We start from the raw sequence: 57,019 nt of genomic DNA, 5'->3' as shown, positions 1-57,019 counted from the left end.
GCACTCGGGTGAGTGCGAGCGCGACGAGCTGGCTCGCCTCGTCCTGCACCGCGGCGCGCGCCTCGCCCACCGCCGGGATCGACGCCGGATCCCCCTCGGGCAGATAGGCGCCGTACGGCGAGTAGCCGGCGGCTTCGGCACCCGCCGAGACCAGCTCGTCGACGGAGCAGCGCCCCGGACGCGCCACCAGCGCCACCCGGGGCCGCTCGTTGTCGGCCGCCAGCAGCGCGGCGGTCTCGTCCACGTCGCCGCCGACCGCGTCGCGCAGCGCGTTCACGATCCAGCGGGGGTGGCTGTACGCCACGGCGAGGTGACCGACCGGGTCCTCCTCGCGGGGCGGGGCCACGATGGCGAGCCACTCCTCCAGCGTGCGGCCGGCGACCTTGCGCAGCACGGCGTTCGCGTAGCGCGAGGGGCCGGGACCGACCCGGTGCCGGACCAGATCGATCGTGGCGCTCACCGCCGCGTGCGGTGGGATGCGGGTGCGCAGGAGTTGGTGCACGCCGAGCCGGACGGCGTCCAGCAGCGGCGGGTCCACGTGCTCGGGAGCCCGATCGCTGCAGGCGGCGATGATCTCGTCGTAGGTGCCGAGGCCGCGCAGCGTGCCGTAGGCCAGCTCGGTGGCGAGGGCGGCGTCCCGGCCCGCGATGCCGCGTCTGCGTAGCAGCGTGGGCAGCAGCAGGTTGGCGTACGCGTCACGCTCGTCGACGGCCCTCATCAGGTCGTAGGCCGCGTTCCTCGCCGCGTCGGGCCTGCCGCCGGGCCGCCGCTTGCCGGGCCCCGGCCGTCCGGATCCCTGCCGTCCAGATCCCGGCTGTCCAGTTCCCTGCGTGCCGGACCCCTGCGTGCCTGTGGGCCGCCTTCCGGAGTGCCGCCGCGTCATCCGAAGCGCTCCAGACCGTCAAGTGGGCCGCCACCGGACGGGCCGGCGATGCGGACGCCGCGCGCCCACTCGGCGGCCGTCATCACCCGCTTGCCCTGCGGCTGCACCTCGCCGAGCTCCACCGGGTGGGTGCCGGTGCCGACGAGCACGGTGTTCTTCGCGGCGCTGATCTCGGCGGGCGCGAGCGCGGCCGATGCCTGCGGCGCGAGCCGTACCGCGCCGATCTTGACCCGCTGACCGCGGAACTCGGTCCACGCGCCCGGCGCGGGCGTGCAGGCGCGTACCAGCCGGTCCACTCGCATGGCCGGGGCCGCCCAGTCGACGCGCGCGTCCTCGACCTCGATCTTCGGTGCGACGCTCACCCCGTCGGCCGGCTGCGGGCGGGCCTCCAGTGCGTCGTCCTCGACGCCGTCGAGCGTCGCCGCGAGCAGCCCGGCACCCGACTCGGCGAGCCTGGCCAGCAGCGCGCCGCTGGTGTCGTCCGGGCGGACCTGCTCGGTCACACAGCCGAAGACGGGGCCGGCGTCCAACTCCTTGACGATCCGGAAGGTCGTCGCGCCGGTGATCTCGTCGCCGTGCAGTACGGCATGCTGAACCGGGGCGGCGCCCCGCCACGCGGGCAGCAACGAGAAATGGAGATTTATCCAGCCAAACGGCGGAATATCCAAGGCGGCCTGCGGCAGCAAAGCGCCATAGGCGACAACCGGGCAGCAGTCCGGATTTATCGCCCTGAGCCGGTCGAGGAATTCCACGTCTCCGGCCTTCACCGGTTTGAGCACCTCGATGCCCGACTCCTCGGCGAGCTGAGCCACCGGGCTGGGATGGACCTGGCGTCCCCGGCCGGATCTGGCATCCGGGCGGGTGACGACGGCGACCACCTCGTGGCGGGGCGAGTCGAGCAGGACCCGCAGCGACGGGAGCGCGGTGTCCGGAGTGCCGGCGAAGACCAGGCGCACTACAGGGCCTTCCCTTGGGTGGCGTGCGGCGAGAACTTGACGACCGGCGCGGAAAGGCCGCTCCACTCGGACTCACGGATCGCCTTCATCGCCAGCTTGCGCTGCTTGGGATCCATCCGGTCGATGAACAGCACGCCGTCCAGGTGATCGGTCTCGTGCTGGAAGCAGCGGGCCATCACCTCGGTGCCCTCCAGGACGACCGGATCGCCGTACATGTTGAAGCCCTTGGCGACCGCCCTGATCGCACGCGGAGTCGGGAAGGACATGCCGGGGAAGGACAGGCAGCCTTCCTCACCCTCCTCGTCCATCTCGTCCGACAGGTCGAGGTCAGGGTTGATCACGTGACCGAGCTGCTCGTCCACGTAGTAGGTGAACACCCGCAGCCCGACGCCGATCTGCGGCGCGGCCAGGCCCGCACCCGGCGCGTCCATCATCGTGTCGGTCAGGTCCTTGACGAGCCTGCGCAGCTCCTTGTCGAAGTCGACCACCGGCTCCGCCGGCGTGCGCAGCACCGGGTCGCCGAAAAGGCGGATCGGCTGAATGGCCAACGATCGGCTCCGTTCATATCACGACGTCGAAATATCACCTCAGTCTAGGGGGTGTTCAGCAGGTGCCGACCGTCACGAGCGCGAGTCCTGGCTAGGGACCTGAGCGGACCTTCATCGCCGTCTTCCGTGCCGTCTTGGCGATCAACGGCTCGGGGTGGTGCCTGCCGAGCATCTCCAGCACGGCGAGGGTGTCGGGGTGATCCACCCGTCCCATCTCGGGGACCAGCACGAGCAGGTCCTCCCCGAGGATGTCGAAATGGGCCACCGAGTCGATGGGGGCGCCCAGGTAGAGCAGGGCAGCGAGGGTGTCCACGGCCACCCAGGCGCCGTCTCCCTCGCCCAGCGCCGGGGCGTCCAGATCGCGGACGCCCAGCCACGCCGCGGCGTACCGCCACATCATCGGCTCACCGAGGGCCTCGCGTACGGCGTGTTCGGCCTCCGGGCCCAGCTCCTCCAGGATGGTCCCGGCCGTGCCGCGCTGGGCGGCGTTGCCGGATGAAGCGATCTTGACCAGCTCGCGGGCGGCGTCCTCGGGGGCTCGGCGCTCCAGCCACAGCGTCGCCGCGCTGGCCGACGCCCGGCCGGTCAGCATGGCGTCGATCAGTTCCCCGGCGCTCTGCCCCGCGAAGGCCGCCACCTCGCGCAGAGAGGGCGCGTCGTGCCCCTCCCGCAGCAGATCGCGGCGTACGGCCCATACGCCGGGCTCGGTGAGTCGTACGAGATCGCCGGTCAGCTCGATCAGCCCGCAGTACTCCAGCAGCGCCATGGCCTCGGCCAGCTCACCGGGCAGCGTCATCCGCAGCCGCCTGAGCTCGGTCTGGCGGGCGCCGCAGCCGACCTCGTGCGCCTGGAGGATGCCACCGGCCAGGTTCGCCATCGGCATGCCGTCGCGAACGGAGTAGATGGTCGCGAGGATCTCGGTGAGATGCTCGTCGACGACCCTGGACCCGGTCAGGCCCTCCTCCGTGCGGTCGAGTATGTCCATGACCACGCCGTCCCAGAACTCCATCGGGTCCGCGGCCCCGGGACCGGGGCGGGCGCTGCCGCCGGGCGTCACATCGAGGAGCCGGCCGTTGACCGCCACGACCCAGAGCAGGTGCAGCCACGCGCCGTTCAGCCCGAGCTCGGCGACGGCCCCGCGAGCGTCGGCGTCGGTCAGCAGCCCCCGCTCGGTGACCTCGCGCACGCCGGTCCAGCCGGCCAGCCGTACGGCGTCGCCTACGATGGGCGCATCTCGCACCATCCGCGCCAACTCCTCGTCAGGGGCGAGGTCGACCGGCGGGAATGTGAGCACGTCGCTGTCGGCCATTGCAGCAACTTACTCCACTCCAGTCACCGGATGCCCCGCGAACGGGCCTTGAACGCCGCTTTCCTGGCCGCCTTGGCCGCCACTCGATCGGACAGGGAGTTGCCGAGCAGTTCCAGAACCTCGACGACGTCGGGGTGTTCGACCCGCCACATGTCCTCGATCAGATGGGCGGGCGGTCCCGACACGGCGATGTTCTCCGCGAAGCCGTCCGGGTCGGCCTCAGCCGCCGGCAGCGCCAGCGCCAGCATGTCGACCGTGACCCACAGCACCTCCTCGTGGGTGAGCACGGGGGCTTCCAGACCCCGGGCGGACAGCCAGTGGGCGGCGTGCGGCCGCAACTCCGGGTCGTCCAGACAGGATCGGACGACCGGGGCCGCCTCCACGCCCAGCCGGTCGACGATCGTGACGGCGATGCCGCGTACCTCGGCCGGCGTGCCCGCCACCGCGGCGAGCAGTTCCGTCGCCGCCTGCTCGGGGGTGCGGCGGACCAGCCATGCCGCGACGTCGCGCTCCGCCACCTCGGCGGGCAGGCCGTCGCTGATGAGGCCCGCGATCAGCCCGCTCGCATCGCCCTCGGCGAGATCCGGCGCGACCGGGGCGTCCAGCCCCATTTCCGAATAGATCTCCCGCAGCCCCCACAGGCCCTGCGGAGTCAGGGTCAGACCGTCCTCGGTGATCTGGACCGTTCCCGTGTAGGCGAGGCCGGCGAGCGCCGCGTCCAGTCGCCCGTCGGACCATATGTTCATCGGCCCGCCCTCGGCCGGCCCGCCCGCTACTGGGCCGTGGTCTACTGGGCCGTGCTCGGTCGACGCGGAAGGTCGACCGGCCGCGATCTCGCGTAGGTATTCGGCGACCGCCTCACTCGGGACCGGCGCCTGCAGCCGGTAGAGCAGGTCGTGGACCGAGTACATCTCCTCGTCGACGGCGGGCTCCCCGGTGACCGCCACCGGCGCCTCGATCAGGAACTCAATGGTCCCCGCCCACAGGTCGAGCACCTCTTCGTCCGCCCGGGAGGCCAGCGGACGGAACCCCTCGCCCGCCACGACGACGGTCCTCTCCACCCTGGCCAACCCCAGGTCCAGTGCGAGCCGCCAGGCCAGGGCCGGCCGCTCCACACTCGCCTGCGCCGCGACGTCGCGGGCGTCCCTGACCCGCAGCGCCTTGCGCGTCGTCGTGGTGCGTCCGCCGTCGACCAGCCACGTCACGACGTGGTGGGCGTCACGCAGCAGGGGCGCCTCCCGCACGGCGGCGGCGATCTCGGCGGCGGGCGGGAGCCGTACGGCGGGCAGCGGCGCGCAGCCGGGGCAGTCGCAGTCGGCCGAGCCGGGCTCGACCAGTTCCAGGGAGTCGGGCCCGATGGCGCTGAAGATGCTCTTGGCCATGCCGAACTTGGTGGTGTCGGCGAGCGCCCGGGGCATCTCGGGCTCGATCTCGTCGATGGTCTCCCGGATCCTGATGGCGACCTTGCCGCCGATCTCCCCCGTGTCGAGGAGGAACTCCACCAGCGTGCGAGCCGCGTCGATGGTCTCCGGCGCGCTCTCCGGCGGGGCGATGACCTTCCTCGGATAGATCTCCAGCAGGAGTTCCTCGAAGGTGCCCGGCCGGAAGTCGCCGAGCTCCCTCACCTCCAGATAGTCGCTGGCGTAGTCGCACAGTAGACGGACCTCGTCGACGTCGACCTCCACGCCCTTCTCGCACCCCCACGTGCGAAGGCCGTCGATGGCCCGGTTCACCCATTCGATCGACACAGGAAGACGCTAACGGCTCACCGACCCCATAGCGAATCGGTCACCTCGTACGTGATCTTGCTACTCCGGTCAGATGAGGTCGAGCGGGTCGACGGCCACGCGCACCACGTCGGCCGCTTTACGCGCGGATCGCGCCCCGCTCGCGCCCTTGAGCGCACGGGCGAGCGCCGGTCCCCGGTCACGCGGCACCCGGACCATGGCACGCTCCAGCTCGCCCTCCACCGGGACGGGGCCGAGGACCTGGGCCCCGTCCGGCAGGGCCGTACCGGCGAGCGTCTCCCTTACGGCGGCGGCCGGGCCGGTCAACGTGGCCATTCGCACGGCCGGGGGGAAGCCCAGCTCGGCGCGGTCGGCGAGCTCGCGCTCGGCGAAGGTGACCGGGTCCCAACGCACCAGGGCCTGCACCGCGGGGACGGCCGAGTCGGCCAGCACGACGAGCTCTGCCCCCGGCCGGGCCAGCGCCGCGGCGTTCATCCAGCGCCGCAGCGTCTCCTCCGCGGCGCGCAGGTCCGGGCGGCCGAGCAGCGCCCACCCGTCGAGCAGCACGGCCGCCGCATAGCCGCCGTCGGGCACCGGCTCTGCGCCGGGGGTGGCCACGACCAGTGCGGGAGCCGCGCCGACCGCGGCGAGCACCCCGTCCCTGCCGGACGTCTTGACCGGGACGGACGGGAACGCCCGGCCGAGCTCCTCGGCCGTGCGGCGAACCCCCACGATCAGCGCGCGGATCCGGTCGTCGCCGCATGACGGGCAGCGCCGGCCGCCCGCGATCCGCCCGCACCAGCGGCAGTACGGCACGGCATGCCCGCCGCGCAGGGCCAGCGGCCCGCGGCAGGCCGGGCAGCGGGCCGGGCTCCGGCAGGTCCGGCAGGAGAGCGCGGGCAGGTATCCCCTCCTGGGCACCTGGACGAGCACCGGCCCGCTCTCCAGCCCGCGCCGCAGCGCCCGCCAGGCGATGGTCGGCAGCCGGGCGGCCCTGGCCGCCTCGTCATGGGCCAGGTCGGCGTCGTCGCCGGCCGGGCGCACCCTCGGCGCCCTGGCCCGGATCTCCTCGCGCCGGGGGGCGAGCGACCGTGCCCAGCCCGTCGCCACCAGCAGGGCCGCCTCCGCCGTACGCGCGTGACCGCCCACCAGCAGGCCCGCGTCCGCCCGGTGGGCGCGCAGGGCCAGCACCTCGCGGGCGTGCGGGTACGGCGCATGCGGATCGGCGTGCAGGTCGTCCCCGTCGTCCCAGATGACGGCCAGGCCCAGGGACGCCACCGGAGCGAAGGCGGCGGGGCGGTTGCCGACGACGACCGCGGCCTCTCCACGTAATGCCCTGAGCCAGCGGCGGTAGCGTTCGGCAGGCCCGAGATCAGCGGTGATCGCGACGTGCGGGGTGGATTCCAGCGCCCGGGCCATCATGGCCACGTCCTTGCCGTCGGGCAGCACGATGACCGCGCCGCGACCGCTCGCGAGCGTCGCCCGCACGGCCGCCGCGATCGCCTGCGGCCAGGAGACGCCGGGCAGGGCCGTCCAGACCGCGCGCGGCGAGCGGCCCTCGGCCAGCGCGGCCAGGAACGACGGCCCGGTAGGATAGGCGGCCCATGCGGCCGCGCCCAGATCACCGCTCTCCGGGGGAGACATGGGGTTCTGTGCCAGTCGGGCGGGGGCGCTCGCCTCGGCCTCGACCCTGGCGTGGCGCGGCGGGACCGCCAGCCGCAGGACATCGGACATCGTGCCCGCGTAGCGGTCGGCCACGGCCCGCGCGAGCCCGGCGATCTCGGCCGTCAGGACCGGCTCGGGGGAGATCACCCGCTCCAGGAAGGTGAGACGTCCCCGGTGCTCGCTGCTCGAGGCCCGCTCCAGGAGGAAGCCGTCGGTGAGCCGGCCGGCGAAGCGGACCCGCACCCGGCAGCCCGGCACCGCGACGGCGTCGGCCGTCGCGGGCACCAGGTAGTCGAACGGCCGGTCCAGATGCGGCAGCGGCGTGTCGACGACGATCCGGGCGACCGGAAGCTCACCGGCCGCCTGCCGCGCGCCCTTCCGGCCGCTCGTCGCCGGTGCGGGCACGAGCGCCTCCTGCGACGGCACACTCACGTCCTACGTCCTATCAGAAGAGGACGACGTCCGTGCGGCCGGAGGCGTACGGCGGGGCGGTCAGAGCCCGGCTGCCGCGCGCAGCGCGTCGGCCCGGTCGGTCGACTCCCAGGAGAAGCCGTCCCGGCCGAAGTGGCCGTAGGCGGCGGTCTCCGAGTAGATCGGGCGCAGCAGGTCGAGGTCCCGAATGATCGCGGCCGGACGCAGGTCGAAGACCTGGAGGACGGCCTTCTGGATCGCGGAGACCGGGGCCTTCTCGGTGCCGAAGCACTCCACGAAGAGGCCGACCGGCTGGGCCTTGCCGATCGCGTAGGCGACCTGCACCTCGCAGCGGTCGGCCAATCCGGCCGCCACGACGTTCTTGGCCACCCAGCGCATCGCGTACGCGGCGCTGCGGTCCACTTTGGAGGGGTCCTTGCCGGAGAACGCGCCGCCGCCGTGCCTGGCCATGCCGCCGTAGGTGTCGATGATGATCTTCCTGCCGGTGAGGCCCGCGTCGCCCATCGGGCCGCCGATCTCGAAGCGGCCGGTCGGGTTCACCAGCAGCCGGTAGCCCTCGGTCTCGATCTCCAGATCTGCCAGCACCGGCTCCACCACGTGCTCGCGGATGTCGGGGGTCAGCATCTCCCGCAGGTCGATCTCCGGGGCGTGCTGGGTGGAGACCACGACGGTGTCGAGGCGGACCGGGCGGTCCCCGTCGTACTCGATCGTCACCTGGGTCTTGCCGTCCGGCCGCAGGTACGGCACCTGGCCGCTCTTGCGGACCTCGGCCAGCCGCCGTGCCATCCGGTGCGCCAGCGTGATCGGCAGCGGCATCAACTCGGGCGTCTCCCGGCACGCGTACCCGAACATCAGGCCCTGGTCGCCGGCGCCCTGACGGTCGAAGTCGTCGCCACCCTCGCCCTCGCGGAGCTCATAGGCGGAGTCGACGCCCTGGGCGATGTCGGGCGACTGGGCGCCGATGGACACCGAAACGCCGCAGGAGGCGCCGTCGAAGCCCTTGTGGGACGCGTCGTAGCCGATCTCCAGGATCTTGTCGCGGATCAACGCCGGGATGTCGACGTAGGTCTCCGTCGTCACCTCGCCGGCGACGTGGACCTGGCCGGTGGTGATCAGCGTCTCGACGGCGACCCGGCTCTTCGGGTCGTCCTTGAGCATGGCGTCGAGGATCGCGTCACTGATCTGGTCGGCGATCTTGTCCGGGTGGCCCTCGGTGACCGACTCGGAGGTGAACAGGCGACGGGACAACTCGTGGCTCCTCATGCAGCGGCTGCTGACGTTCAAGATTTTGTGATGCTCACGCGAGTCTAGCGGTCACAAGTCGGGCAGGGGGTCGCGGGGAAGGTCCCCCGGGGAGAACGCCTCGGCGTCGGCGGCGGCCACCACCGCGGCGTACTCCACCTCGACCTCGAACACCATCCCGTCGATCTCGATGCGGGGGCCCGAGCCGAACTCGATCGGCCGCAACTCCATCGGGCCCAGCCGGGTGCGGCGCGGGTAGGTCGCCCACACACCCGACGGCGAGTCACGGCCGGCCATCGACAACAGGGTGACCGACCGGTCGGTCACGACGACCAGGAAGGTGGCCGTGGCCGGAGGCGACATCGCGAGGGCCGGGAAGACGTAGCGGATGTCCTCGCCCGGGCCGAGCATCGAGCGGCAGCGTTCTCTGGTCGCGGCGGGCACGGGCATGACGATCGGCTCCCTCGCGGCACGCACCTGTCGTGGCGGCTGTCAGGAAAGTCGCTCCGCCACCAAGTCCCAGACTACGTCGGCGAGATCCTCTTTGGGACCCCGTTGGATCTCCACCGCGCCGCCGTCCGCGCGCAGGACCACCGCGGCGTTGTCCGGCGTCCCGAACCCGAGGCCCTCCCCCACCTGGTTGACGACCAGCAGATCACAACCCTTGCGCGCCAGCTTGGCCCGGCCGTTCGCGAGGACGTCGTCGGTCTCGGCGGCGAACCCGACGATCACCCGCGGGTACGGCTCCCGCCCGCCCCGCTCCAGGGCGTCCCGGCGCAGCGAGCCCAGTTCGGCCAGCACATCCGGGTTCTTCACCAGGCGGATGGGGTCCGGCTCGGCCGACGACTTCTTGATCTTGGTATCGCTCCGCCGGTCGGGTCTGAAATCGGCGACGGCCGCCGCCATCACGACGGCGTCGGCGCCATCGGGCCCGACGCCGGCGGCGTCGAGCACCGCCTCACGCAACTCGCGGGCCGACTCGACCCGCACCACCTTGACTCCGGCGGGATCGGGCAGCGCGACGTTGGCCGACACGAGCGTGACCTCCGCGCCGCGGGCGACGGCGGTGCGGGCCAGGGCGTAGCCCTGCAGCCCCGAGGAGCGGTTTCCGATGAACCTGACCGGGTCGATCACCTCACGGGTCCCGCCGGCCGAGATCACGACGTGCCGACCGGCGAGGTCGAGGGCGCGGCCGGCGAGCACTCCGCGGACGAGCACCCTGCGGCAGATCTCGAAGATTTCGGCGGGGTCGGGCAGCCGTCCGGGACCGGTGTCGGCGCCGGTGAGCCTGCCTACGGCCGGCTCGATCACGACGGCGCCCCGCGCGCGCAGCGTCGCGACGTTCGCGCGGGTGGCGGGGTGCTCCCACATCTCCGTGTGCATCGCGGGCGCGAACACGACCGGGCAGCGGGCGGTCAGCAGGGTGTTGGTGAGAAGGTCGCCGGCGAGGCCGTGAGCGGCCTTGGCGAGGACGTCCGCGGTGGCGGGGGCGACGACCACCAGGTCGGCGCGCTGCCCGATGCGGACATGCGGCACCTCGTGCACGGACTCCCACACCTCGGTGGTCACCGGGTTGCCCGACAGCGCCGCCCAGGTCGGCTCCCCGACGAAACGCAGCGCGTCGCGGGTCGGCACGACCCGCACGTCATGACCGGACTCGGTGAACAGGCGCAGCAGCTCACACGACTTGTAAACGGCGATGCCGGCGCTGACGCCCAGCACCACCGACGCGACAGGCACGGCCCGGCTCAGGACTCGATGGGCTCGGCGGTGAGCAGACCCTCGCTGACCTCGCGCAGCGCGATGGACAGCGGCTTCTCCTGAGCGTGGGTCTCCACGAGCGGCCCGACGTACTCGAGCAGACCCTCACCGAGCTGCGAGTAGTAGGCGTTGATCTGGCGCGCCCGCTTCGAACCCATGATCACCAGGCTGTACTTGCTGTCGACGATGTCGAGCAGCGTGTCGATCGGCGGGTTGGTGATGCCTTCGGCGTAGCCGGCGATGCTTGCCACGTTGGTATTCCCTTAGCTAGAAGACGAGCTTCCCATCAAGGCTATCAGCCGGTGGCACACGTCCTTGACGGTCGTGTTGACGATGGTGAGGTCGAACTCCTTCTCGGCCGCCATCTCGGTCAGCCCCACCTCGAGGCGGCGGGCGATCACGTCGGGAGGCTCGGTGCCCCGGCCGCGCAGCCGCCGCTCCAGCTCCTCCCAGCTCGGCGGAGCCAGGAAGACCAGCAGCGCGTCGGGCATGGCGGCACGCACCTGCCGCGCTCCCTGGAGATCGATCTCCAGCAGCGTCGGCACGCCGGCGGTCAGCCGCTCCAGCACGGGCGTGCGGGGCGTGCCGTACCGGTGGCCGGCGAAGTCGGCCCACTCCAGAAGCTCCCCCGAGGCGATCAGCCGGTCGAACTCCGCGTCGTCGGCGAAGAAGTACTCCACGCCGTGCGTCTCCCCCGGGCGGGGCTTCCGGGTCGTCACCGAGACCGACAGCCACACCTCGGGGTGTGACCGCCGGAGCTCGGCGACGACCGTGGACTTCCCGACACCCGACGGACCGGACAGGACCGTCAGGCGTCGGTCGTGCGGCAAGGAGTCACCGCCGTGTATGGACATGTCGGCCACTCCGTTACCCCCGTGGATCAAGTTCGTACTCTGCCGAGATCAGCTCTCGGCACCGCCGAACTCTCGCTCCAGGGAGGCGCGCTGGTTGGCGCCGAGGCCCCGCACGCGGCGGGACTCGGCGATGCCCAGCTTCTCCATCAGCTGCTTGGCGCGGACCTTGCCCACGCCAGGGAGCGACTCCAGCAGAGCCGAGACTTTCATCTTGCCGATGACGTCATCGGTCTGCCCATCCTTCAGCACCTCGGCCAGGGAAACACCGCCGTGCTTGAGACGGTTCTTGACCTCGGCACGCTCTTTGCGTGCCTTGGCAGCCTTCTCAAGTGCTGCGGCGCGCTGCTCGGGGGTCAGGGGAGGAAGAGCCACGCCGGGTCACCTCGAATTTCTGTCGATGTACTCGGACGGGAGGGGAAACTAGCTGGTCTTGGGCCGGTACGGCAACGTGAAAGGCTGTTTCTCCGGCCACAAAATTGATACTACTACTATCCGTAATCGAAAAGTCACTCTTTGTCCGTCATCCGGCGCAACGTTGCGGCGATCGAGGCGGCGGCGGCGCCCGGATCAGGGGCACCCGTGATCGGCCGCCCGATCACCAGAAGATCGGCCCCGTTTGCGATCGCGTCCTCCGGAGTCGCTACTCTTGCTTGATCCTGAGCGTCGGCGCCGGCGGGCCGCACACCCGGGGTGATGAGCGTGATCCCGGGGCCGACCTCCGCCCGCAGCGCGGCGACCTCGCGCGGCGAGCAGACGAGGGCCTGGGCGCCCGCGCCCACGGCCACAGCGGCCATACGGCGCACCGCGTCGTCGGGGGGTCCCTGAATGCCGATCTCGCGCAGATCGGCGTCTGACAGCGACGTCAGCAGCGTCACGGCCGCGATCTGGGCGTCCGGGGCCGCCGCGACGGCCGCCTGGACCATCGCGGGCCCGCCGGCGGCGTGGACGGTGAGGATCGCGGGCTTGAGCCGGGCGACCGCGCGGGCGGCCGCCGCCACGGTGTTGGGGATGTCATGGAGCTTGAGATCCAGGAAGACGCGCACGCCGCTGGCGCCGCGCACCGACGCGATCACGTCGGGGCCGTAGCGGAGGTACAGCTCCAGCCCCACCTTCACCGTGGAGACGTGCGGCGTCACCAGGCCCGCCCAGCGAGCGGCGGTTTCCAGGTCGGGCGCGTCGAGGGCGACGGCGATGGGAGCGGGCGTGGTCACAGGGAACTCTCCTCCAGATCGGTTCTGCCGCGGGGTCCCGTCCCCGCGGGGCGGTGGGCCAGGCCGACGGCGTCGGCCAGCCGGTCGAAGCCGCGCTCGGTGAGGAGCTCCTCCAGCTCTCTCAGGATGCGCGGGCAGGCGTACGGGTCGTGGAACGTCGCGGTGCCCACGGCGACGGCGCAGGCGCCCGCCAGAATGAGCTCCAGGGCGTCCCTGCCGGTCGTCACGCCGCCCATGCCGATGATCGGCACCCCGGGCAGGGCCGCGTGCGCCTGCCACACGCAGCGCACCGCCAGGGGCCGTACGGCAGGGCCTGACAGGCCGCCCGCGCCGGCCGCGAGCGTCGGCCGCATGGCGTCCACGTCGATGCTCATCCCGGCCGGCGTGTTGATCATGGCGAGGGCGTCGGCGCCGCCGTCCACGCACGACCGCGCGACCGCCACGATGTCGGCGACGTCGGGGGACAGCTTGGCGATCACCGGCACGTCGTACCTGATCGCGGCCCGCACCGAGGCCACGACCTCGGCGGCGGCCGAGCCGTCGCGGGCGAACATCCTGCCGCGGTCCTCGACATTGGGGCACGACAGGTTGACCTCGACGGCGGTGATCCCGGGCGCGTCGGCGAGCCGCCGCGACAGCGCGGTGAACTCGGCCACCGTGCCGCCGCCGACGGACACGATCGTGCGGGCACCCCGCTCGGCCAGCCAGGGCAGCTCACGCTCCAGGAACGCCTCCACTCCCGGCCCCTGCAGGCCCACGGCGTTCAACAGCCCGGAGGGCGTCTCGGCCATCCGCGGGGTCGGCCGCCCGGCCCTGGGCGCCATCGTGATCGACCGGGTCACGAACGCGCCCAGCCGGGCGACGTCGAAGAACTGGGCGAGCTCCCGGCCCGTCCCCCCGCAGCCGGCGGCCGTCAGCACGGGGTTGGGCAGCTCCACGTGGGCCAGGTAGCTCCGGAGGTCGGCGCCTATGTCAGCTCACCTCGCCCGGACTCACACATTGCGCCCTCCGGGGGCGCCGAGGGCGTCGAACGGGATCGTCCCGACGTCGTCGAAGCGGACCCGCTCACCGCGGAACACCGGGCCCTCCACGCACGCGCGCAGCATCCGGGTCACGCCGTCCTCGCCGATCACGGGAACGACGCAGGTCATGCAGACGCCGATGCCGCAGGCCATGTGCTCCTCCACGGCCACCTGGACGGGGATGCCGAACTCGACGGCCACCGCGGTCACCCCGCGCAGCATCGCCATCGGGCCGCACGCGTAGACCACGTCGGCCCGGGCGTCGGCGATCACGCCGGGCAGCACGTCGGTCACCTTGCCGCGCATGCCGAGCGAGCCGTCCTCGGTGGTCAGCGTCGTCGTCTCGCCCATCCGGCGGGCCCGCAGCGCCCCGAAGACCCGCTCGGCGGTGGTGGCGCCGAGCACGAAGTCGATCCGGCAGCCGCGCGTCTGCAGGGCGTCGCCCAGGGCGAACAGCGAGGCCGAGCCGTACTCGCCGCCCACCAGGACGCACGTGCACGGGTCGCGGGGCAGCGGGAAGGGCCGCCCGAGCGGGCCGACGAGGTCGAGCGTGTCGCGCGCCTTGACCTCGGCCAGCCAGGCGGTTCCCGCGCCGCGCACGGCGAAGACCAGCTCCACCGTGCCACCGTAGTCCGGCTTGACGTCGTGCACGGTCAGGGCCCGGCGGGTGAGCATCGACGTGTCGCGCCCGCCGGCCGCGACCGTGACGAAGTGGCCGGGCCGGAACCGGTCGGCGATGCCGGGCGCGACGACAGTGAGCGCATGATAGGCGTCCACCCGGCGCGTGGTCAGCACCGTGCCCGTCATCTGTACCGGACTACCGGCCACTCCCCTGCTCCTACTCCCTCAGCCTCCTGGCGTGCTCCTGGAGCGACCGTACGCCCACATCCCCCCGGACGAAGTGCTGAATGCCCTGGACGGCGGCCGCCAGGCCCTGCACTGTCGTGACGCACGCGATGCCGCGCAGCACGGCGGCGGTCCGGATCTCGTACCCGTCCAGCCGCGGCCCGGACTGGCCGGGGCTGCCGAACGGGGTGTTCACGATGAGGTCCACCTCGCCGTCGAGGATCCGCTGGACGATGGTGGGCTCGCCGTCGGATCCGGTTCCGTCGCTGTGCTTTCGCACGATCTTGGCATGGACGCCGTTCCTGCGCAGCACCTCGGCCGTGCCCTCCGTGGCCAGGATCTCGAACCCGAGGTCGGCCAGCGCCTTCACCGGGAAGATCATGGCCCGCTTGTCCTTGTTCGCGACCGAGACGAAGGCCCGTCCCTTGGTCGGCAGCGTGCCGTAGGCGGCCGCCTGCGACTTGGCGAAGGCCGTGCCGAAGAACTCGTCGATGCCCATCACCTCACCGGTGGAGCGCATCTCCGGGCCGAGCACGATGTCCACCCCGCGGAACCGGTTGAACGGCAGCACCGCCTCCTTGACCGCGATCGGGGAGTCCAGCGGCAGCGTGCCGCCGTCGCCGTCGGCCGGCAGCATGCCCTCGGCGCGCAGCTCGGCGATCGTCGCGCCCAGCATCACCCGGGCCGCCGCCTTGGCCAGCGGCGTCGCCGTCGCCTTCGACACGAACGGCACGGTACGGCTCGCCCTGGGGTTGGCCTCCAGGACGTACAGCACGTTGGCGGCGAGGGCGTACTGGACGTTCAGCAGGCCCCGGACGCCGACCCCCCTGGCGATGGCCTCGGTGGCGGCGCGGATCCGCTTGATGTCGTGGCCGCCCAGCGTGATCGGGGGCAGGGCGCAGGCCGAGTCGCCGGAGTGGATGCCGGCCTCCTCGATGTGCTCCATCACGCCGCCGAGGTAGAGCTCCTCCCCGTCGAACAGCGCGTCCACGTCGATCTCGATGGCGTCGTCGAGGAAGCGGTCGATCAGCACCGGGTGCTCGACGCCGGTCCTGGCGGCGGCCCTGGCCATGTACGCGCTCAGCGTGTGGTCGTCGTACACGATGGCCATGCCGGTCCCGCCCAGGACGTAGGAGGGGCGGACCAGCACCGGGTAGCCGATCTCCGCCGCCACCTCGCGTGCCTCGTCCACGGTGTGGGCGGTGCCGTGCTTGGGCGCGGGCAGACCGGCCTCGGCCAGCACCCGGCCGAACGCGCCCCGGTCCTCCGCGAGGTGGATCGACTCCGGCGACGTGCCGACCACCGGCACGCCGGCGTCCTTGAGCGCCTGGGCCAGCCCGAGCGGCGTCTGCCCGCCGAGCTGGACGATCACCCCCGCGACCGGGCCGGTGGCCTGCTCGGCGTGGACGACCTCCAGGACGTCCTCCAGCGTGAGCGGCTCGAAGTAGAGCCGGTCGGAGGTGTCGTAGTCGGTCGAGACGGTCTCGGGGTTGCAGTTGACCATCACGGTCTCGTAGCCGGCCGCCGCCAGCTCGAACGACGCGTGCACGCACGCGTAGTCGAACTCGATGCCCTGCCCGATCCGGTTCGGCCCGCTGCCCAAGATGATCACCTTCGGGCGGTCGCCCCGCGGGACCTCGGTCTCCTCGTCATAGGTCGAGTAGAGGTACGGCGTGCGCGCGGCGAACTCCGCGGCGCAGGTGTCGACCGTGTGGTAGACCGGCCGCACGCCAGCGGCGTGCCGTCGCTCGCGAACCGCCGCCTCCCCCACGCCCAGGATCTCGGCGATCTGGGCGTCGCCGAAGCCGTACCGCTTGGCCCGTACCATCGCGGCGGTGTCCAGCGCGTCGAGCGAGCCGAGCCCGGCGATCGAGCGGGCGAGCTCGTCGATCGCGAAGAGCTGGTCCACGAACCAGGGGTCCATCGCGGTGGCCTCGCACAGCTGCTCCGGCGTGGCCCCGGCCCTGATCGCCTGCTGCATCGTGCGCAGCCGCCCGTCATGCGGGGTTCCGCAGGCTCTCAGCAGCTCCGACAGGTCGCCGGGATCCCCCGCCCACGCGAAGGACGTCTCCTTCTTCTCCAGCGATCTGAGGGCCTTCTGAAGGGCCTCTGGGAACGACCTGCCGATCGCCATCGCCTCGCCGACCGACTTCATGTGCGTGGTGAGCGTCTTGTCGGCCTCGGCGAACTTCTCGAACGCGAACCTGGGCACCTTGACGACCACGTAGTCGAGCGTCGGCTCGAACGAGGCCGGGGTCTCCCGGGTGATGTCGTTGGGGATCTCGTCGAGGGTGTACCCGACGGCGAGCTTCGCCGCGATCTTGGCGATCGGGAAGCCGGTGGCCTTCGACGCCAGCGCGGAGGAGCGCGACACCCGCGGGTTCATCTCGATGACGATCATCCGGCCGGTGGCCGGGTCGACCGCGAACTGGATGTTGCAGCCGCCGGTGTCGACCCCGACCTCGCGGATGACCGCGATGGCGACGTCGCGCATGTTCTGGTACTCGCGGTCGGTCAGCGTCATCGCCGGGGCCACGGTCACGCTGTCGCCGGTGTGCACGCCCATCGGATCGACGTTCTCGATCGAGCAGACGATCACCACGTTGTCGGCGCGGTCGCGCATGACCTCCAGCTCGTACTCCTTCCAGCCGAGGATCGACTCCTCCAGGAGCACCTCGGTGGTCGGGGACGCGTCCAGGCCCGCCCCGGCGATGCGGCGCAGATCCTCCTCGTCGTGGGCGAAGCCCGAGCCGGCGCCGCCCATCGTGAAGCTCGGCCGGACCACCAGCGGGTAGCCCAGCTCCGCCGCGGCCGACAGGCACTCGTCGATCGTGTGGCAGATCCGCGAGCGCGCCGACTCGGCGTTCAGGCCGCGCTCGTCGGCCACCTTGGCGACGATCTCCTTGAACCGCTCGCGGTTCTCCCCCGCCTGGATCGCGTCGAAGTTCGCGCCGATCAACTCGACGCCGTACCTGGCCAGCACGCCCGCCTCGTGCAGCGCGACCGCGGTGTTGAGCGCGGTCTGGCCGCCCAGCGTGGGCAGCAGCGCGTCCGGCCGCTCCGTTTCGATGATCTTCTCGACGATGTCCGGTGTGATCGGCTCGACGTAGGTCGCGTCGGCGAACTCCGGGTCCGTCATGATCGTGGCCGGGTTGCTGTTGACCAGGATCACGCGGAAGCCCTCGCTGCGCAACACGCGGCAGGCCTGGGTGCCCGAGTAGTCGAACTCGCAGGCCTGTCCGATCACGATCGGCCCGGAGCCGATCACCATGATCGACCTGATGTCCGTGCGCTTAGGCACCCTTCTTCTCCCCCATCAACTCGCAGAACTCGTCGAACAGGTACGCGGCGTCGTGCGGCCCGGCCGCCGCCTCCGGGTGGTACTGCACGCTGAAGGCGGGCCGCTCCAGCAGCCGCAGCCCCTCCACGCAGCCGTCGTTGAGGTTCACGTGGCTCACCTCGGCGGGGCCGTACGGCGTGTCGAACGGCCCGTCCGGCGGGGCCTGTACCGCGAAGCCGTGGTTGTGCGCGGAGATCTCCACCTTGCCGGTCCGCATGTCCTTGACCGGCTGGTTCACCCCGCGATGGCCGTACCGCAGCTTGTAGGTGCCCAGGCCGAGCGCCCGGCCGAAGATCTGGTTGCCGAAACAGATGCCGAAGAACGGCACTCCGGCCTCCAGCACGCCGCGCAGCGCCTCGACGGGCCTGTCGGCGGTCGCCGGGTCGCCCGGGCCGTTGGAGAAGAACACGCCGTCGGGGTTCAGCGCCAGGATGTCGGCCGCGGTGGCCCACCCGGGCAGGATGTGCACGTCGCAGCCGCGTTCGGCCAGCCGTTGCGGCGTCATCGCCTTGATGCCGAGGTCGATCGCCGCCACGGTGAACCGCCGGTCCCCGGTCGCCGGCACGACGTACGGTTCGCGTGTGGAGACCTCCTCGGACAGGTCGGCCCCGGCCATGCCGGGCGAGCGCCGCACCCGCTCCACCAAGTCCTCGACCGGCGCGAGGGCCGTACCGGAGAAGACCCCGGCGCGCATCGCGCCGCGCTCGCGCAGGTGGCGGGTGAGCGCACGGGTGCCGGGCATGGCGATGCCGACCACGCCCTGGTCGCGCAGGTAGTCCTCCAGCGAACCGTGCGAGCGCCAGCTCGACGCGAGGCGGGCCGGTTCGCGCACGACGTAGCCGGCGACCCAGACCTTGCGCGACTCGGGGTCCTCCAGGTTGACGCCGGTGTTGCCGATGTGCGGCGCGGTCATCGCGACGATCTGCCGGTGGTAGGAGGGGTCGGTGAGCGTCTCCTGGTAGCCGGACATGCCGGTGTTGAAGACCATCTCGCCGAACGTCTCCCCCACGGCGCCGTACGGGGTTCCCTCGAAGACGCGGCCGTCCTCGAGCACGAGCAGAGCTGTCGTCATACAAGCTTCCCTTCGAGAACGGTTGGGCGGCCGCGGAGGAACGTGGCCACGACGCCGCCGGGCAGCGTCATGCCCTCGTACGGCGTGTTACGGCTCCTTGAGGTCATCGCCGTGGGATCCACCCGCGTGCGGGTGGCCGGGTCGTAAAGGGTGATGTTGGCCGGGGCGCCGGCCTCGATCGGGCGGCCGTGCCCGGCCAGCCTGCCGATCCGCGCGGGCCGGGCCGACATGCGGTCGGCCACGCCCGCCCAGTCGAGCAGGCCGGTCTCGACCATGGCCTCCTGCACGACGGACAGGGCGGTCTCCAGTCCGATCATGCCCATGGCCGCCGCGGCCCACTCGGTCTCCTTGTCCTCGGCCGGGTGGGGGGCGTGGTCGGTCGCGACGCAGTCGATCGTGCCGTCGGCCAGCGCCTCGCGCAGCGCCCGCACATCCTCGGCGGTGCGCAGCGGCGGGTTCACCTTGTAGATCGGGTTGTACGGCCCGAGCGGCGAGCTCTCGGCGCACGCGTCGGTGAGCAGCAGGTGATGCGGGGTGACCTCGGCCGTGACGTCCCAGCCCTTCGACTTGGCCCAGCGGATGATCTCCACTGAGCCGGCCGTCGAGACGTGGCACACGTGCAGCCGGGAGCCGACGTGCGCGGCGAGCAGGCAGTCACGGGCGATGATCGCCTCCTCGGCGACCGCCGGCCAGCCGGTCAGGCCGAGCCTGGCCGACACCTCGCCCTCGTTGAGCTGGGCGCCCTCGGTCAGGCGGGGCTCCTGGGCGTGCTGGGCCACGACGCCGTCGAACGCCTTGACGTACTCCAGCGCCCGCCGCATCAGCACCGCGTCCGACACGCACCTGCCGTCGTCGGAGAAGACGCGGACACGGGCGGCCGACTCGGCCATCGCGCCGAGCTCGGCGAGCTGGCGGCCCTCCAGGCCCGAGGTGACCGCGCCGACCGGCTGGACGTCGCAGTGCCCGTAGGTCCGCCCGAGGTGCCAGACCTGCTCGACCACGCCGGCCGTGTCGGCGACCGGGGAGGTGTTGGCCATCGCGTGGACGGCCGTGAAGCCGCCGCGGGCCGCCGCCTGGGTGCCGGTCTCGACGGTCTCGGCGTCCTCCCGGCCGGGCTCGCGCAGGTGCGTGTGCAGGTCGACCAGGCCGGGCAGGGCGATCAGGCCGTCGGCGTCGACGACCTGGCCGTCCCGGTCGCCGAGCCGCTCGCCGACCTCCGTGATCATGCCGTCGCCGATGAGGATGTCGCGCGGCGCCCCGCCCAGGATGCGGGCGCCCTTGATGAGGATGGTGGTCACTCGGTCCCTCCGATCGCGGGCTCGGAACCGCCCAGCAGCAGATAGAGGACGGCCATGCGGACGGTCACGCCGTTGCCGACCTGCTCCACGATGGTCGAGCGCGCGGAGTCCGCGACCTCGGCCGAGATCTCCATGCCGCGGTTCATCGGCCCGGGATGCATGACGATCGCGTCGTCGTGCAGCCGGGCGAAGCGGTCGCGGTCGAGGCCGTATCGGCGGCTGTACTCCCGGGCGGAGGGGAAGTAGGCCGCGTTCATCCGCTCGAGCTGCACGCGCAGCATCATCACCACGTCCGACTTCGGCAGCACGGCGTCGAGGTCGTAGGCGACCTGGCAGGGCCAGGAGTCGACCGCCACCGGCAGCAGGGTCGGCGGCGCGACCAGGGTGACCTCGGCGCCGAGCGTGTGCAGCAGCGCGACGTTGGAGCGGGCCACCCGGCTGTGCAGCACGTCGCCCACGATGGCCACCTTGAGGCCCTCCAGCCTGCCCAGCCTGCGGCGCATGCTGAACGCGTCCAGCAGCGCCTGGGTCGGGTGCTCATGGGTGCCGTCGCCGGCGTTCACCACGCTGCCGCGCACCCAGCCCGCCAGCCGGTGCGGCGCGCCGGAGGCGCCGTGCCGGATGACCACCGCGTCGGCGCCCATGGCCTCCAGGGTGAGCGCGGTGTCCTTGAGCGACTCGCCCTTGGAGACACTCGATCCCTTGGCGGAGAAGTTGATGACATCGGCCGACAGGCGCTTGGCCGCCGCCTCGAAGGAGATGCGGGTGCGGGTGGAGTCCTCGAAGAAGAGGTTGACCACGGTGCGGCCGCGCAGCGTCGGCAGCTTCTTGATGGATCGTTCCGAGACCCTCGCCAGCTCCTCGGCGGTGTCGAGGATGAGCAGCGCGTCCTCACGGGTGAGGTCCGCCGCCGAGATCAGATGCTGCTTCATCGCGCATCTCCCTTGATGAGCAGTACGGCGTCGCGCCCGTCCGTCTCCTCCAGGTAGACCTTGACCTTCTCGCTCTTGGAGGTCGGCAGGTTCTTGCCCACGTAGTCGGCGCGGATGGGCAGCTCCCGGTGGCCCCGGTCGACGAGGGTGGCGAGCTGGACGGCCCTGGGCCGGCCCACGTCGTTGAGCGCGTCGAGCGCCGCGCGGACCGTCCTGCCGGAGTAGAGGACGTCGTCGACCAGGACGACCGTCCTGCCGTCGACCCCGTCCGGGGGCAGGTCGGTGCGGCCCAGCGGGCGGGCGGGCCGCAGACGCAGGTCGTCGCGGTACATGGTGATGTCGATGGCCCCGACGGGGACCTTGACGCCTTCGAACTGCGCGATGCGCTCGGCGAGGCGATACGCCAGCGTCGCGCCGCGAGTGGGGATCCCCAGCAGGACGACGTTCTCGGCGCCCTTGGTGCGTTCGAGGATCTCGTGTGCGATCCGGGTCAGCGCCCGGTGGATGTCCGGCCCCTCAAGCACGGCACGTGCTTGGTTTCGGGCGACTTCAGGCACGCGAAAATCACCACCTTTCCCGCCTCACAGGACGAGTCTTAAAGGGTTTCTGGCCGTGCAAGCGTATCAGCAGGCCTCATGCACCCTACGGGGAGCGTCGGGGTGGTCGTGCGAGCGCACGCCGCACACTCTTTGACGTTCTTTTTGCCAATCTGCTTGACCTTTCGGAGGGACAGCTTTACCGTCACTGTCCGTAACCACAACTCGCGACCTTCCTGGGTAAAACCCGACGCAGCGGTCACCGAAGGTACCTAGCGGGGCACCAACCCCGGTGTTCGGAACGCTTAGGACAAGGACGCACAATCAAGTGAGAACAGACATAGAAAGCCGGGGGCCGACGATGCCGTCTGACTACGCCAAGTCGCTGGGCGCACGCCTGCGCGCCATCCGCACGCAGCAGGGGCTGTCCCTGCACGGTGTCGAGGAGAAGTCCCGCGGCCGGTGGAAGGCCGTGGTCGTGGGCTCCTACGAGCGTGGCGACCGTGCGGTGACCGTGCAGAAGCTGGCCGAGCTCGCCGATTTCTACGGTGTGCCGGTGTCGGAACTCCTGCCCGGCGGGGCCGCGCCGAGTCCGCTCGCGCCCGCTCCGAAGCTTGTCATCGACCTGGAGCGGCTGGCTCAGCTCCCCAAGGACAAGGCCGGTCCGCTCGCCCGCTACGCGGCCACGATCCAGAGCCAGCGCGGCGACTACAACGGCAAGGTGCTGTCCATCCGCCAGGAGGACCTGCGCTCGCTCGCGGTGATCTACGACAGGTCGCCGGTCGAGCTGACCGAGGAGTTCATCAACTGGGGGGTGCTCGACGCGGAGGCCCGCCGCGCCGTCGAGTCCTTCTGACTGGATTCCTGACCTATTTTGGGGGACATGCAGAAAACGACGTCGTTCTATGTCGGTTCCGAGGTCGGCAAGCTGCGGCAGGTACTGGTCCACATCCCCGAGCCGGCGCTGAAGCGGCTCACCCCCACCAACAAGGACGCACTGCTGTTCGACGACGTGCTGTGGGTCCACCGCGCGCTGGAGGAGCACCAGGAGTGGTGCGAGGTGCTCTCCGCGCGCGGTGTCCGGGTCCACACCCTCGGCGAGATGATCGAGCAGACGATCGCGATCCCCGAGGCCAGGAAGCACATCCTCGACGGCAGCGTCGACGAGCACTGGGTCGGCCCGGTTGCCGCCGACGCCATCCGCGGCGCGCTCGACACCCTGGACGGCCGGGTGCTCGCGCCGTACCTGACCGGGGGCATCACCAAGCGCGAGATCATGGAGCTGGGCTGCGACCCGAAATCCATCGCCTTCCACACCCTCGGCATGGACGACTTCGTCCTCCCGCCACTGCCCAACCACCTGTACGCCAGGGACGCCTCGTGCTGGGTGTACGACGGGGTGTCCATCAACGCGATGCGGAAGAAGGCCCGCAGGCGGGAGACCCTCAACTACGAGGCGGTCTACCGGTGGCACCCGCTGTTCGCCCGAGGTTACGACAGGCCGGAGGACGGCGGTTATCACGTCTGGTCACCGGGCACGCCGATGGCCCCGGCCACCATCGAGGGCGGCGACGTCCTGGTGATCGGCCGTGGCGCCGTGCTCGTCGGGATGAGCGAGCGGACCCAGCCGCAGGCGGTCGAAACGCTCGCGATGAACCTGTTCAGATCCGGCTCGGCGACCAGGATCGTGGCGCTCGACCTGCCGAAGGCCCGGGCCTTCATGCACCTGGACACCGTGATGACCCAGGTCGACGTCGGGAAGTTCGTGAAGTACGCCGGGCTCGGCATGCTGCCGTCGTACACGATCGAGCCGGGTGACAACGACAAGGAGCTCAAGGTCACCGACCACGCCCCCGAGGACATGCATCGGGCCATCGCACGCGCCATCGGCCTGGACGACGTCGAGATCCTGACCCCGGCCCAGGACGCGCACGCGGCCGAGCGTGAGCAGTGGGACGACGGCTGCAACGTGCTGGCGTTGGAGCCCGGAGTGGTGGTCGCCTACGAGCGGAACACCACCACCAACAACTACCTGCGCAGGCACGGGATCGAGGTCATCACGATCCGCGGCAACGAACTCGGTCGCGGCCGGGGCGGGCCCCGGTGCATGAGCTGCCCGCTGGAGCGGGACGCCGTCTGACAGTCCCGCCGACCGGCACGCCCGGGCCGGCCTACCCCGCCATCGGGAGGGATGGCCGGCCCGGCAGGCCGAGGATCGATTCGACCTCGCCGACGAACCTGTCGGCCTCGACGATGAGCTCCTCCGCGTCCGTCGGGGTCACCGCCCGGACCAGGCCGGCCTCGGCCGCCGCGCGCTTGGTGGCGCTGACCGCGAAGTACGCCGCCCAGTCGGCGAGCTGCGGCTCGACCTCCGGCAGTAGCTCCCAGGCGCTGCGCAGCCGCCGCCTCCGCCCGTCGGTGGGCCTCGGCCGGGCCGCCAGGATCCCGGCGGCCGCCCGCAGGGCCGCGAGGTGAGCCGAAACGTACCTGCTCGCGGGCGTGGGCGCGGCGGTCGCGTCCGCCAGGCGCGCCCTGGCATCCGCGAGGTGCGCCAGGACAGTCTGCGAAACCCGTGGCCCGTTCCGTTCAGTCATGCCCGCCTCCTCGAGTCGTGGCACTCCGGCGGTCTTCGCCGGTGACCTCACGGTCGCAGATCACACCGACAAAAATTCCGCCCGCGGGTGGCCGGACGAGGAGCTTCCCCTCTCCCCCTCCGGCCCAGGTCCCACAACATCGAACATAAATTCGACCCCGTTCGCTGTCAAGATTGTCAGCGAACGGGGTTTCGAAACAGTGGCGGAACAGACAGGAGGAATCAGCGGTGGAACCTGCCCCGCACGTGGACGGGGACACCGGTGCCCAGCAGGCCCGGCAGGATCTCGGCCACCGGCATCGGCAGCCGCACGCAACCGTGCGAAGCCGGATGCAGCGGAACCGACAGCGCTCCGTGCAGGGCGATGCCGCCGTTGAAGAAGATCGGGTTGTACAGCTGTCCCAGGTAGGACCGGTGCCAGCCGCTCACCCGCCAGGTCGTCCGGTAGTCGCCGGTCGGCGTGGTGGCGCTGCCGCTGAACCTCTGCCGCTTGCCGTTCCACGTCGCGTACTCGACGTACGGGATCCCGCTGCCACTGGAGGCATGGCTGATCACCTTCGGCTCGCCGTCCCGGTAGAGCACCACGATCTGCTGGGTGAGGTTCACCTCGACGCGGTTCGGCCTGCCCTTCGGGACCAGCACCTTGGGCGCCTTCGGATTCTCCAGCGCCGCCCAGGTCCGGCTCGCCACCGTGCTGGTCGGCTTGATGCCCTGTACCTTCTGGAACGCCCAGACGGCCATCATCGTGGCACCGCCGTACCTGCCGTCGATCTTTCCGGGCACGTACCCGAGCTCGGTGAGCCGGGTCTGTAACGCCTTGACCTCGGCGCCCTTGGCACCGAGTTTGAGCGTCATGTGCGGCGCCGTCTCCTGCAGCGCCGTCTGTTGCGATGCCGTCTCCTGCAGCGCCGTCTGCTGTGATGCCGGCGCGGTCCGCGCCTGCGCGGGACCGGCCACACCGCCCGCCGCGAACGTCACGGCTCCGGCCGTGACCAGCGCGGCGGCGGCCAGCCGCCGTGGACCCCCCATGGTCAACCCAGCCTCTCAATATTCCCAAGTAAGGACCAAAGGACCTTATAGCGTACGAGTTTCTCGACAACCTGTTTAGAGTGGCCGGGTGTCAGAAAAGTTGCATCCGAACGCCGCCCGCGTGGCGGAGGCCCTCCGCTCCCACGGCGTGGCGGGCCAGGTCAAGGTCCTCGACGAGGCGGCGCCCACGGCGGCCACCGCCGCCGCCCAACTCGGCTGCGAGATCGGGGCGATCGCCAACAGCCTCATCTTCGACGCCGACGGATCCCCCCTGCTCGTGCTGACCAGCGGCGCCCATCGCGTGGACACCGCTGCGATCGCCGAACTGGTCGGAGCGCGGAAGGTACGGCGGGCCACCCCGGAGTTCGTCCGCGAGCACACGGGGCAGCCCATCGGCGGAGTCGCCCCGGTCGGACATCCCGCCCCGATCCGGACGCTGGTGGACAACTGGCTGAGCAAGCATGACGTGGTGTGGGCCGCGGGAGGTCACCCGCACACGGTCTTCCCCACGACCTTCGACGAACTGGCCAGAATCACCGGCGGAACGCCCGCCGAGGTGGCGCGTTAGCTTTGCTAGTCTCCAGAAAGTGATCCAACTGCGGCGCGTCGGGCCGGACCAGTTCACGGAAGTGCTGGGCACGGTGCTGGCCATCTACACGGCGGCCATGCACCCGCCGTCAGACCAACTGACCGGGCGCATGGCCATCATGCGCAACCACGCCACCTACCCGGACTTCGTATGCCTGCTCGCCGAGGTCTCCGAGGATCGGGAGATCGTGGGATTCGCCTACGGCTTCCACGGCGCCGACGGGCAGTGGTGGCACGACGTGGTCCGACGGGGCCTGCGTGATCACGCCGGACCCGAGGCCTGTGAAGACTGGCTGGGCGACGCTCTGGAACTCGCGGAGATCCACGTCCACCCCGACTACCAGGGCAGGGGCATCGGCCGCCGGCTGATCCACACCATCTGCGCGGGCCGCCCGGAGCGCACCGCCGTGCTGTCGACCCACGACGCCCCCACGGCGGCCCGCCATCTCTACCGGGACGTCGGCTTCGTCGACCTCATTCCGGGGTTCGAGTTCCCCGGCGGATACGAGAACTACGTCATCGCCGGAGCCCGGCTCCCGCTGCCGGCGGCGCCGACCGGCTGAAGCGCCTGGAACACCTCGCGCGTCGCGCTCGACCTGTTGAACGTGATGAAGTGGATGCCGGGAGCCCCCTCGTCGAGCAGTTTCCGGCACAGCTCCACGGCGTGCTCGATGCCGAGGCGGCGGACGGCCGCGGGGTCGTCGGCGACGGCCTCGAACCTCGCCGCGACCTCAGGCGGGAACGGCGCGCCCGACAACTGCTCGGAGCGGGCGATCGTGCTCATCTGGGTGACGGGCATGATCCCGGGGATGATCGGCGTGTCGCAGCCGTGGGCGGCGACCCGGTCGCGTAGCCGGAAGTAGTCGTCGGCGCGGAAGAACATCTGCGTGATCGCGTAGTCGGCGCCCGCCCGGCATTTCTGTACGAAGAACTCGGTGTCCGACTCGATGGTCGCCGACCGGGGGTGCTTGTACGGGAATGCCGCCACACCGACGCAGAAGTCGCCCGCCTGGCGGATGAGCCTGACCAGATCCTCCGCGTAGCCGACCCCCTCTGGGTGCTTCTCCCACTCGTCCAGCGGGTCACGGCCCGGCGGATCGCCTCGTAGAGCCAGCATGTTCCGCACGCCTGCGTCGGCGAACCTGCCGACCAGGTGACGAAGCTCACGGACCGAATGATTCACGGCGGTGAAGTGCGCCACCGGCGTGAGCGTGGTCTCGTGCGTGAGGCGCTCGACGATGTCCACCGTGCGGTCGCGGCTGCCGCCGCCGGCGCCGTACGTCACCGACACGAACGTCGGCCGCAGCGCCTCCAACTCCCGGATCGCCCGCCACAGCTGGCGCTCGCCCTCGTCCGTCTTCGGGGGGAAGAACTCGAAGGAGAACGACCGCTCCCCCGCCGCGAGCAGGTCACGGACCGTGGGGACGCGATCGGGGAGCCGAGAGGGCAGACCGAGAGCCATGGGACCAAGGGTACAGGGATGACATTCGATCAACGGCGGTTAGGCTCGTGAGCATGACCCCTTCCGCAGCACCGCTCGACCACGTACGGCACGAGGTGGACCGCTCGATCCGGGAGTTCCTGGACCGGCAGCGCCCGCTGTTCGACGACCCGCAACTGGCCGTCCTGCTGTCCACCGCCGAGGGCTTCCTCACCGGCGGCAAGCGGCTGCGCCCCGCCTTCTGCTACTGGGGCTGGCGGGCGGCGGGCGGCGGCGAGGAGCCGGGGATGCACATGGCGGCCGCGTCGCTGGAGCTGCTGCAGGCCAGCGCGCTCATCCATGACGACGTGATGGACGCCAGCGACGTGCGCAGGGGGATGCCGGCGGTGCACCGCCGGTTCGAGCAGGTGCACGCCGACTCCGGCTGGCACGGCTCGGCCGGGCAGTTCGGCGAGGGCGTGGCCGTGCTCCTCGGCAACCTGCTGCTCGTGTGGGCGGGCGAGATGTGGCGGACCAGCGGCCTGCCGGCCGAGGCGCTGGCCGTCGCCCAGCCGGTCCACGACCACATGCTCACCGAGCTCATGTGCGGGCAGTACCTCGACCTGCTGGAGCAGGCCCAGGGGGAGAGCACGTTCGAGGGCGCGCTGCGGGTCGCCCTCTACAAGAGCGGGAAATACTCGGTCGAGCAGCCGCTGCGGCTGGGGCTGGTGCTCGCCGCGCGGGCACGGCACGACTGGATCGACCGGCTCTGCGCGCAGTACGGCACGCAGATCGGCATCGCCTTCCAGCTCCGCGACGACGTCCTCGGCGTCTTCGGCGACCCCGCCGAGACCGGCAAACCCGCCGGGGACGACCTGCGCGAGGGCAAGCGGACCATGCTCATCGCCCGGGCCCTCGCCGAGGCGTCGGACGTGCAGGCGCAGGCCGTACGGAGCCTGCTCGGCGACCCGGACCTCGACGCGCGGGGCGTCGAACGGCTCAGGTCGGTCATCGAGGACACCGGCGCCCTCGCGGCGTGCGAAGGCATGATCAAGCGCTACCTCGACGACGCGCTGCACGCGCTGGAGCAGGCCCCGATCGACGAGACGGCTCGTACGGCACTGGCCGCCCTGGCCGTCGCCGCCACCACCCGGCGCACCTGACATGGCCTGAAGCAGCCTAAAGCGGAACGCCATCCAGCCGGGTCCGGAACTCGGCGGCCGCCGCCCCGGGGTCGTCGGCCTCCGTGATCGCCCGGACGACCACGACGCGGCGGGCGCCGTACGCCATGACCTCGCCGAGGGTGCCCAGGTCGATGCCGCCGATGCCGAACCACGGCCGTGCCGTGCCGAGGCCGGCGGCGTGCTCGAGCAGCGCGGGACCGGGGGCCGGCCGCCCCGGCTTGGTGGGCGTCGGCCAGGTCGGGCCGCAGCAGAAGTAGTCCACCCCCGGCTCGTCCGCGGCGGCCGAAGCCTCCGCGGCCGAGTGGGTCGACCTGCCGATCAGCACCTCCGGCCCGAGGATGTCCCGGGCGATCGGCACCGGCAGGTCGTCCTGGCCGAGGTGGAGGATGTCCGGCCGGGCGGCGTGTGCGACGTCCGCCCGGTCGTTCACCGCGAGCAGCGCGCCATGCCGGTCGCACGCGTCGCGGAAGACCTCGAGCAGGGCGAGCTCCTCACGCGCCTCCAGGCCCTTCTCCCTGAGCTGGACGATGTCCACCCCGCCGGCCAGGACCGCGTCGAGGAAACTCTCCAGGTCGCCGCGGTCCCGCCTGCCGTCGGTACAGAGATAGAGCCTGGCCTGCGCGAGGCGCTGTCGCCGGATGTCGTTCATCCGACCAACAATGCCATGAGGCCGGCGGTCAGAATCCCAGTGCCTGGGCCCTGCGCTTGACCTCGGTGTGCCGGCCCGCTCTGATGGCGTCGATCGGCGACCCGGGAAGCGAGTCGTCCGGGGTGAACAGCCAGCGGATCGACTCGACCGAGTCATACCCGGCGTCGGCCAGGACGGTCAGCGTGCCGGGGAGCCCCTTCAGCACGTCGCCCGCGGCGACGAACACCGCCGGGACCTGTGGCTCGCCGCCGCCCCTGCGGACGCCGACGAGTTTCTTGTCTTTGAGGAGTTGCTTGGCGCGGCCGATGGTGAGCCCCAGGCTCTTGGCGGCCTCGGAGAGGGGGAGCCATTCCCCCACGAGCTGGTCGGTTTCCGGGTCGATCTGTGCAACAGTAAGTGTCACGAAACCACCATTACCACAGCCGAGCGGCCGCGAAACACCTTGTTCAGGCCATGATGCAGTCGCGAAGCGAAACGGCCGGGTCCGCCAGCTTGACCAGGTCGAGCCGACGGCCCCCTTCGATGATGCGGCGGCCCTGGACCACGTCGCGCGGCCGGTCCACCGTGAGGAGGGCCGTGAGCCTGTCCTCCCTGGTCAGCCAGCACACCGTCCATTTCGCGTCGGTGCGCGGGTCGCCGCGCCACAGCGGCCGTACGGCCGGCCCCTGCCGTCCGCCGGACGGGTGCCCGGCGAACTGGACCATGCGGCCGAACTGCTCGGACCAGAAGTACGGCACGGGGTCGTAAACCGCCTCCTCCCCCAGCAGCGTGGCAGCCGCGGTGTCGGGGGCGCCGAGCGCGGTGTCCCAGTGCTCGACCCGAAGCCGCCGGCGGAACCGGCGCGACCACCAGTTCGCGCAGTCGCCGACCGCCACCACGCCGGGCAGCGTCGTCTTCAGGTGCTCGTCGACGAGCACGCCGTCGTCCAGTTCGACGCCCGATCCCTTCAGCCACTCGACGGCGGGCCGCACTCCGACACCGGTCACCACCACGTCCGCCTCGACCCGGGCGCCCGACATGAGCGTGACGCCGCCGGGGTCGACCGTGCCGACAATCGCGCCGAGCCGCAACTCCACGCCCGCCTCGGCGTACCAGGGGATGGTGCGGCCCCCGACGTCCGGGCCGAGCGCGGCCGCGAGCGGCGTCTCGCCGGCCTCGATCACGGTCACCGCGCAGCCCGCCCGGGCCGCGGCGGTCGCGACCTCGGCGCCGATCCAGCCGCCGCCGATCACCGCCACCCGGGCCCCGGAGACCAGCCGCTCGCGCAGCGCGATCGCGTCGTCGATGGTGCGCAGCACGTGCTGGCGGCCCTCCCCGCGCAGCCGGATCGGGGTGGCGCCGGTGGCGATGACAAGGCCGTCGTAGTCCACCTCGCCCTCGGTCGTCTCCACCACGCCGTCGCGCAGGCCCTTGGCCGCCGTGCCGAGGCACAGCCGTACGTCCAGGGCGTCCAGGTCGGAGTCGACCACCGTGGAGTCGGTCTCGCCGAGCAGCACCGCCTTGGACAGCGGCGGCCTGTCATACGGGCGATGCCGTTCCTGGCCGATCAGCGTGATCCGCCCGGCGTACCCCTGGGCGCGCAGTGCCTCGATGCTCCGTACGCCGGCCAGGCCGGCCCCCACCACCACGACGTGATCCACATCTTGACCATAGATTGTCAACCCGCGCGCACGCCAATGCCGATCCGGTAACGAGTTCGGCAAATGCTAGGCTTGAAGCCGTAAGACGCGCGGGAGCCCGGCCGTTCCGGGCTGAGAGGAGAGCGGAAGGCTCTCGACCGCCAGACGACCTGATCCGGGTAATGCCGGCGAAGGGAGCGGGCAGTGCCTGAGCTGATGACCACGCCGGATGTGATCGTGGTGGGCGGCGGCATCGTCGGACTGTCGGTCGCCTGGCGTACGGCACGGCGGGGGTTGTCCGTCGCCGTGGTGGACCCCGACCCGGGCGGCGGCGCCACGCACGCGTCGGCCGGAATGCTGGCGCCGGTCAGCGAGGTCACCTACACCGAGGAGCCGGTGCTGCGGCTCGGCCTCGCCTCGCTGGCGCTGTGGCCGTCGTTCCGCGACGAGCTGGAGGGCGACAGCGGCGTCGATCTCGACTACCGGACCGACGGCACCCTGAAAATCGCCTACGACGCCGACGACATGGCCTACCTGGACGAGCTGGCGGCCTTCGAGCGGACGCTCGGCCTGCGGGTGGAACGGCTGACCGGGCGGGAGTGCCGGAGGCTGGAGCCGATGCTCGCGCCGTCGATCCGCGGCGGCATGCTCGCCGAGGACGACGCCTGGGTGAACCCCCGCCTGGTGACGCGTGCCCTGCGCACCGCGCTGGACAGGGCCGGCGCCGCTGTGGTGGCCGATCGCGCCGTCGCGCTCACCGCGCGGGGCGTACGGCTGGCCTCCGATGGGGTCGTCGCCGCGCCGCGCGTCGTCGTCGCGGCCGGCCCGTGGTCGCCGGAGCTGCTGCCCGGGCTGCCCGTACGACCCGTCAAGGGGCAGATCCTGCGGCTGCGCGGGCCCGGGGGGTTTCTCACGAGGTGCGTGCGCGGGCTGGTGCACGGGTCGCCCGCCTACCTGGTCCCGCGCGGTGACGGCGAGATCACGCTCGGCGCGACCATGGAGGAGCTGGGCTTCGACGGCCGGGTGACGGCCGGCGGGGTGTATGAGCTGCTGCGCGACGCCCACGAGCTGGTCCCCGGGCTGACCGAGATGGAACTGGCCGAGACGACCGTGGGCTTCCGCCCGGGGACCCCGGACAATCTGCCGCTCATCGGGCCCTTTGACGTGCCCGGAGAGGCCGACGTTCTCGCGGCGACCGGTCACCATCGGAACGGCGTCCTGCTCACCCCGATCACGGCGGAGGCCGTCGCGGCCTTCCTGACCGGCGAAGCGGTGCCGGAGGTCGTGAAGTCCTGCGATCCCGGGAGGTTCCCTGAATGAGGTCCGCTGAATGAGGTCCGCCGAATGAGGGTCATCGGATGAAGGTCATCGTCAACGGGGTCGAGACCGCGCTGGACGACGAGGCGACCGTGAGCGTCGCCGTAGGCACCCTGACCGGGCAGACGGCGGGTGTCGCGGTGGCGTTGAACGGCGAGGTGGTGAGCCGGAGCGCGTGGTCGTCGACGCGGCTGTCCTCCGGTGATCAGGTCGAGGTGCTGACGGCGGTGCAGGGAGGTTGACGGCGGTGATCGACGACGTGTTCGTCCTGGGCGGGGAGAAGTTCTCCTCGCGGTTGATCATGGGTACGGGCGGCGCGCCCTCACTGGAGGTGCTCGACCAGGCGTTGGAGGCCTCCGGGACCGAGCTGACCACGGTCGCGATGCGACGGCTCGACCCCACGACGCGGGGATCGGTGCTCGACGTGCTGCGCGCCCGGGGCATCAAGGTCCTGCCGAACACGGCGGGCTGCTACACCGCCGGGGAGGCCGTGCTGACCGCCCGGCTGGCCAGGGAGGCCCTGGAGACCGACTGGGTGAAGCTGGAGGTCATCGCCGACGAGCGGACGCTGTTGCCCGACCCGATCGAGACGTTCGACGCGGCCGAACGGCTGGTCGCCGACGGGTTCACGGTGCTTCCGTACATCGGCGACGACCCGGCGCTGGCGCGGCGGCTGGAGCAGGCCGGTTGCGCCGCGGTGATGCCGCTCGGCGCGCCGATCGGCTCCGGCCTCGGCATCCGCAACCCCCACAACATCGAACTGATCGTGGAGGCGGCGGGCGTCCCGGTGATCCTGGACGCGGGCATCGGCACGGCCAGCGACGCCGCGCTCGCGATGGAGCTGGGCTGCGACGCCGTACTGCTGGCCAGCGCGGTGACCCGGGCCCAGCGGCCCGACCTGATGGCCGCGGCGATGCGCTCGGCCGTCACGGCGGGACGGCAGGCCCGCCTCGCCGGGCGCATCCCGCGGCGGCGGTACGCCGAGGCCTCCTCCCCCGCCGTGTCGTAGTGGCCCTGCCGCCCGGAAAGGGTAAGGAACGGACAGCGAACGGTTAGGGATAGGTCTCGTTTTGGGATTCGGGCACCCTGCGGGTGGCAAAACACCCGTAAACTCTGGCGGGTGGACACGACGCTAAGCGATCCGCTCATCGGGCAGCTGCTCGACGGGCGCTACCGCGTCGAGTCCCGGATCGCCCGGGGCGGCATGGCCTCCGTCTATCTGGCCCTGGACGTCCGGCTCGAGCGCACGGTGGCCGTCAAGGTGATGCACCGCTCGCTCGCCGAGGACCCCCAGTTCGTCCGGCGCTTCATCGGCGAGGCCAAGTCGGTGGCCGGGCTGTCGCACCCCAACATCGTGCAGGTCTTCGACCAGGGCACCGACGGTGCCAACGTCTATCTGTCGATGGAGTACGTCCCCGGCCGGACGCTCCGCGATGTGCTGAGTGAGCGCGGGCGGCTGCCGGCCCGCGAGGCCCTGGAGATGGTCATCCCGGTCCTGGCCGCGCTCGGCTCGGCCCACCAGGCCGGGCTCATCCACCGGGACGTCAAGCCGGAGAACGTGCTGCTGGCCGACGACGGCCGGGTGAAGGTCGTCGACTTCGGCCTGGCCCGCGCCATCGAGGCCACCAACCAGACCAAGACCGGCATGATGATCGGCACCATCGGGTACATGTCGCCCGAGCAGGTGACCACGGGCCAGGCCGACGCGCGCAGCGACGTGTACGGCGTGGGCATCATGCTGTTCGAGCTGCTCACCGGGCGGCAGCCGTACGAGGGCGAGTCGCCGATGTCGGTCGCCTACCAGCACGTCCACGACAGCGTCCCCGCGCCCTCGTCGATCGCGACGGACGTGCCGCCGTCGCTCGACGCGCTCGTCGGGGCGGCCACCGACAGGGACCCGGCCAGGCGCCCGGCGGACGCCAACGCCATGCTGATCGCCGCGGTCGAGACGCACCGCGGGCTGCCGCGGACGGGTCAGACCGGTCAGCACACGGCCCCGCACGGGGTGCGCCACATCGGTCAGCATGCGGGTGCGCATTCTTCGGGCGGCTTCCAGGCGCCTCCCCCGCTGGTCTATGTCGGGGAAGGCGCCGGAGGCGGCGGCGCCGGCCACACGATGATCCAGCCGCGGTCGGAACTGCCGACCGACGCGGGCAGATCGGCCGGTCGGGCCGGCTTCCTGCGGCGCCGGTCCAACTGGTTCGTCATCGGCCTGGCCCTGGTGATGGTCGCCGGGATAGCGTTCAGCGGCTGGTGGTTCTCACAGAGTCGTACGATCACGGTGCCCGACCTGGTCGGCCAGAACATCGTGCTGGCCAGGCAGGCGGCGCTGAAGGACGGCTTCGAGGTGAAGGTCGGCAAGGCCAGGTTCGACGACAAGGTGGAGAAGGACAACGTCCTCGACACCGAGCCGGGCCCGGGAGCGGAGGTCACCAAGGGGTCGGTGCTGACGCTGATCCCGTCGGCCGGACCGGAGACCATCGCGGTGCCCGACGTCGCCAACCTCAGCGAGGCGGAGGCCCGGGCGAAGATCGCCGAGGTGGGGCTGACCATCGGCCGGGTGAGCAAGAAGGAGAGCGACACGGTGCCCCGCGACCAGGTCGTCGGCACCAACCCGTCGGTGGGCAAGCGGGTCAAGAAGGGCGGCAACGTCAACCTGGTGATCAGCCTCGGTCTGCTCATGCCGGACGTCACCGACATGACCCGCGACAAGGCCGAGAGGTTCCTGCGTGACAGGGGCTTCAACGTCCAGATCGACGAGACGGCCAACGACGCCCAACCGGGCACGGTGATCGGGCAGGACCCCGCCGGCGGCACGCCGGTCGAGGCCGGGATCGAGGTCCGCCTGACGGTCTCCAAGGGGCCGGACAACGGCTGGCACTGGCCCTGGGACAACAACGACTCCGAGCCCCCCGGCGGGGTCGTCGTGGTCCCCGACGTCCGGTTCAAGGCGTTGAAGGACGCCACGCGCGAGCTGAGGGCGGCCGGCTTCAAGGTCAAGGCCCGCAAGCTGGTCGGCACCCGCCGCGTCATCCGGGAGAGCCCCAGCGGCCATCAACCCCCAGGCTCCACCATCACCATCTGGCACTGACCGGCATCCGCCGGCTGCGGCCGCAGTGTCAATCCCCTCCTGGGGCTCTCGCCTCCTGCACGGTGGTACGGATAACCAGACGACTGCCCCTACATAAGAGGAAGGATCTGGCTGAACCGGATTGCGACCGGGATCACGAACAGTCCGTAGACGATCCAGGTGGTCAGATACCGTCGCACGAGGAGAGCCGAACCTGTCGCGAGGATGAAAGCCAGGAGTAGGAGGAAGAATATGGCGGCGACGGCGTCCGGGTCGATTATGTGGGCGAGTTCTGGCTCCCAGTCGTACTTGTACACGTCGAACAGGTAAGCCAGATGCGTCAGGAACAGCGCGGCGTAGGCGAGGGCGGCGCAGGAAAGCGTTCGCACCACGGCGAGAAAACCAGCCACCGTGAACCTGGAGGCAGCCACGCCCGACTCCATCGTCATGGAAAGCGTCCCTTCCGGCCCCGGTCACGATTTGAGTGGTTCATCCTACTGCTGGCTGTAGCGTCAGGGTGCCGAGGACGCGGAGGCGGGCGAGGAGTCCGGCACCCCGCCATCCGCGCGATCAGCCCGTCCGGCCCGTCCAATTATTCTAGAGTTTCAGAGCGAAACCACTCTTGACTCTTCAACCAAGCGAGATACCTATCGAATATCTTTACGAGCCCACCATATTCATCTCTTTGCTCAAGGAATTCGTCAAGCAGTTGAAACAGGGTGTCGACAACCAAAGCATCGACTCCTGCATCATACAGCAAACCTTGTCCATCTACATGAGCAAGTAGTTTCACCAGCGTCGGCCATCCAAGATTATCACCTTCCCCATATTTTACTACCAGCCATTCCCTGAACCCTGCGAGAAATAAAGAGCCGTTGCCGCAATCATAGCCTAGAATAAAAGCGACAGCCGAGTTATAGGTGCCATCCAGGCCATACATGTTCGGCCTCTTGTGCACCGACGAAAGGAATTCACGGTGATTCACCTGGCACCTCAGAATCCAAAATCAAACGTGATCGGGTCGCTCGTTCGGATTGTAGCGCCGGGTACGACGCAGGCCCGCAGGTTGTCCGGCATCCATGAACATCACGCCCGGCCGGACCATCATGATCTACATCCGACCGATCACGGCATCGGCCATGCCTCCGCTTCGATTTCGGCGTCGGTCAGGACGGCCCTGTCGAGCATCGCTCCCAGGAGGCTGCTCGCCTTGCGGTTCGGATCGTTGCGGCTGCCCGCGAAGGTGATTCGAACCCCGGTCAGGTCGGCATCCCGCAGATCGGCATCACGAAAGGAGCATCCGGCGAAGCCGGCATGGCGAAGAGAAGCGCCTCGAAGATTGACTCCCTCGAAGTCACACCGAATGAACGAGCAGCCGTCAAGAGTGGCCAACCGCAGATCACTCTCGATGAATGAGCAACGCCGGAAGAACAATTCGTTACCGGTGACCGAGGCGAGATTCTGCCGATCAAACGCAACAGCGACGAAGAACTTGTGAACGCGAGCATTCGTGATCTCCGCCCGACCGGAAATCGCTGCCAGATCCTCCTTTCTGTCTGGTCCACTTGTTCGATACCTCGATTTAGACAAGGGAAACCAATCCTGACAGTGGCAGCGAAATAGGCAAACCCATCTTCACGTCTCCTTGGGTTCACCGTCCACAGGAAACGTATAGTGCTCCCCGTATCTATGAAAGAACCGCCACGCTTCCGAGCTTCGAGAGCTCATCGCGAAGACCTCGATGACCAGGTCCTCCTCGAGATCAAGACGTACGTCGCCGATCGATGACACATTCACGCTCCAAACTTTCGGATGCGATGCCACAAAGAACTCATCGATCCTTTCGACCCGTATGTCATAGACCGAACGCTCGTCGTCCGCGGCGAAGCCGTTCATGACATCTTTGGCCAGCCACTTCATGTCTTCCGACCCGACCAGGATCCGCCCCTCCATCATCAGGCGGAAGGGGCAGTTGGCATGCAGAGCGAACGCGCTTCCCGAACTGCTTCCCGGGCCCTTTATCATATCCCCGAACTCGATGACACCCATATCGAGAGCACGGCCCACGCCGGTAGCCGGCTGGTCCATAAGCGCGGCCAGCCGGCCCTGTGCAACTTCACGGTTAAACTTCAACAGTCATCTCCACCGAATTGGCTGACAGCTTCATCCACTATCTCATGGAATCCGAGCCTTTCTTGGTGATCGCGCCTTTGCCCAGGCGTTCGCGGAGAGCGGGCCGAGTGGCCGGTCTCCGGCCGGCTGGTGTTGATCACAGTGTTTCCGCCGACGTTGAGGGCGCCTTCGACCGACTGCGTGAGTCAGGTCTTCTCCCGAACCGGTAGTCAATCGAACGTGATCGGGTCGCTCGTTCGGGTGAGAGCGCCGAGGAGGCGGAGGCGGGCGAGGCCGCCGTCGGGGTAGATGTCGAGTCGCACATGGGTGACCGTACGGACGTCGTCGAGGCGGAACCGGTGCCGGGTGTCCGGCTGGAGCCGGGTTCTGGGCAGCAGCGGGAACCAGGCGCCGGCGTCGTCGAGCGAGGCCCGGCGCGCGTCGATTCCGCTCAGCGAGGCCGCGCCCGGGGCGTTGTAGATCAGGTTCGCGGTGTCCAGTTCGGCGACGGCGACCATGCCCGGGCCGGCCAGCGCCACGATCAGCCAGTCGTTGCCGCCGCCGCGCCGCCTGGCGGTCTCCCAGCCCTCGGCCTGATGACGGGCCAGGCCCGGGGCGATCACGTTGTTGGGCGACGAGTAGAACTCGTCCGAGCAGGAGACGACGCGGGCCCCGTTCTCCAGCGCGGCGAGATCGACGGTGAGCCCGTCCAGGAACGTCCGGTCGGGCACCACCTCGCCGTGCACCCGCAGCCGGGCGACGCCGCCGTCGGGGAAGATGTTCAGCCGCACGTGCGTGAACCTGCGGGGATCGGCGACCGGGAACTCGTGTACGGCGTCGCCGGACAGCGGACTCTTCGCCACGATCTCCACCCACCCGGACAGCTCGTCCACCGACGGATGTCCCTCGGCCGCGCACGCCTCCACTGAGGCGTACGGCGGGTAGTTGCCCTTGAACCAGGCCGTGTCGACGATCACGCCCCGGATGATCCCGGGCAGGCCGAGCCGTACGATTGCCCAGTCATGGCCGGGCCCGCGCCGCCGCCGGGTCTCCCACCCGTCGTAGACCTGCCCCTTCGGGCCGAACGTGTGCGGGCGGAACTCGGGCCGGCCCGGCCTGATCAGCGCCTCCCGCTCGGCGAACGACTCGTCGCTGGCCGCCACGACCGCCCCGCCGTACGTCCGCAGGGCGAGATCGGGCAGCCGGGTGAACGGGCTCACATCGACTGCCTGCCGCGAACTTCCTAAAACCGTGCTCATGATCCGACCAGGAATCGCCCGCGAGGGGTAAGGAAATCGACGGGTACGCCGCGCAGCCAGGTCGTACGGACGACGCCGGTCAACGTCCGGCCGTGGTAGGGCGTGACCAGGTTGCGATGGTGTAGCGCTGCCGCGTCGACGGTGAACTCGGCGTCGGCGTCGAAGGCCACCAGGTCGGCGTCGGCCCCGACGTCGATCACCCCCTTGTACGGCAGGCCGACCAGCGCGGCGGGCCCCTCGGCCATCCAGCGGGCGATCTCGCGCAGGCCGTACCCGCGCGACCGGGCCTCGGTCCACACGGCGGGCAGGCCGAGCTGCAGGGAGGAGATGCCGCCCCACGCGGCGGCGAAGTCGGGGACCTTCAGGTCGGGCGTCGACGGGGAGTGATCGGAGACGACGCCGATGAGGACGCCCTCGGCCAGCGCCTCCCACAGGGCGTCGCGGTTGGCGGCCTCCCTGATCGGGGGGCAGCACTTGTACGCGGGCCCGGCGACTTCCTCGGCGGTGAGTGTCAGATAGTGCGGGCAGGTTTCGGCGGTGATCCGTACCCCGTCGCGCCGTGCCTGTCTCAGTGGCTCCAGGCAGGCGGCGGCCGACACGTGCACGATGTGCGCGCGGGCGCCGGTCGCGGCGGCCGACTCGATCACCTGCTCGACGGCCCGCCGCTCGGCCTCCTGCGGTCGCGATCCCAAAAAATCCGCATATTTCGGACCAGGGGGGTCGCGCAGCAGCGCGGGATCCTCGGCATGCGCGATCAGCAGCCCGTCGAACGAGCCCACCTCGGCCAGTGCGTCCCGCAGCCCGGCCCGGTCCAGCGCGGGGAACTCCTCGACCCCCGAAGGGGACAGGAAGCACTTCACCCCGAACACCCCGGCGTCGTGCAGCGGCCGCAGGTCGGTCAGGTTTCCGGGGATCGCGCCGCCCCAGAAGCCGACGTCGACGTGGCACTTCCCCTGCGCCGCCCGGCGCTTGGTCTCCAGCGCGGCCACGTCGACCGTGGGCGGCAGCGAGTTGAGCGGCATGTCGACGATCGTGGTGATCCCGCCGGCCGCCGCCGCCCGGGTGGCCGTGGCGAAGCCCTCCCAGTGGGTCCGGCCGGGCTCGTTGACGTGCACGTGGGTGTCCACCAGCCCGGGCAGCAGCGCCACGTCGCCGAGGTCGACCACCTGCCGCGCGTCCGGCACGTCGGCGGTCACATCGTCGTACGCGTGCAGCGCCGCGATCTTCCCGTCCCGTACGGCCACCGCCAGCGCACGCTCCCCCCCGGCCGTGACCACCCGCCGTGACCTCACCACAAGCTCGAACCCGGCGACATCGAACACGCCCCCTCACCCCAGTCCGTGATCTTGCGGAAACTCGCACCCCTGCCTCCTGACCTTCCCCGACACCGTCCGTGATCTTGCACAGGCGCGTGTACGTGGACCTGCCGCGCTCTCGGCCTTCAAGCCTCCGCCAGGAGGCGGCGGTGGGCGCACGCCCCCGCCTCGGCCGCCGCCGTGTCGGAGACCGTACGGAGCTCGCCGTCCTCGACCACGGTCCGGCCGCCGACCAGGAGCCGGGCCAGCGGCGGCGTCTGGCCGTACGCGAACGCGACCACGGGGTCGTCGACGGCGGCGTGGAAACCGCCGATCCGCCACAGGGCGATGTCGGCGAGCTTGCCCACCTCGAGCGACCCGATCTCGGTGGCCCGGCCGAGGCACCTGGCCCCGCCCATGGTGGCCAGCTCAAGCGCCTGGCGGGCGGTCAGCGCGCTTGGGCCGTACCGGGCGCGCTGCATCAGCATCGCCATCCTGATCTCACCGGCGAGCGGCGTCATCTCGCTGGAGGCGGCGCCGTCCACACCGAGCCCGACGGGAGCGCCCGCGCGCAACAGGTCCGAAACGCGGGCGATGCCGGCGCCGAGACGGCCGTTGGAGGAGGGGCAGTGGGCCGTGCCGGTGCCGGTCTCGGCGAAGCGGCGCACGTCCTTGTCGGTGAGGTGGACGCAGTGGGCCAGCCAGACGTCGGGGCCGAGCCAGCCGAGACCGTCGAGGTACTCAGCCGGGAGCATGCCGAACTGCTCGCGGCAGTGCTCGTCCTCGTCGGCGGTCTCGGCGAGGTGCGTGTGCAGCCGTACGCCATGGGAGCGCGCGAGCTCGGCCGAGCGGATCATGAGATCGCCGCTCACGGAGAACGGCGAGCACGGGGCGACCGCGACCCGCACCGTCGACCCGAATGACGGGTCATGATATTTCCGGATCGCCTCCTCGGTGGCTCGCAGGATGTCGTCGACGTCCTCCACGATGTCGTCCGGCGGCAGCCCGCCCTGCGATCTCCCCCGGTCCATCGAGCCCCGGCACGGATGGAACCGCAACCCGACCCGTCGCGCGGCGTCGATCTCGGCCTCGAACAGGTCGCCGCGGCCCTTCGGGAAGATGTAGTGGTGGTCGGTCGAGGTGGTGCAGCCCGACTTGGCCAGCCAGGCCAGCCCCGCCGTGACCGCGCCCGACACCACCTCGGCGTCCATCCTCGCCCACAGCCGGTAGCTCGCCGCCAGCCACTCGAACAGCGTTCCGTCGGGCGTCACCCCCTGGGCGGCCCACTGGTAGAGGTGGTGATGGGTGTTGACGAGCCCCGGGGTCGCCAGGCAGGCGGCGCCGTCGACCCGCTCGGCCCCCTCGGGTACGGCTGTCGCGGGGCCGGGGCCCACGGCGGTGATCCGGTCGCCTTCGACGACGATGTGGCCGGAGGGGATCTCCTCGCCCACCACAGGCGCGATGTAGGCGTTCTCGATGACGAGCCGGCGGACTGCAAGATCACGCAAGGAGAACTCCCAGGTCGGGCGGGATCGGTGCGAGTTTCTGCAAGATCACGGCGAGGGGGTGGGGGCGGTGGGGGTGGCGCGTTGGGCGGCGGCGAGCCGGACGGCGTCGAGGATCTTCTCGTATCCGGTGCACCGGCACAGGTTCCCGGCCAGGGCCTCGCGGATCTCGGCGTCGTCCGGCACTCGCCCCGCCGCCCGCTCGACCAGCGCGTGCGCCTGCACGATGAGCCCGGGCGTGCAGAACCCGCACTGTACGGCTCCCGCCGCCAGGAACGCGCGCTGCACGTCGTGCAGGCCGCCCTCCCCGGCCGCCTGGGCGTCCCCCGAGGCCAGGCCCTCGACCGTGACCACCTCACGGCCCTCGGCCTGACCCGCCGCGACCAGGCAGGCGCAGACCGGCGTGCCGTCCAGATAGACCGTGCAGGAGCCGCACTCACCCTGTTCGCAGGCGTTCTTGGCGCCCGGCAGGCCGAGCCGTTCCCGCAGCACGTAGAGCAGGCTCTCGCCTTCCCACACGTCGTCGGCGGCCGTCTTCCGGCCGTTGACGGTGACGTTCACCCTCACCTCGCGCCCCTCCCCGCTCGCAGGTAGTCGTGCCAGGCCCAGCCGAGCGTGCGGCGGGCCATCACGGCCAGGGCGTGCGACCGGTAGGCGGCCCGTCCCCGCACGTCGTCGATGGGCGCGGCCGCTCCGGCCACCAGCTCAGCGAACCGCGCGGCGACCTCCGGGTCGAGCGCGGAGCCGCCCGCCCTGCCGAGGGTCCAGTCGAGCTCGCCCGCCAGGAACGCCTCGGCCGCCACGGCCCGCAGCGGCGTCGGCGCGGCCGAGCCGATCCCGGTCCCCACCCGCCGATTCTCCGGATGGAGCGCGATCGCGAACGAGCACACCGCGATGACCATGGCGTTCCTCGTGCCGACCTTGGAGAAGTACTGCGGGCCGGCGGCGGTGGGCACCCGCACCGCGCGGATCAGCTCGTCGGGGGCGAGCGCGTTGCGCTTCACCCCGGTGTAGAACCGCGCGATCGGGATCAACCGCACCCCGCGCACCGACTCGGCCTCGACGACCGCGCCGGAGGCCAGCAGCGGCGGGTGGCCGTCACCGGCCGGGGATGCGGCGCCCAGGTTGCCGGCCAGCGTGCCGCGGTTTCTGATCTGCGGCGAGCCGACCGTACGGGACGCCTGGGCCAGCCCCGGCAGCACCTCGCCCAGCTCGTCGATCAGCCGGGCGTAGGTCACCCCGGCGCCGACGCGGATCCACTCCCCCTCCCGCGACCAGCCGGCCAGTTCGCCGACTGTGTTGAGGTCGAGCAGGGCGGCGGGGCGGCCCCTGTCGAGGTTGATCTCCACCATGACGTCGGTGCCGCCCTGGATCGGCGTCGCCTCCGGCCGCTCCGCTTTCAACTCCAGTGCCTCGGCCCAGGTCCGGGCGCGCAGAAAGTCCATCGGCTACTCCCAGGCCGGTCCGGCGTCGGGCGCGTCCTCACGCAGGACCGTGCCCTCGATCAGTCCGTACGGCCGGTCGGCGGCGAAGAAGATCTCACCGTCGTTGTCCAGCCCGAAGTGCGACAGGTCCACCTCGAAGTGGTGCTTGTTCGGCAGCGAGAGTCGTACCTCGCAGATCTCCGGACATTCCGCGAGCACCCGCGAGCCCATGGCGTAGAGGGTCTGCTGCAGCGACAGGCTGTAGGTGTCGGCGAACGCGGCGAGCAGGGCCCACCGAGCCGTTTCATGAGACTTGTCCCAATAGGTGGGGAAATACGCGTGCCGCCACGACGCCGCGACCTCCGTGGCGAGGATGCGGTCGCGGGTCTCGGTCAGTGTCGTGTACTCATCGCTGGCGAAGCCCCGGAACTCCGAGTTCGTGGTGTTCATGACGACGAGGCCACGCAGCCCGGAGACGACCCGCTCCCCCGATCCGTCGACGTGCGCCACACAGGTGCGGGTCTCCCGCCCGGCCCTGACGAAGGAGTGCCCATTCGAACCGTTGCGCTCCCAGGTGTACTCCTCGATCGCGACCCGGGCATGACGGACGGCCGGCTGGGTGCCGACGAAGTGCCGGGCGAGCAGCAGCGCGAAGTCCTCGATCGCGCCGATGCCGTGTTTCTTGGCGAACGCGTAGACCGTGTTCTTCTGTGTGTCGGTGGGCAGCACGGCCGAGTTGTCTCCGCTCAGGTGGACCTCGGTCATGTCACCCGACAGCGTCGTGCTGACGTTGAGGTCCTTCACTCGGTGGGCGTCCCCGTGCCGGGTGACCTGCACCACTCTCGTCTCTGCCTTGCCGTACCTGTTGGGTCCCAGGACGACCACGATCAACTCCCCCGGTAGGTCGAGTAGGCGAACGGGCTCAGCAGCAGCGGCACGTGGCAGTGCTCGCCGGCGTCCCGGATGGTGAACACGACGCTCACCTCGGGGAAGAACGCGCCCTCCCCCAGGTAGGCGCCGGTGTCGAAGACGAGCCGGTAGGTCCCCGGGCGCGGATCCTCCTCGGCCAGCCATTCCCGTCCGAGCGGCGACCAGGCGCGGATCCGGCCGTCGTCGTCGGTACGGCCCTCGGCCACCGGGACGAAACCATGCGCCGCACGACGCGAGAGCCGTACGAACACGTCCTTGGCGGGCCGCCCGGCGGCGGTGTCCAGCACATGGGTCGACAGGCTCATCGCGCCTCCTGCCACAGCTTGGCCAGCCTGAGGTCGGCGATCTTGCCCAGCTCCTCGCGGACCACCGCGCGCTCGGCCTCGGCGTCGTTGGCGAGCCGCACCCGCAGCAGGCCGAGCATCTCCTCGGCGCTCCGCCCGGTCGCGCAGACCAGATAGACGTGGCCGAACCGGCTCTCGTAGGCGGCGTTGCCCTCGCGCAGCGCGTCGAGCACCTGCCGGTCGGCGTCCGCCGTACCCGCCTGCTCACCTCGCGACCAGGCGGTCTCCCGGCCGTCCCCGGCGGCCCGCTCGCCGATGCGGGGGTGCGCGGCGAGCGCCTCGAGCACGTCGGGCCAGCTCAGCGCGGCCATCGCCGCCTCGCCCGCCCGCCGCAGTCCGTCGAGATCCCGGTACGGCCGCCGCTCGGCGACCGCCGACACCCAGGTGGCGGACGCGCAGCAGGAGCGGAGCTCCTCCCGGCTGACTTCTCGCATGCTTGCAGTACACAGCGGCCCGACGGCCCGGTCCAGCAGCGCGAAGTCCCAACCCGCCGCCCCCGTCGCGGCGCCGATTTGTAGGTTGTGACAAAGCGCCGGACGCGACCAGGCAGAGTTATCTGGAAAGTATCGGGGTGTCACTATCGCGGAGGTCCCCATGACTCCTTCCAATCTCATCGGCGGGCATGTCTTCGTCGCCGGCGGCCTGGCCACCGGCGGGCTGCGCCACGCCGCGGACATCGGCGCCGAGATGATCCAGGTGTTCGTCAGCAACCCGCGCGGCTGGGCGCTGAGCGCGGGCGATCCCGCCGAGGACGCCAAGCTGCGCGAGTCCGGGATGCCGGCGTTCGTGCACGCCAACTACCTGGTCAACTTCGGCTCGCCGACCGAGGCCACGCTGGAGAGCTCGGTGGCCGTCATCCGCCACACACTGCGCAGGGCCGCCGCCATCGGCGCGCTCGGCGTGGTCGTGCACACCGGGTCGGCCGTCAGCCAGTCCCGGGAGGACGCGATGCGCCAGGTGCGCGAGCATCTGCTGCCGCTGCTGGACGAGATCCCCGGCGACGGCCCCGATCTGCTGCTTGAGCCGATGGCCGGGCAGGGCCGGATGCTCTGCGCGACCGTCCAGGACCTGGGCCCCTACCTGGAAGCGCTGGACTTCCATCCGAAGGCGGGCGTGTGCCTGGACACCTGCCACGCGTTCGCCGCCGGCCACGACCTGGCCGCCCCCGACGGCGTACGGCTCACGCTGGACGCGCTGCACGAGGTCGCCCCCGGCCGGCTCAAGCTGATCCACGCCAACGACTCCAAGGACGCATGCGGATCGAAGCGGGACCGGCACGAGAACATCGGCGCCGGCCATATCGGCGCCCAGGCGTTCGCCGACCTGATGCGTCACCCGGTCGCCGCGGGTGTACCGGTCTGCATCGAGACGCCCGGCAAGGCGGACAAGCACCGGGAGGACATCGAGCTGCTCAAGAAGCTCAGGTGAACGTCGTCTGCGGGAGATCGCGGCGCGATCCGGCGCCCCCGTGTTGCCGGATCGCGTCCGCGTACTCCCCACCACGCCGGACCGGGCCCTTCCCCCCCGAGTCGAGCCCGGCCCTGTGACCTTGAGGTCAGATCTCGCTCACCTTGTCGGCCACGCGGCGTGTCTTGCGACGCTCGAAAGACTACGAGGAGTAATGAGGCCGCCGGGAGGCCCTTCAGACGAGCGGTCTCCAGTTCGCGCCATACGGCCCCGGCGATCGCGACGAGCGGACCATCCCGAGCGACGAGCGGTCCCGGAGAACCCGGTAGCGCGCCACGAAGATCAACGGAACTGGCCGACGAGCAACTCCCGGACCTGCCGGGTGTGCCTCCTGCTCACCGGCAGCACCTCTTCCCCCACCTGGAGGACCATCCGCCCAGCGTCGAACCGCATCTCGATCACGTGCCTGGCGTTCACCAGGGTGCTGCGGTGTGCCCGGATGAAGCCCGAGCCGCCCCAGCGCCGCTCCAACGCCGCCAGAGACATCCGTACCAGGTAGTTGGCGTCGGCCGTGTGCAGGCGCACGTAGTCGCCCTGCGCCTCCGCGTAGCACACGTCCTGCTGCGCCACGAACTTCGTGCGCCCGCCCAGCTCCACGGGGATGACGTCGTCCGGGTCCGTCTCCCCCTCACCGGCCGCGACCGCCGCCGCCAGTCGCCGTACGGCCTCCGCCAGGCGTTCCGGGCGCACCGGCTTGAGCAGGTAGTCGACGGCCTCCAGCTCGAACGCCTGGACGGCGCAGTCATGGGCGCTCACGAAGACCAGCCTCGGCGGCAGGGGGAAGCCGCCGATGAGCCTGGCCAGATCGAGACCGTCGAGGCCGGGCATGCGGATGTCCAGGAACACCCCGTCCAGCCGCTCCCCCGCGGCGATCATCTGGACCATGTCCTGGAGGGCCGTCCCGCTGTCCGACGCCGTCTTCACCTGCTCCACGCGGGGGTCCCGGCGGAGGAGATAGGCGAGCTCGGACAGCGCGGGGACCTCGTCGTCTACCGCAAGGACGCGTAACATGGCCACCACCGTGCCTGTAACCGGCCGGTTACGCAAGTGATACCTGAAGCTAGACCAGCGTGGGCCGCGGGCGGGTCTTGGGGATGCGGAGCTGGATCTTCGTGCCCGCGCCGGGTGCGGTGTCGACGACGAGGCCGTAATCGTGGCCGTAGATGCGGCGCATCCGCAGGTCGACGTTGCTCAGCCCGATCCCCTTCGGCTCCTCGCCGAGGATGGCGCGCACATGCTCGGGATCCATGCCGACCCCGTCGTCCTCGATCGAGATGTGCGCCTCGGCTCCGGCGTCCCTGATGACCACCCGGACCTCACCGGGCATGCCATGCTTGATCGCGTTCTCGACCAGCGGCTGCAGGCACAGGAAGGGCACCGGGACGCGCAGCACCTCGGGGGCCACCTGCACGGTGAAGCGCAGCCGGTCGCCGAATCTCGCCTGTTCCAGCACCAGATAGCGGTCCATGCAGCTCAGCTCGTCGGCGAGCGTGGTGAAGTCCCGGGTGCGGCGCAGCGCGTAACGGGTGAAGTCCGCGAAGTCCAGCAGCAGTTCGCGGGCACGCTCCGGCTCCGTCCGGACGAACGACGCGATCGTGGTCAGCGAGTTGTAGACGAAATGCGGCGAGATCTGCGCGCTCAGCGCGCGCGTCTCGGCCTCGAGCGTCCGCCGCCGGGACGAGTCGAGCTCGGCGAGTTCGAGCTGCCCGGAGACCCAGCGGCCCACCTCGGTCGCCGTACGCGCGAGCGAGGGACCGGCCTCGGCGTCGTAGGCCACGAGGGTGCCGATCATCCGCCCCGCCACGATCAGCGGCACCACCACCCCCTCCCCCGCGACCTCTTCCCCCGCGCCCATCTGGGGCCGACCGGCCCGCACCGCGGCCCGGGCCTCGGCGAGGATCGCCTCGTCCCCCGGCGCGCCCTCACCGTCCCGGGCGAGGACCCGGTCGAGGGACGTGATCGCCAGCGCGGAGGTGCCGAGCAGGGCACGCAGGTGCCGTACGGCTCGGCGCGCGGAGTCGCGGTTCAGGCCCGCCCGCAGCGAGGGCGCGGCCAGCCCGGCGATGTGCAGGGCGAGATGGGCCGCCTCGCCCGCCTCACCGGCCAGGCCGTCGCGGCCGGCCCGCCGTCGGCCCAGGCCGTACCCCGCGAGGGCGGACATCCCGCAGAGCGGCAGCCACAAGGCTGTGAGACACAGGGCTGTTGACACGCGGGCCAAAATAGCGGCTGGCAGAGCTCAGGGTGGGCCGTCGCCCGGGTCCTCCTGATATGAGTAGCGCTGCTCCTGCCACGGGTCGCCGATGTTGTGGTAGCCGCGCTCCTCCCAGAAGCCGCGCCGGTCCTCCAGCAGGTACTCGACCGCACGGACCCACTTCACGCTCTTCCAGGCGTACAGATGGGGGACGACGAGACGGACCGGGTGGCCGCGCTCGGGCGTGAGGGGCTTCTCGTCGAGTTCGGTGGCGAACAGTGTGCTCGGCCGGTCGAAGTCACCGAACCTCAGGTTGGCGCTGTAGCCGTACTCGGCCCAGATCATGACGTGGCGCACACCGGGGTCGGGCGGGACCCGCTCCAGGAGGGCGGCCGCCGGGATCCCGCCCCACTCGTTCCCCATGATCGAGAACTTGGTGACGCAGTGGAAGTCGGCCATCACGGTCGTGCGGGGCAGCCGGGAGAACTCCTCCCAGGTGAACTTGTGGTCATCCCCCGACGCCGTGGCGCCGAAGACCTGGAACCGCCAGGTCTGGGGGCGGAACGCCGGCACCCTGCCGTAGTGGAGGATCGGCCGCCCCCTCGGGATGTACTGACCCGGGGGCAGGCGGGTCTCCACTTCACGTATCTCCGGTTCACGGATCTCCGGGTCACGGATCTCCGGTTCGGGAATCTCCGGCACGCAGCCATCCTGCCACCAGGCGTCTGACCGGTTCCCACCGGTCCCCTCCGCCGGGCCCCTCCTGTTCGGACACGAGGCATGCGCTATATTTCGACCATGCGCACCGCTTCTGCGTTTTTCGTGTTTTGGTATGGCGACGGACCCGTGGGGACCGCTCGCCCGCAAGCGCTGCGCTGACAGCCAGGCGAACGAAGGCCCCGGGTCCGGATGGACTCGGGGTCTTCTGTTTGTTACGGAAATGTCCGCCAGAAGTCCGCCCAGAAGAAGGAGTGATCATGGTCATCGTCATGGCCCCCGAGGCCACGCAGGACGACGTCGAGGCGATCGTCGAGCTCGTCGCCACGGCCGGGGGTGAGGCCTTCGCCAGCCGGGGCGTGAGCCGTACGATCATCGGGCTGATCGGCGACGTCGACCAGTTCACGGCGCTGAACCTGCGCGGCATGCGCGGCGTGGCCGACGTGGTGCGCGTGTCGGCCCCGTACAAGCTGGTGAGCCGCGGCAACCATCCCGATCGGTCGACGGTGACCGTGCGCGGGGTGCCGATCGGGCCGGACACGGTGACGCTGATCGCCGGGCCGTGCGCGGTGGAGACCCCGCAGCAGACGCTGGAGGCGGCCACGATGGCCAAGGCCGCCGGCGCGACGCTGCTGCGCGGGGGTGCCTACAAGCCGCGCACCTCGCCGTACGCCTTCCAGGGCCTGGGCGAGGCGGGCCTGCGCATCCTCGCCGACGTCCGGGAGGAGACCGGGCTGCCGATCGTCACCGAGGTGGTGGACGCCCACGACGTGGCGCTGGTGGCGTCGTACGCCGACATGCTGCAGGTCGGCACCCGCAACGCGCAGAACTTCGCGCTGCTGCAGGCTGTGGGCGCGGCCGGCAGGCCGGTGATGCTCAAGCGGGGCATGACGGCGACCATCGAGGAGTGGCTGATGGCGGCCGAGTACATCGCCCAGCGCGGCAACCTCGACATCGTGCTGTGCGAGCGGGGCATCCGGACCTACGAGACCGCGACCCGCAACACCCTCGACATCTCGGCCGTACCCGTGGTGCAGCGGCTGTCGCACCTGCCGGTGATCGTGGACCCGTCGCACTCGGGCGGCCGCCGCGACCTCGTGCTGCCGCTGACCCGGGCCGCGATCGCGATCGGGGCCGACGGTCTGATCATCGACGTGCACCCCAACCCCGACCAGGCGCTGTGCGACGGCCCGCAGGCCCTGGTCGACGGCGACCTGGCCGAGCTCGCCGCCGTCATGCGCGACTTCCCGGCGCTGGTGAACCGCACCCTCACCGTTTCTCCGGCGATGTCCACCGCCGCGACCCCGGTGTAGCGGCGTCTACTGCTGGAAGTCGTCCAGCTTGTAGGGGCGGATCGAGTCGGCGAGCTGGACGGCGAGGTCCTCGGCGTCCAGACGCCGCTCGATCTGCTTGAGATCCTCGATCTTGGCGCGGGTCTCGGCCGAGCGGGGGGCGAGCAACGTGCAGCAGTCCTCGTCGGGCAGCTCGGAGATCTGCAGCGTCCCGATCCGCCGCGCCTCCGCCATGATCTCGGTCTTGTCGAGGCCGATGAGCGGGCGCAGGATCGGCAGGTCGACCGCGTTGTCCTGGGCCGTGATGTTGGTGAGCGTCTGCGAGGAGACCTGGCCGAGCGAGTCGCCGGTGACGAGCGCCTCGGCGCGGATGCGGTGCGCCACCTCTTCGGCGGTCTTCAGCATCAGCCGCCGCTGTGCGATCACCGCGAGGCGGTCCTGCCCCGACGCCTTGATCGACTGCTGGGCCTTGCCGAACGGCACCACCCACAGGCGCGACTTCCCCTGGAACCTGTCCAGGTTGCGGACCAGCGCGTACGCCTTGTAGATCGACTCGGAGGTGGTGAACGGGATGCCGGAGAAGTGCAGGAAGTCCACCCGCAGACCCCGGCGCATCATCCGGTAGGCCGCGACCGGCGAGTCGATGCCGCCCGACAGCAGCGCCAGCGCCCGCCCGCTGGAGCCGACCGGCAGGCCGCCCTGCCCGGGCAGGCCCCCGGTGAACAGGAACGCCTCGTCCTTGTCCACCTCGATGTGCACGGTCAGCTCGGGACGGCTCAGGTCCACCGGCAGGCCGTAGGTGTCGTTGATCGTGCCGCCGACGAGTCGGTCGAGCTCGTTGGACCGCAGCGGGAAGCGCTTGTCCCTGCGCCGCGACCGTACGGCGAAACGCGCGTTCCTGGACACCTCGTCGGAGTCCTTGATCAGCTCGATGGCCGCCTTCGTGATGGCCTCGGGATCCTTGGCGATCCGCCGGGCGAGGTGGACCAGCACGATGCCGGGCACGTCGGACACGCGCTTGGCCACGGCCTCGGCGACCTCGTCGGCGGTCCCCTCGGGAAGGAAGAGCGCGATCACGCCGTGCCGCTGCCGGACCTCGACGCGGTAGTCCTTGAGCGCGCCCTTGATGTTCGACCGCAGCCGCATCTCGAAAAGCTCGCGGTTCCTGCCCTTCAGGACCACTTCGCCCAGCTTGAGCAGCACGCATGGCTCGCCCAGGGCCGATCCGGCCGTCACTGACATTCCGTTACCTACCTCCGGCAGAGCACAACGCGGGAGCCCACTACTTTAGTCCGCCACACCGCCGAACAGCACCGCCGAACAGCACCGCCGATCAGCACCGCCGAACAAGACCGAGTAGAGACGCGTACGGCTCCCGCCGATGGTGGCGGGAGCCGTACGATCAGGGAGCCGTACGTTCAGGGAGCCGTACGTTCATTCGGCGCGATCAGCCGAAGAAGACCTCGGCCTCCTCGTAGCGGGACACCGGCACGGTCTTCAGCTCGGCGGTGGCGGCTTCGAGGCTCACCCGGACGATGTCCGTACCGTGCAGGGCGACCATCTTGCCGAAGTCGCCCCCGTGGACCGCGTCGATCGCACCGAGCCCGAACCGGGTGGCGAGCACGCGGTCGTAGGCGGTCGGCGTGCCGCCGCGCTGGATGTGGCCGAGGACCGTCGTCCTGGCCTCCTTGCCGGTGCGCTTCTCGATCTCCTTGGCGAGCATCTCGCCGATTCCGCCGAGCCGTACGTGACCGAACGCGTCGAGCTCGCCACCCTGCAGCGTCATCTGTCCCTCGAGCGGGTGCGCGCCCTCCGCGACCACGATTATCGGGGCGTAGCGCGTCTTGAACCGGGACTCGACGTAGGCGCAGACCCTTTCGATGTCGAACGGCTTCTCCGGGATGAGAATGACGTTCGCCCCGGCGGCCATGCCTGCGTGCAGCGCGATCCAGCCGGCGTGGCGGCCCATGACCTCGCAGATCAGGGCGCGGTGGTGGGACTCGGCCGTGGTGTGGAGGCGGTCGATGGCCTCCATCGCGATGTTCACGGCGGTGTCGAAGCCGAAGGTGTAGTCGGTGGCGTTGAGGTCGTTGTCGATCGTCTTGGGCACGCCGACGACCTTGACGTCGCGGTCGAAGAGCTGCTTGGCGACGCCCAGGGTGTCCTCGCCGCCGATCGCGATCAGGGCGTCGACGCCGGCCGCGGCCAGGTTCTCCTTGATCCGGTCGACGCCGCCGTCGATCTTGATCGGGTTCGTGCGCGAGGAACCGAGGATGGTCCCGCCACGCGGCAGGATCCCCCGGACCGCCTGGACGTCGAGCGGCATGGTGTCGCCCTCGAGGGGGCCACGCCAGCCGGCCCGGAATCCGACGAACTCGTGCCCGTACACGCCGATGCCCTTGCGGACCACGGCGCGGATCACCGCGTTCAGCCCCGGGCAGTCGCCGCCTCCGGTAAGGACTCCAATGCGCATGACGGGTTCCTCCATAAGGGAATACACGGCCAGACTGGTTCGGTACGCCGCGTCGACGCACCGCATTCTGCCCCAGCCTACCGACATTGGTATAGACCAAAGCGAGGTTACGTGACCGAACTCACCACGGCCAGCACCCCTACCCAGCCGACTCCCAATCACTCAGTCTCCCACGATGGGGGACGGGAGATGGGCGTGCTGGCCATCGACGCCGGCACGACCGGGGTCACCGCCCTCGTCGTGACCGGGGACGGGCGGATCGAGGGCCGGGGGTATGCGGAGTTCGCCCAGCACTTCCCGCATCCCGGCTGGGTCGAGCACGTGCCCGAGGAGATCTGGCAGGCCACGCTCGCGGCCTGCCGTACCGCCCTGGACGCCGCGTCCACCCGGCCGTGCTGCGTGGGGATCACCAACCAGCGGGAGACAGCGGTGCTGTGGGACCGCACCACCCTGGCCGCGCCGCGCCGCGCCGTCGTCTGGCAGGACCGGCGCACGACCGCCATCTGCGAACGCATGCGCGAGCACGAGCCGCGCGTGTCGGAGCTCACCGGTCTCCGCCTCGATCCCTACTTCACCGGCACGAAGCTGACCTGGCTGGCGGAGCACGACCCGCGCGCCTGGAACGGCACCGCGGCAGGGGACGTGGCCGTCGGCACGGTCGACTCCTACCTGATCGCCCGGCTGACCGGCGGCGCGCGGCACGTCACCGATCCGTCCAACGCCGCCAGGACACTGCTGTACGACATCGCGGCCGGCGACTGGTCAGCGGAGCTGTGCGACCTGTTCGGCGTGCCGCCGGCCGCGCTGCCGCGGATCGTGCCCAACTACGGCGAGATCGGACGGACCTCACCGGAGGCGTTCCTCGGGCTCGACCTGCCGATCACCGGCGTGGCCGGCGACCAGCAGGCGGCGCTGTTCGGCCAGACCTGCTTCTCCCCCGGTGACGCCAAGTGCACGTACGGCACGGGCTCGTTCATCCTGGTCAACACCGGCGGGCGGATCGTACGGTCGGACGCCGGGCTGCTGACCACCGTCGCCTGGCAGTCCCCGTCCGGGGAGATGACGTACGCCCTGGAAGGGTCGATCTTCGTCACCGGAGCCGCGATCCAGTGGCTGCGCGACGGGCTGGGGCTGATCCAGGCCGCCGGCGACTCGGAGTTCGCCGCGGCGAGCGTGCCCGACTCCGGCGGCGTCGTGTTCGTGCCGGCCCTGACCGGGCTCGGCGCGCCGTACTGGGATCCCGACGCCCGCGGGACCATCCTCGGCATCACCCGCGGCACCCGCGCCGCCCACCTGGTGCGGGCCGCCCTCGACGCGATCGCCTTCGAGGTGCGCGACATCGTCGAGGCCATCCGGGGGATGGGAGTCGAGACCGCGGTGCTGAAGGCCGACGGCGGCGCGAGCGCCAACGACCTGCTCATGCGTCTGCAGGCCGACCAACTGGGCACGCCGGTCGAGCGGCCGGTCGTCCAGGAGACGACGGCACTCGGCGCGGCGTTCCTGGCCGGGCTGGGCGCGGGCGTCTGGTCCTCCCCCGAGGAACTGCGCGAGACCTGGCGGCTCGACCGCCGCTTCGAACCCGCTCCCGACGACGGCAGGGCGTACGCCCGGTGGAAGCGGGCGGTCGAGCGGGCCCGCGGCTGGGCGGCGGAGGAACATTGACAGTGTCATGATGACAGTGTCATCGTGGAGGAATGGACGAGGCGTGGACGATCGGCGAGCTGGCGCGGCGGGCGGCGGCCCTGCTTGGCGGTGGCGGTGTCGATGGCGGTGTCAACGGCGGTGTCGATGGCGGTGTCAACGGCCGCGTCCGCGAGGTGCCCAACGAACGGCTCATCCGGTGGTACACGACGATCGGGCTGCTCGACCCGCCACTCGCCCGCCGGGGCAGGGTCGCCATCTACGGGCGGCGCCATCTGCTGCAGCTCGTCGCGGTGAAACGCCGTCAGGCCGACGGCCTGTCCATCGCCGCCATCCAGGCGGAGCTCGCCGGGGCGACCGACGCCATGCTCCAGCGGATCGCCGACCTCCCCGCCGATCCGCCGGTCGAGGCCGCGCCCGCCTCCCGTGACCGCTTCTGGGTCCGGGACACCGCCGCGCACACGATGGCGGCGCCGGCGCCTGAGACGGGATCGGCTCCGCCGGACGGCGTCGTGTTCGGCGTACGGCTCACACCCGGGGTGACGGTGATGCTCGACGGGGCCGGCCGTACCCCCACCCCGGACGAGGCCGCCGCCATCCGCCTGGCGGCCGGTCCGCTGCTGGCCGCCCTCACCGAACTCGGTCTCACCCGCGAAGGGAAGAAATCGCCATGACCGTTCCCATCACGCATCTTCGGCCGGAGGAGTGCCGTCCGGCGCAGGACGCCGGGCTCGGGGCCCTGGAGACCGAACGCGGCAACCTGCCGCTCGAAAGCGTCGACGTCACGGCCCGCGTGACCGGGCTGGTCGCCGGGGTCGAGGTGACGCAGGCGTTCCGCAACCCGTTCGACGTCTCGCTCGAGGCGACGTACGTCTTCCCGCTGCCGCCGAGGGCGGCGGTCACCGCGTTCCGCATGGAGGCCGGCGACCGGGTGATCGAGGGCCTGCTCAAGGAGCGTGCGCAGGCGCGGGCCGACTACGACCGCGCCCTCACCGAGGGCAGGCGGGCCGCGATCGCCGAGGAGGACCGGCCTGACGTCTTCACCATCCGCGTCGGCAACCTCTCGCCCGCGGAGCGGGTCACGGTACGGCTCACGCTGAGCCAGCCGCTGCCGTACGAAGACGGCGCCGCCGAGTTCCGCTTCCCGCTGGTCGTGGCCCCGCGCTATGTTCCCGGGGTCCCGCTGGACGGGCCGCCTGCCGGTTCCGGCGTGATCCCGGACACCGACGCGGCGCCCGACGCGTCCCGGATCTCCCCGCCGGTGCTGCTCCCCGGGTTCCCCAATCCGGTACGGCTGTCGCTCACGGCGACGGTGGATTCGGCCGGGCTGGGCCTGCGGGAGATCCGCTCCAGCCTGCACGAGGTCGTCCGCGAGGGCGACACGATCAGCCTGCGGCCCGGCGAGCGGCTGGACCGCGACTTCATCCTGCGCCTGGCGTTCGACTCCTCCGCGTCCCTGGCTCTGACGCCTGACGACGGCGACCCCGGGGAGGGAACGTTCACGCTGACCGTCGTGCCGCCGGCGGACGCCGCGGCCGCGGGCAGGCCGCGCGACGTGGTGCTGTTGCTCGACCGGTCGGGCAGCATGATGGGCTGGAAGATGGTGGCGGCCCGGCGGGCGGCGGCCAGGATCGTCGACACGCTGACCACGCGGGACCGCTTCGCCGTGCTGGCGTTCGACAGCGTGGTCGAGCGTGCCTTTCCCGGCGGGCTGGTGGACGGTTCCGACCGCAACCGGTACCGCGCGGTGGAGCATCTGGCCCGGCTGGAGGCGCGTGGCGGCACCGAGATGCTCTCGCCCATCGAGGAGGCGCTCGGCCTGCTCAGCGCCGCTGCCGGCGAGCGGGCCGGTGAGCCGGCCGGTGAGCGGGATCGCGTGCTCGTCCTGGTGACCGACGGCCAGGTGGGCAACGAGGACCAGATCCTGGAGCGAGCCGCGGGTAGGCTCGGCGAGGTCCGCGTGCACACCGTCGGCATCGACCGGGCGGTGAACGCCGGTTTCCTCGGCAGGCTCGCCCTGCTCGGCACCGGCCGCTGCGAACTGGTCGAGTCGGAGGACCGGCTCGACGAGGCGATGGAGCACATCCACCGCAGGATCGGCGCGCCACTGGTCACGGACATCACGGTGCGTCCCGAACCGCTGAGCCCTGGGGGCTTCGACCTCGTTCCGGGCACCGTCACGGACATCGGCTCGCTCTTCCCCGGCGTGCCCCTCACCGTCTCCGGCCGTTATCGGGGACGGCCGTCCGGGGCGATGGCCGTACGGGGCCTCACGGCGGACGGCGAGCCCTGGGAACGGCGGGTGACCGGTCACCATGCCGACAGCCCTGCGGCACGGGCGGTGTGGGCCCGGGCTCACCTGCGGGAGCTGGAGGACCGGTACGCCGCCGGCGATCACTCACTGGAGGATCGGATCGTGGCGACGTCGCTGCGGTTCGGCGTGCTGTGCCGCTTCACCGCGTTCGTCGCGGTCGACTCGCGGGTGACCGCCGACGGCCGCCCGGAGCACCACGTGATCCAGCCGGTGGAGCCGCCGTCCGGCTGGGAGATGCCCATGGGCGCGCCGATGGCGCTGGGAGCGGTCAGGTCGATGGCGGCCAGCGCTCCCATGACGGGCCCGATGACGGCCCCGATGGTCGCCGAGGCCCCGATCACCTTCGCTCCGCCGCCTCCCGCCGGCTCCGGCCGACGGCCCAGTCGCGGGTCCAGTCGCGGGTCCAGTCGCGGGTCCAGTCGCGGGTCCAGTCGCGGGTCCTCGGTAGCCCCTGTGCACGAGGCCCCGCACTCGCCCGAAACCGATCTCGACGCCGATCTCGACACCGATCTCAACGCCGTCCGGCCGCTGCTGGCCGAGGAACTGGCCCGGCTCCGCGCCGTGGAGACGACGCTGCCCGAGCGGGAGCTCCGGCGCTACCTGGCCGATCTGGGCAGCCGCCTGCGGGTGATCGCCCACCTGGCCGACGACCACGCCGAGCTGTCCGCCCTCGCCGAGGAGCTCGAGAGCGCGGAACGGCCCGGTGCACGCCCGAGCGATCTCCTACGCCCGGGCGATCTCCTGAAGCGCGCGATCGACGTGCTGAGCGCGCTCACGAGCGCCCCCGGCCACCGGGCCTTCTGGAAGCGTTCCTGACGCGACTCACTCCTCGCAACTGCCGTGTCCGGGTAGGTCGATCATTCGCGCGGGTGTTTCCGATTGTGGGAGGGGCCGATGTAGGTGAAGGCCCATCGGTCGGGGCCGATCTGGCGGCGTACGTAACGGTCGGGGT

Annotated in this window: 57 protein-coding genes and 1 riboswitch (1 of these 58 cut by a window edge); of the genes, 14 read left to right on the top strand and 43 right to left on the bottom strand. The window is 71.0% G+C overall.

The window, feature by feature from the left end:
- The 20 genes from Mth01_RS02200 to pyrR all read right to left on the bottom strand — a co-directional run.
- Positions 1–883 carry the 5' portion of an RsmB/NOP family class I SAM-dependent RNA methyltransferase gene (locus tag Mth01_RS02200; RefSeq protein ID WP_204010369.1) on the bottom strand. Its footprint begins 572 nt before the window's first position, so the window shows 883 of its 1,455 coding nt (coding positions 1–883); its start codon is at positions 881–883; the stop codon falls past the left edge of the window.
- Positions 880–1,839 (bottom strand): methionyl-tRNA formyltransferase, encoded by a 960-nt coding sequence (fmt, locus tag Mth01_RS02195; protein WP_204010367.1) that lies wholly within the window; start codon positions 1,837–1,839, stop codon positions 880–882. The genes Mth01_RS02200 and fmt overlap by 4 nt, the downstream gene beginning before the upstream one ends.
- On the bottom strand, positions 1,839–2,387 hold the full coding sequence (gene def / locus Mth01_RS02190; RefSeq protein ID WP_204010365.1) for a peptide deformylase: 549 nt from the start codon (positions 2,385–2,387) through the stop codon (positions 1,839–1,841). The genes fmt and def overlap by 1 nt, the downstream gene beginning before the upstream one ends.
- 91 nt (positions 2,388–2,478) lie before the next feature.
- Complete coding sequence (locus tag Mth01_RS02185) at positions 2,479–3,696, bottom strand: hypothetical protein (protein ID WP_204010363.1); 1,218 nt, start codon at positions 3,694–3,696, stop codon at positions 2,479–2,481.
- A gap of 23 nt (positions 3,697–3,719) precedes the next feature.
- The gene (locus Mth01_RS02180; RefSeq protein ID WP_239089222.1) at positions 3,720–5,444 is read right to left on the bottom strand and encodes a hypothetical protein; all 1,725 of its coding nucleotides are present in this window, start codon (positions 5,442–5,444) and stop codon (positions 3,720–3,722) included.
- Between the two features lie 69 nt (positions 5,445–5,513).
- Complete coding sequence (locus Mth01_RS02175; RefSeq protein ID WP_204010361.1) at positions 5,514–7,520, bottom strand: primosomal protein N'; 2,007 nt, start codon at positions 7,518–7,520, stop codon at positions 5,514–5,516.
- 60 nt (positions 7,521–7,580) lie between these two features.
- Entirely contained in the window at positions 7,581–8,768 is a 1,188-nt protein-coding gene (gene metK, locus Mth01_RS02170; RefSeq protein ID WP_204010359.1) for a methionine adenosyltransferase, read from the bottom strand.
- 66 nt (positions 8,769–8,834) lie between these two features.
- Positions 8,835–9,212: a hypothetical protein gene (locus Mth01_RS02165; protein ID WP_204010356.1), complete on the bottom strand. Its 378-nt coding sequence runs from the start codon at positions 9,210–9,212 to the stop codon at positions 8,835–8,837.
- Between the two features lie 42 nt (positions 9,213–9,254).
- A complete protein-coding gene (gene coaBC, locus Mth01_RS02160; RefSeq protein WP_239089220.1) occupies positions 9,255–10,502 on the bottom strand; it encodes a bifunctional phosphopantothenoylcysteine decarboxylase/phosphopantothenate--cysteine ligase CoaBC in 1,248 nt (415 codons plus the stop codon).
- A gap of 8 nt (positions 10,503–10,510) precedes the next feature.
- Complete coding sequence (rpoZ, locus tag Mth01_RS02155) at positions 10,511–10,774, bottom strand: DNA-directed RNA polymerase subunit omega (RefSeq protein WP_204010352.1); 264 nt, start codon at positions 10,772–10,774, stop codon at positions 10,511–10,513.
- Positions 10,775–10,786: 12 nt separating this feature from the next.
- Positions 10,787–11,377: a guanylate kinase gene (gene gmk, locus Mth01_RS02150; RefSeq protein ID WP_204010349.1), complete on the bottom strand. Its 591-nt coding sequence runs from the start codon at positions 11,375–11,377 to the stop codon at positions 10,787–10,789.
- A gap of 48 nt (positions 11,378–11,425) precedes the next feature.
- A complete protein-coding gene (gene mihF / locus Mth01_RS02145) occupies positions 11,426–11,749 on the bottom strand; it encodes an integration host factor, actinobacterial type (RefSeq protein WP_204010346.1) in 324 nt (107 codons plus the stop codon).
- Positions 11,750–11,883: 134 nt separating this feature from the next.
- Positions 11,884–12,588, bottom strand: a complete 705-nt coding sequence (gene pyrF / locus Mth01_RS02140) for an orotidine-5'-phosphate decarboxylase (RefSeq protein ID WP_204010343.1) — start codon at positions 12,586–12,588, stop codon at positions 11,884–11,886.
- Positions 12,585–13,559: a dihydroorotate dehydrogenase gene (locus Mth01_RS02135; protein ID WP_204010825.1), complete on the bottom strand. Its 975-nt coding sequence runs from the start codon at positions 13,557–13,559 to the stop codon at positions 12,585–12,587. Before Mth01_RS02135 ends, pyrF begins: the two co-directional genes overlap by 4 nt.
- 21 nt (positions 13,560–13,580) lie before the next feature.
- Complete coding sequence (locus Mth01_RS02130) at positions 13,581–14,417, bottom strand: dihydroorotate dehydrogenase electron transfer subunit (RefSeq protein ID WP_204010818.1); 837 nt, start codon at positions 14,415–14,417, stop codon at positions 13,581–13,583.
- Between the two features lie 31 nt (positions 14,418–14,448).
- Complete coding sequence (gene carB, locus Mth01_RS02125; protein ID WP_204010341.1) at positions 14,449–17,757, bottom strand: carbamoyl-phosphate synthase large subunit; 3,309 nt, start codon at positions 17,755–17,757, stop codon at positions 14,449–14,451.
- Entirely contained in the window at positions 17,750–18,868 is a 1,119-nt protein-coding gene (gene carA / locus Mth01_RS02120; protein ID WP_204010339.1) for a glutamine-hydrolyzing carbamoyl-phosphate synthase small subunit, read from the bottom strand. Before carA ends, carB begins: the two co-directional genes overlap by 8 nt.
- A complete protein-coding gene (locus Mth01_RS02115; protein WP_204010330.1) occupies positions 18,865–20,166 on the bottom strand; it encodes a dihydroorotase in 1,302 nt (433 codons plus the stop codon). The genes carA and Mth01_RS02115 overlap by 4 nt, the downstream gene beginning before the upstream one ends.
- Positions 20,163–21,098, bottom strand: a complete 936-nt coding sequence (locus Mth01_RS02110; protein WP_204010328.1) for an aspartate carbamoyltransferase catalytic subunit — start codon at positions 21,096–21,098, stop codon at positions 20,163–20,165. The genes Mth01_RS02115 and Mth01_RS02110 overlap by 4 nt, the downstream gene beginning before the upstream one ends.
- A complete protein-coding gene (gene pyrR / locus Mth01_RS02105) occupies positions 21,095–21,655 on the bottom strand; it encodes a bifunctional pyr operon transcriptional regulator/uracil phosphoribosyltransferase PyrR (protein ID WP_204010325.1) in 561 nt (186 codons plus the stop codon). The genes Mth01_RS02110 and pyrR overlap by 4 nt, the downstream gene beginning before the upstream one ends.
- A 340-nt stretch (positions 21,656–21,995) precedes the next feature.
- On the opposite strand from pyrR, the gene bldD reads away from it, so the two are divergent.
- Both bldD and Mth01_RS02095 read left to right on the top strand, forming a co-directional pair.
- Positions 21,996–22,490 carry a transcriptional regulator BldD gene (gene bldD / locus Mth01_RS02100; protein WP_055483594.1) on the top strand — a complete coding sequence of 165 codons (495 nt, stop codon included), beginning with the start codon at positions 21,996–21,998 and terminating at the stop codon, positions 22,488–22,490.
- A gap of 27 nt (positions 22,491–22,517) precedes the next feature.
- A complete protein-coding gene (locus tag Mth01_RS02095) occupies positions 22,518–23,774 on the top strand; it encodes an arginine deiminase (RefSeq protein WP_204010322.1) in 1,257 nt (418 codons plus the stop codon).
- 31 nt (positions 23,775–23,805) lie between these two features.
- Here the strand turns inward: Mth01_RS02095 and Mth01_RS02090 are convergent, their stop codons facing one another.
- Both Mth01_RS02090 and Mth01_RS02085 read right to left on the bottom strand, forming a co-directional pair.
- Complete coding sequence (locus tag Mth01_RS02090) at positions 23,806–24,228, bottom strand: SAV_6107 family HEPN domain-containing protein (protein ID WP_204010319.1); 423 nt, start codon at positions 24,226–24,228, stop codon at positions 23,806–23,808.
- Positions 24,229–24,449: 221 nt separating this feature from the next.
- Positions 24,450–25,256 carry a L,D-transpeptidase family protein gene (locus Mth01_RS02085; protein ID WP_204010316.1) on the bottom strand — a complete coding sequence of 269 codons (807 nt, stop codon included), beginning with the start codon at positions 25,254–25,256 and terminating at the stop codon, positions 24,450–24,452.
- Between the two features lie 88 nt (positions 25,257–25,344).
- On the opposite strand from Mth01_RS02085, the gene Mth01_RS02080 reads away from it, so the two are divergent.
- Positions 25,345–25,824, top strand: a complete 480-nt coding sequence (locus Mth01_RS02080; protein ID WP_239089208.1) for a YbaK/EbsC family protein — start codon at positions 25,345–25,347, stop codon at positions 25,822–25,824.
- 19 nt (positions 25,825–25,843) lie between these two features.
- The gene (locus Mth01_RS02075) at positions 25,844–26,407 is read left to right on the top strand and encodes a GNAT family N-acetyltransferase (RefSeq protein WP_204010313.1); all 564 of its coding nucleotides are present in this window, start codon (positions 25,844–25,846) and stop codon (positions 26,405–26,407) included.
- Here Mth01_RS02075 and metF read toward each other — a convergent pair.
- Entirely contained in the window at positions 26,356–27,306 is a 951-nt protein-coding gene (gene metF / locus Mth01_RS02070) for a methylenetetrahydrofolate reductase [NAD(P)H] (RefSeq protein ID WP_204010311.1), read from the bottom strand. The two genes, Mth01_RS02075 and metF, sit on opposite strands and share 52 nt — an antisense overlap.
- Positions 27,307–27,359: 53 nt before the next feature.
- Here metF and Mth01_RS02065 point away from each other — a divergent pair, with 53 nt between their 5' ends.
- Complete coding sequence (locus Mth01_RS02065; protein ID WP_204010308.1) at positions 27,360–28,427, top strand: polyprenyl synthetase family protein; 1,068 nt, start codon at positions 27,360–27,362, stop codon at positions 28,425–28,427.
- Positions 28,428–28,443: 16 nt separating this feature from the next.
- Here Mth01_RS02065 and thiE read toward each other — a convergent pair whose 3' ends face one another.
- From thiE to Mth01_RS02050, 3 genes are read right to left on the bottom strand one after another with little or no spacing between them, the layout of a single operon-like run.
- Positions 28,444–29,097 carry a thiamine phosphate synthase gene (thiE, locus tag Mth01_RS02060; protein ID WP_204010305.1) on the bottom strand — a complete coding sequence of 218 codons (654 nt, stop codon included), beginning with the start codon at positions 29,095–29,097 and terminating at the stop codon, positions 28,444–28,446.
- A 28-nt stretch (positions 29,098–29,125) separates the two neighbouring features.
- Complete coding sequence (locus tag Mth01_RS02055) at positions 29,126–29,500, bottom strand: Rv2175c family DNA-binding protein (RefSeq protein ID WP_204010302.1); 375 nt, start codon at positions 29,498–29,500, stop codon at positions 29,126–29,128.
- A 43-nt stretch (positions 29,501–29,543) separates the two neighbouring features.
- Positions 29,544–30,737, bottom strand: coding sequence for an NAD(P)/FAD-dependent oxidoreductase (locus Mth01_RS02050; protein WP_204010300.1), 1,194 nt, complete (start codon positions 30,735–30,737; stop codon positions 29,544–29,546).
- Positions 30,738–30,816: 79 nt separating this feature from the next.
- A riboswitch (TPP riboswitch) is annotated at positions 30,817–30,930 on the top strand.
- Here Mth01_RS02050 and thiO point away from each other — a divergent pair.
- The 4 genes from thiO to pknB all read left to right on the top strand — a co-directional run bounded on the left by thiO (position 30,921) and on the right by pknB (position 35,124).
- Positions 30,921–32,036 (top strand): glycine oxidase ThiO, encoded by a 1,116-nt coding sequence (gene thiO / locus Mth01_RS02045; RefSeq protein WP_308440764.1) that lies wholly within the window; start codon positions 30,921–30,923, stop codon positions 32,034–32,036. (Overlaps the previous riboswitch by 10 nt.)
- Before the next feature lie 38 nt (positions 32,037–32,074).
- Positions 32,075–32,275, top strand: coding sequence for a sulfur carrier protein ThiS (gene thiS / locus Mth01_RS02040; RefSeq protein ID WP_204010298.1), 201 nt, complete (start codon positions 32,075–32,077; stop codon positions 32,273–32,275).
- Positions 32,272–33,042, top strand: coding sequence for a thiazole synthase (locus Mth01_RS02035; protein ID WP_407695910.1), 771 nt, complete (start codon positions 32,272–32,274; stop codon positions 33,040–33,042). The genes thiS and Mth01_RS02035 overlap by 4 nt, the downstream gene beginning before the upstream one ends.
- A gap of 111 nt (positions 33,043–33,153) precedes the next feature.
- Positions 33,154–35,124 (top strand): Stk1 family PASTA domain-containing Ser/Thr kinase, encoded by a 1,971-nt coding sequence (gene pknB, locus Mth01_RS02030; RefSeq protein ID WP_204010293.1) that lies wholly within the window; start codon positions 33,154–33,156, stop codon positions 35,122–35,124.
- An 89-nt stretch (positions 35,125–35,213) separates the two neighbouring features.
- On the opposite strand, the gene Mth01_RS02025 is transcribed toward pknB, so the two are convergent.
- The 12 genes from Mth01_RS02025 to uraD form a co-directional block, all read right to left on the bottom strand.
- Positions 35,214–35,552: a hypothetical protein gene (locus Mth01_RS02025; protein WP_204010290.1), complete on the bottom strand. Its 339-nt coding sequence runs from the start codon at positions 35,550–35,552 to the stop codon at positions 35,214–35,216.
- Between the two features lie 143 nt (positions 35,553–35,695).
- Entirely contained in the window at positions 35,696–36,088 is a 393-nt protein-coding gene (locus Mth01_RS02020; protein ID WP_204010287.1) for a hypothetical protein, read from the bottom strand.
- A 140-nt stretch (positions 36,089–36,228) separates the two neighbouring features.
- Positions 36,229–36,693 carry a pentapeptide repeat-containing protein gene (locus tag Mth01_RS02015; protein WP_204010284.1) on the bottom strand — a complete coding sequence of 155 codons (465 nt, stop codon included), beginning with the start codon at positions 36,691–36,693 and terminating at the stop codon, positions 36,229–36,231.
- A gap of 45 nt (positions 36,694–36,738) precedes the next feature.
- Complete coding sequence (locus Mth01_RS02010; RefSeq protein ID WP_204010281.1) at positions 36,739–37,236, bottom strand: hypothetical protein; 498 nt, start codon at positions 37,234–37,236, stop codon at positions 36,739–36,741.
- Positions 37,237–37,445: 209 nt separating this feature from the next.
- Positions 37,446–38,435 carry an allantoicase gene (alc, locus tag Mth01_RS02005; RefSeq protein ID WP_239089206.1) on the bottom strand — a complete coding sequence of 330 codons (990 nt, stop codon included), beginning with the start codon at positions 38,433–38,435 and terminating at the stop codon, positions 37,446–37,448.
- A gap of 35 nt (positions 38,436–38,470) precedes the next feature.
- On the bottom strand, positions 38,471–39,796 hold the full coding sequence (gene allB, locus Mth01_RS02000; RefSeq protein WP_204010275.1) for an allantoinase AllB: 1,326 nt from the start codon (positions 39,794–39,796) through the stop codon (positions 38,471–38,473).
- Positions 39,797–39,915: 119 nt separating this feature from the next.
- A complete protein-coding gene (locus Mth01_RS01995) occupies positions 39,916–41,277 on the bottom strand; it encodes an 8-oxoguanine deaminase (protein ID WP_239089197.1) in 1,362 nt (453 codons plus the stop codon).
- Positions 41,278–41,322: 45 nt separating this feature from the next.
- Entirely contained in the window at positions 41,323–41,841 is a 519-nt protein-coding gene (locus Mth01_RS01990) for a (2Fe-2S)-binding protein (protein WP_204010272.1), read from the bottom strand.
- Positions 41,838–42,719 carry an FAD binding domain-containing protein gene (locus Mth01_RS01985; RefSeq protein WP_204010269.1) on the bottom strand — a complete coding sequence of 294 codons (882 nt, stop codon included), beginning with the start codon at positions 42,717–42,719 and terminating at the stop codon, positions 41,838–41,840. Before Mth01_RS01985 ends, Mth01_RS01990 begins: the two co-directional genes overlap by 4 nt.
- 3 nt (positions 42,720–42,722) lie before the next feature.
- On the bottom strand, positions 42,723–43,586 hold the full coding sequence (gene pucL, locus Mth01_RS01980) for a factor-independent urate hydroxylase (protein ID WP_204010803.1): 864 nt from the start codon (positions 43,584–43,586) through the stop codon (positions 42,723–42,725).
- Positions 43,586–43,933 carry a hydroxyisourate hydrolase gene (gene uraH, locus Mth01_RS01975; protein ID WP_204010266.1) on the bottom strand — a complete coding sequence of 116 codons (348 nt, stop codon included), beginning with the start codon at positions 43,931–43,933 and terminating at the stop codon, positions 43,586–43,588. Before uraH ends, pucL begins: the two co-directional genes overlap by 1 nt.
- Positions 43,930–44,406 carry a 2-oxo-4-hydroxy-4-carboxy-5-ureidoimidazoline decarboxylase gene (uraD, locus tag Mth01_RS01970; protein WP_204010263.1) on the bottom strand — a complete coding sequence of 159 codons (477 nt, stop codon included), beginning with the start codon at positions 44,404–44,406 and terminating at the stop codon, positions 43,930–43,932. Before uraD ends, uraH begins: the two co-directional genes overlap by 4 nt.
- A gap of 160 nt (positions 44,407–44,566) precedes the next feature.
- Here uraD and Mth01_RS01965 point away from each other — a divergent pair, with 160 nt between their 5' ends.
- Positions 44,567–45,400, top strand: coding sequence for a deoxyribonuclease IV (locus Mth01_RS01965; protein ID WP_204010260.1), 834 nt, complete (start codon positions 44,567–44,569; stop codon positions 45,398–45,400).
- A gap of 321 nt (positions 45,401–45,721) precedes the next feature.
- Here the strand turns inward: Mth01_RS01965 and Mth01_RS01960 are convergent, their stop codons facing one another.
- Genes Mth01_RS01960 through Mth01_RS01950 form a run of 3 tightly spaced genes read right to left on the bottom strand, consistent with a single transcriptional unit; the run spans position 45,722 to position 48,323 of the window.
- Positions 45,722–46,450 (bottom strand): LytR/AlgR family response regulator transcription factor, encoded by a 729-nt coding sequence (locus Mth01_RS01960; protein WP_204010258.1) that lies wholly within the window; start codon positions 46,448–46,450, stop codon positions 45,722–45,724.
- A gap of 49 nt (positions 46,451–46,499) precedes the next feature.
- Positions 46,500–47,648, bottom strand: coding sequence for a sensor histidine kinase (locus Mth01_RS01955; RefSeq protein ID WP_239089194.1), 1,149 nt, complete (start codon positions 47,646–47,648; stop codon positions 46,500–46,502).
- Between the two features lie 27 nt (positions 47,649–47,675).
- Complete coding sequence (locus Mth01_RS01950) at positions 47,676–48,323, bottom strand: molybdopterin-dependent oxidoreductase (protein WP_239089299.1); 648 nt, start codon at positions 48,321–48,323, stop codon at positions 47,676–47,678.
- Between the two features lie 284 nt (positions 48,324–48,607).
- Here Mth01_RS01950 and aroF point away from each other — a divergent pair, with 284 nt between their 5' ends.
- Positions 48,608–49,660: a 3-deoxy-7-phosphoheptulonate synthase gene (aroF, locus tag Mth01_RS01945; protein WP_204010256.1), complete on the top strand. Its 1,053-nt coding sequence runs from the start codon at positions 48,608–48,610 to the stop codon at positions 49,658–49,660.
- Positions 49,661–49,666: 6 nt separating this feature from the next.
- Here the strand turns inward: aroF and thiI are convergent, their stop codons facing one another.
- Positions 49,667–50,881 (bottom strand): tRNA uracil 4-sulfurtransferase ThiI, encoded by a 1,215-nt coding sequence (gene thiI, locus Mth01_RS01940; RefSeq protein WP_204010254.1) that lies wholly within the window; start codon positions 50,879–50,881, stop codon positions 49,667–49,669.
- Between the two features lie 205 nt (positions 50,882–51,086).
- The gene (locus tag Mth01_RS01935; RefSeq protein WP_204010252.1) at positions 51,087–52,112 is read right to left on the bottom strand and encodes a 6-phosphofructokinase; all 1,026 of its coding nucleotides are present in this window, start codon (positions 52,110–52,112) and stop codon (positions 51,087–51,089) included.
- Between the two features lie 189 nt (positions 52,113–52,301).
- On the opposite strand from Mth01_RS01935, the gene Mth01_RS01930 reads away from it, so the two are divergent.
- From Mth01_RS01930 to Mth01_RS01920, 3 genes are read left to right on the top strand one after another with little or no spacing between them, the layout of a single operon-like run.
- A complete protein-coding gene (locus Mth01_RS01930) occupies positions 52,302–53,774 on the top strand; it encodes an FGGY family carbohydrate kinase (protein WP_204010794.1) in 1,473 nt (490 codons plus the stop codon).
- A 32-nt stretch (positions 53,775–53,806) separates the two neighbouring features.
- Positions 53,807–54,427 carry a MerR family transcriptional regulator gene (locus tag Mth01_RS01925; protein ID WP_204010250.1) on the top strand — a complete coding sequence of 207 codons (621 nt, stop codon included), beginning with the start codon at positions 53,807–53,809 and terminating at the stop codon, positions 54,425–54,427.
- Positions 54,424–56,883 carry a VIT domain-containing protein gene (locus Mth01_RS01920; RefSeq protein WP_204010248.1) on the top strand — a complete coding sequence of 820 codons (2,460 nt, stop codon included), beginning with the start codon at positions 54,424–54,426 and terminating at the stop codon, positions 56,881–56,883. The genes Mth01_RS01925 and Mth01_RS01920 overlap by 4 nt, the downstream gene beginning before the upstream one ends.
- Positions 56,884–57,019 lie beyond the last annotated feature (136 nt).

This window comes from Sphaerimonospora thailandensis, from assembly GCF_016863115.1.
GTDB classification, from domain to species: Bacteria; Actinomycetota; Actinomycetes; order Streptosporangiales; family Streptosporangiaceae; genus Sphaerimonospora; species Sphaerimonospora cavernae.
This window is presented reverse-complemented; position numbering and strand designations above follow the sequence as displayed.

Coding starts and splice junctions, on each gene's coding strand:
- Mth01_RS02185 (WP_204010363.1), bottom strand. CDS start 3,696: ATGGCCGACAGCGACGTGCTCACATTCCCGCCGGTCGACCTCGCCCCT.
- Mth01_RS02165 (WP_204010356.1), bottom strand. CDS start 9,212: ATGCCCGTGCCCGCCGCGACCAGAGAACGCTGCCGCTCGATGCTCGGC.
- gmk (WP_204010349.1), bottom strand. CDS start 11,377: ATGTCCATACACGGCGGTGACTCCTTGCCGCACGACCGACGCCTGACG.
- Mth01_RS02130 (WP_204010818.1), bottom strand. CDS start 14,417: ATGACGGGCACGGTGCTGACCACGCGCCGGGTGGACGCCTATCATGCG.
- carA (WP_204010339.1), bottom strand. CDS start 18,868: ATGACGACAGCTCTGCTCGTGCTCGAGGACGGCCGCGTCTTCGAGGGA.
- Mth01_RS02110 (WP_204010328.1), bottom strand. CDS start 21,098: ATGAAGCAGCATCTGATCTCGGCGGCGGACCTCACCCGTGAGGACGCG.
- bldD (WP_055483594.1), top strand. CDS start 21,996: ATGCCGTCTGACTACGCCAAGTCGCTGGGCGCACGCCTGCGCGCCATC.
- Mth01_RS02095 (WP_204010322.1), top strand. CDS start 22,518: ATGCAGAAAACGACGTCGTTCTATGTCGGTTCCGAGGTCGGCAAGCTG.
- Mth01_RS02090 (WP_204010319.1), bottom strand. CDS start 24,228: ATGACTGAACGGAACGGGCCACGGGTTTCGCAGACTGTCCTGGCGCAC.
- Mth01_RS02085 (WP_204010316.1), bottom strand. CDS start 25,256: ATGGGGGGTCCACGGCGGCTGGCCGCCGCCGCGCTGGTCACGGCCGGA.
- metF (WP_204010311.1), bottom strand. CDS start 27,306: ATGGCTCTCGGTCTGCCCTCTCGGCTCCCCGATCGCGTCCCCACGGTC.
- Mth01_RS02065 (WP_204010308.1), top strand. CDS start 27,360: ATGACCCCTTCCGCAGCACCGCTCGACCACGTACGGCACGAGGTGGAC.
- thiE (WP_204010305.1), bottom strand. CDS start 29,097: ATGAACGACATCCGGCGACAGCGCCTCGCGCAGGCCAGGCTCTATCTC.
- thiS (WP_204010298.1), top strand. CDS start 32,075: ATGAAGGTCATCGTCAACGGGGTCGAGACCGCGCTGGACGACGAGGCG.
- Mth01_RS02025 (WP_204010290.1), bottom strand. CDS start 35,552: ATGACGATGGAGTCGGGCGTGGCTGCCTCCAGGTTCACGGTGGCTGGT.
- Mth01_RS01985 (WP_204010269.1), bottom strand. CDS start 42,719: ATGGACTTTCTGCGCGCCCGGACCTGGGCCGAGGCACTGGAGTTGAAA.
- uraH (WP_204010266.1), bottom strand. CDS start 43,933: ATGAGCCTGTCGACCCATGTGCTGGACACCGCCGCCGGGCGGCCCGCC.
- uraD (WP_204010263.1), bottom strand. CDS start 44,406: ATGCGAGAAGTCAGCCGGGAGGAGCTCCGCTCCTGCTGCGCGTCCGCC.
- Mth01_RS01965 (WP_204010260.1), top strand. CDS start 44,567: ATGACTCCTTCCAATCTCATCGGCGGGCATGTCTTCGTCGCCGGCGGC.
- Mth01_RS01960 (WP_204010258.1), bottom strand. CDS start 46,450: ATGTTACGCGTCCTTGCGGTAGACGACGAGGTCCCCGCGCTGTCCGAG.
- aroF (WP_204010256.1), top strand. CDS start 48,608: ATGGTCATCGTCATGGCCCCCGAGGCCACGCAGGACGACGTCGAGGCG.
- thiI (WP_204010254.1), bottom strand. CDS start 50,881: ATGTCAGTGACGGCCGGATCGGCCCTGGGCGAGCCATGCGTGCTGCTC.
- Mth01_RS01935 (WP_204010252.1), bottom strand. CDS start 52,112: ATGCGCATTGGAGTCCTTACCGGAGGCGGCGACTGCCCGGGGCTGAAC.
- Mth01_RS01930 (WP_204010794.1), top strand. CDS start 52,302: ATGGGCGTGCTGGCCATCGACGCCGGCACGACCGGGGTCACCGCCCTC.
- Mth01_RS01925 (WP_204010250.1), top strand. CDS start 53,807: ATGGACGAGGCGTGGACGATCGGCGAGCTGGCGCGGCGGGCGGCGGCC.
- Mth01_RS01920 (WP_204010248.1), top strand. CDS start 54,424: ATGACCGTTCCCATCACGCATCTTCGGCCGGAGGAGTGCCGTCCGGCG.